The organism is Microbacterium xerophyticum (genome assembly GCF_053543555.1).
Map to the genome: position 1 here is coordinate 581,380 of NZ_JBLVOB010000006.1, position 51,656 is coordinate 633,035.

The 51,656-nt window shown below is 68.0% G+C and carries 49 protein-coding genes and 1 tRNA gene; 13 read left to right on the forward strand and 37 right to left on the reverse strand.

The window, feature by feature from the left end; all coding sequences use genetic code 11:
* Positions 1-38: 38 nt before the first annotated feature.
* The 8 genes from ACNPNP_RS09490 to dusB form a co-directional block, all read right to left on the reverse strand.
* Complete coding sequence (locus tag ACNPNP_RS09490) at positions 39-503, reverse strand: VOC family protein (protein WP_448965777.1); 465 nt, start codon at positions 501-503, stop codon at positions 39-41.
* Positions 504-638: 135 nt separating this feature from the next.
* Complete coding sequence (locus ACNPNP_RS09495; protein ID WP_448965778.1) at positions 639-1,841, reverse strand: RNA polymerase sigma factor; 1,203 nt, start codon at positions 1,839-1,841, stop codon at positions 639-641.
* A complete protein-coding gene (locus tag ACNPNP_RS09500) occupies positions 1,838-2,239 on the reverse strand; it encodes a YciI family protein (protein ID WP_448965779.1) in 402 nt (133 codons plus the stop codon). Before ACNPNP_RS09500 ends, ACNPNP_RS09495 begins: the two co-directional genes overlap by 4 nt.
* Positions 2,240-2,337: 98 nt before the next feature.
* Positions 2,338-2,413: transfer RNA gene (locus tag ACNPNP_RS09505), tRNA-Asn, on the reverse strand.
* Positions 2,414-2,507: 94 nt separating this feature from the next.
* Positions 2,508-3,284, reverse strand: coding sequence for an ATP-binding cassette domain-containing protein (locus ACNPNP_RS09510; RefSeq protein WP_448965780.1), 777 nt, complete (start codon positions 3,282-3,284; stop codon positions 2,508-2,510).
* Between the two features lie 36 nt (positions 3,285-3,320).
* Complete coding sequence (dnaG, locus tag ACNPNP_RS09515; RefSeq protein ID WP_448965781.1) at positions 3,321-5,180, reverse strand: DNA primase; 1,860 nt, start codon at positions 5,178-5,180, stop codon at positions 3,321-3,323.
* Positions 5,180-6,586 (reverse strand): deoxyguanosinetriphosphate triphosphohydrolase, encoded by a 1,407-nt coding sequence (locus ACNPNP_RS09520; RefSeq protein WP_448965782.1) that lies wholly within the window; start codon positions 6,584-6,586, stop codon positions 5,180-5,182. Before ACNPNP_RS09520 ends, dnaG begins: the two co-directional genes overlap by 1 nt.
* On the reverse strand, positions 6,579-7,733 hold the full coding sequence (gene dusB / locus ACNPNP_RS09525) for a tRNA dihydrouridine synthase DusB (protein WP_448965783.1): 1,155 nt from the start codon (positions 7,731-7,733) through the stop codon (positions 6,579-6,581). The genes ACNPNP_RS09520 and dusB overlap by 8 nt, the downstream gene beginning before the upstream one ends.
* 61 nt (positions 7,734-7,794) lie before the next feature.
* Between dusB and ACNPNP_RS09530 the strand changes: the two genes are divergently transcribed.
* Positions 7,795-8,289 (forward strand): glutathione peroxidase, encoded by a 495-nt coding sequence (locus tag ACNPNP_RS09530; protein ID WP_448965784.1) that lies wholly within the window; start codon positions 7,795-7,797, stop codon positions 8,287-8,289.
* Here the strand turns inward: ACNPNP_RS09530 and ACNPNP_RS09535 are convergent.
* Positions 8,286-8,987: a DsbA family oxidoreductase gene (locus ACNPNP_RS09535; protein WP_448965785.1), complete on the reverse strand. Its 702-nt coding sequence runs from the start codon at positions 8,985-8,987 to the stop codon at positions 8,286-8,288. The genes ACNPNP_RS09530 and ACNPNP_RS09535 overlap by 4 nt on opposite strands.
* A gap of 52 nt (positions 8,988-9,039) precedes the next feature.
* Between ACNPNP_RS09535 and ACNPNP_RS09540 the strand changes: the two genes are divergently transcribed.
* Positions 9,040-9,657 carry a P-loop NTPase family protein gene (locus tag ACNPNP_RS09540; RefSeq protein ID WP_448965786.1) on the forward strand — a complete coding sequence of 206 codons (618 nt, stop codon included), beginning with the start codon at positions 9,040-9,042 and terminating at the stop codon, positions 9,655-9,657.
* Here ACNPNP_RS09540 and ACNPNP_RS09545 read toward each other — a convergent pair.
* Positions 9,603-10,400 carry an isoprenyl transferase gene (locus tag ACNPNP_RS09545; RefSeq protein WP_448965787.1) on the reverse strand — a complete coding sequence of 266 codons (798 nt, stop codon included), beginning with the start codon at positions 10,398-10,400 and terminating at the stop codon, positions 9,603-9,605. The genes ACNPNP_RS09540 and ACNPNP_RS09545 overlap by 55 nt on opposite strands.
* Complete coding sequence (recO, locus tag ACNPNP_RS09550) at positions 10,397-11,140, reverse strand: DNA repair protein RecO (RefSeq protein ID WP_448965788.1); 744 nt, start codon at positions 11,138-11,140, stop codon at positions 10,397-10,399. The genes ACNPNP_RS09545 and recO overlap by 4 nt, the downstream gene beginning before the upstream one ends.
* A 36-nt stretch (positions 11,141-11,176) precedes the next feature.
* Between recO and ACNPNP_RS09555 the strand changes: the two genes are divergently transcribed.
* A complete protein-coding gene (locus tag ACNPNP_RS09555) occupies positions 11,177-11,863 on the forward strand; it encodes a trimeric intracellular cation channel family protein (RefSeq protein ID WP_448965789.1) in 687 nt (228 codons plus the stop codon).
* Positions 11,864-11,875: 12 nt separating this feature from the next.
* Here ACNPNP_RS09555 and leuA read toward each other — a convergent pair whose 3' ends face one another.
* The 14 genes from leuA to lepA all read right to left on the reverse strand — a co-directional run bounded on the left by leuA (position 11,876) and on the right by lepA (position 26,224).
* On the reverse strand, positions 11,876-13,630 hold the full coding sequence (gene leuA, locus ACNPNP_RS09560; protein ID WP_448965790.1) for a 2-isopropylmalate synthase: 1,755 nt from the start codon (positions 13,628-13,630) through the stop codon (positions 11,876-11,878).
* Positions 13,631-13,787: 157 nt separating this feature from the next.
* The gene (locus ACNPNP_RS09565; RefSeq protein ID WP_448965791.1) at positions 13,788-14,720 is read right to left on the reverse strand and encodes an NADP-dependent oxidoreductase; all 933 of its coding nucleotides are present in this window, start codon (positions 14,718-14,720) and stop codon (positions 13,788-13,790) included.
* A gap of 1 nt (position 14,721) precedes the next feature.
* Positions 14,722-15,618: a GTPase Era gene (era, locus tag ACNPNP_RS09570; RefSeq protein WP_448965792.1), complete on the reverse strand. Its 897-nt coding sequence runs from the start codon at positions 15,616-15,618 to the stop codon at positions 14,722-14,724.
* Positions 15,615-16,901, reverse strand: coding sequence for a hemolysin family protein (locus tag ACNPNP_RS09575; RefSeq protein ID WP_448965793.1), 1,287 nt, complete (start codon positions 16,899-16,901; stop codon positions 15,615-15,617). The genes era and ACNPNP_RS09575 overlap by 4 nt, the downstream gene beginning before the upstream one ends.
* Positions 16,898-17,359 carry an rRNA maturation RNase YbeY gene (gene ybeY, locus ACNPNP_RS09580; protein WP_448966160.1) on the reverse strand — a complete coding sequence of 154 codons (462 nt, stop codon included), beginning with the start codon at positions 17,357-17,359 and terminating at the stop codon, positions 16,898-16,900. The genes ACNPNP_RS09575 and ybeY overlap by 4 nt, the downstream gene beginning before the upstream one ends.
* The gene (locus ACNPNP_RS09585) at positions 17,353-18,381 is read right to left on the reverse strand and encodes a PhoH family protein (protein WP_448966161.1); all 1,029 of its coding nucleotides are present in this window, start codon (positions 18,379-18,381) and stop codon (positions 17,353-17,355) included. Before ACNPNP_RS09585 ends, ybeY begins: the two co-directional genes overlap by 7 nt.
* 49 nt (positions 18,382-18,430) lie before the next feature.
* Positions 18,431-18,778: an HIT domain-containing protein gene (locus ACNPNP_RS09590; protein WP_448965794.1), complete on the reverse strand. Its 348-nt coding sequence runs from the start codon at positions 18,776-18,778 to the stop codon at positions 18,431-18,433.
* Positions 18,779-18,916: 138 nt separating this feature from the next.
* Complete coding sequence (locus ACNPNP_RS09595) at positions 18,917-19,225, reverse strand: GIY-YIG nuclease family protein (RefSeq protein ID WP_448965795.1); 309 nt, start codon at positions 19,223-19,225, stop codon at positions 18,917-18,919.
* A 181-nt stretch (positions 19,226-19,406) separates the two neighbouring features.
* Positions 19,407-20,135, reverse strand: coding sequence for a 16S rRNA (uracil(1498)-N(3))-methyltransferase (locus ACNPNP_RS09600; protein ID WP_448965796.1), 729 nt, complete (start codon positions 20,133-20,135; stop codon positions 19,407-19,409).
* A gap of 12 nt (positions 20,136-20,147) precedes the next feature.
* Complete coding sequence (dnaJ, locus tag ACNPNP_RS09605; RefSeq protein WP_448965797.1) at positions 20,148-21,263, reverse strand: molecular chaperone DnaJ; 1,116 nt, start codon at positions 21,261-21,263, stop codon at positions 20,148-20,150.
* 40 nt (positions 21,264-21,303) lie between these two features.
* Positions 21,304-22,338 carry a heat-inducible transcriptional repressor HrcA gene (gene hrcA / locus ACNPNP_RS09610; protein ID WP_448965798.1) on the reverse strand — a complete coding sequence of 345 codons (1,035 nt, stop codon included), beginning with the start codon at positions 22,336-22,338 and terminating at the stop codon, positions 21,304-21,306.
* 89 nt (positions 22,339-22,427) lie between these two features.
* A complete protein-coding gene (hemW, locus tag ACNPNP_RS09615) occupies positions 22,428-23,645 on the reverse strand; it encodes a radical SAM family heme chaperone HemW (RefSeq protein WP_448965799.1) in 1,218 nt (405 codons plus the stop codon).
* Positions 23,646-23,658: 13 nt separating this feature from the next.
* Positions 23,659-24,312 carry a DUF1990 family protein gene (locus ACNPNP_RS09620; RefSeq protein WP_448965800.1) on the reverse strand — a complete coding sequence of 218 codons (654 nt, stop codon included), beginning with the start codon at positions 24,310-24,312 and terminating at the stop codon, positions 23,659-23,661.
* Between the two features lie 61 nt (positions 24,313-24,373).
* The gene (lepA, locus tag ACNPNP_RS09625) at positions 24,374-26,224 is read right to left on the reverse strand and encodes a translation elongation factor 4 (RefSeq protein ID WP_448965801.1); all 1,851 of its coding nucleotides are present in this window, start codon (positions 26,222-26,224) and stop codon (positions 24,374-24,376) included.
* 173 nt (positions 26,225-26,397) lie between these two features.
* On the opposite strand from lepA, the gene ACNPNP_RS09630 reads away from it, so the two are divergent.
* The 5 genes from ACNPNP_RS09630 to ACNPNP_RS09650 all read left to right on the forward strand — a co-directional run bounded on the left by ACNPNP_RS09630 (position 26,398) and on the right by ACNPNP_RS09650 (position 32,888).
* Complete coding sequence (locus ACNPNP_RS09630; RefSeq protein ID WP_448965802.1) at positions 26,398-27,381, forward strand: ABC transporter permease; 984 nt, start codon at positions 26,398-26,400, stop codon at positions 27,379-27,381.
* Between the two features lie 2 nt (positions 27,382-27,383).
* Complete coding sequence (locus ACNPNP_RS09635; RefSeq protein WP_448965803.1) at positions 27,384-28,313, forward strand: ABC transporter permease; 930 nt, start codon at positions 27,384-27,386, stop codon at positions 28,311-28,313.
* Positions 28,310-30,238, forward strand: a complete 1,929-nt coding sequence (locus ACNPNP_RS09640; RefSeq protein WP_448965804.1) for an ABC transporter ATP-binding protein — start codon at positions 28,310-28,312, stop codon at positions 30,236-30,238. Before ACNPNP_RS09635 ends, ACNPNP_RS09640 begins: the two co-directional genes overlap by 4 nt.
* 132 nt (positions 30,239-30,370) lie before the next feature.
* Positions 30,371-32,083 (forward strand): ABC transporter family substrate-binding protein, encoded by a 1,713-nt coding sequence (locus tag ACNPNP_RS09645; RefSeq protein ID WP_448965805.1) that lies wholly within the window; start codon positions 30,371-30,373, stop codon positions 32,081-32,083.
* Positions 32,084-32,150: 67 nt separating this feature from the next.
* Complete coding sequence (locus ACNPNP_RS09650; RefSeq protein WP_448965806.1) at positions 32,151-32,888, forward strand: alpha/beta fold hydrolase; 738 nt, start codon at positions 32,151-32,153, stop codon at positions 32,886-32,888.
* On the opposite strand, the gene ACNPNP_RS09655 is transcribed toward ACNPNP_RS09650, so the two are convergent.
* Both ACNPNP_RS09655 and ACNPNP_RS09660 read right to left on the reverse strand, forming a co-directional pair.
* Positions 32,827-34,089, reverse strand: a complete 1,263-nt coding sequence (locus ACNPNP_RS09655; protein WP_448965807.1) for an MFS transporter — start codon at positions 34,087-34,089, stop codon at positions 32,827-32,829. The two genes, ACNPNP_RS09650 and ACNPNP_RS09655, sit on opposite strands and share 62 nt — an antisense overlap.
* On the reverse strand, positions 34,086-35,453 hold the full coding sequence (locus ACNPNP_RS09660; RefSeq protein WP_448965808.1) for a GH1 family beta-glucosidase: 1,368 nt from the start codon (positions 35,451-35,453) through the stop codon (positions 34,086-34,088). The genes ACNPNP_RS09655 and ACNPNP_RS09660 overlap by 4 nt, the downstream gene beginning before the upstream one ends.
* 199 nt (positions 35,454-35,652) lie before the next feature.
* On the opposite strand from ACNPNP_RS09660, the gene rpsT reads away from it, so the two are divergent.
* Positions 35,653-35,913, forward strand: coding sequence for a 30S ribosomal protein S20 (gene rpsT, locus ACNPNP_RS09665; RefSeq protein ID WP_448965809.1), 261 nt, complete (start codon positions 35,653-35,655; stop codon positions 35,911-35,913).
* A gap of 78 nt (positions 35,914-35,991) precedes the next feature.
* Here the strand turns inward: rpsT and holA are convergent, their stop codons facing one another.
* The 5 genes from holA to ACNPNP_RS09690 all read right to left on the reverse strand — a co-directional run bounded on the left by holA (position 35,992) and on the right by ACNPNP_RS09690 (position 44,087).
* Positions 35,992-37,029, reverse strand: a complete 1,038-nt coding sequence (holA, locus tag ACNPNP_RS09670; protein ID WP_448965810.1) for a DNA polymerase III subunit delta — start codon at positions 37,027-37,029, stop codon at positions 35,992-35,994.
* A 9-nt stretch (positions 37,030-37,038) separates the two neighbouring features.
* Positions 37,039-39,402 carry a ComEC/Rec2 family competence protein gene (locus tag ACNPNP_RS09675; protein ID WP_448965811.1) on the reverse strand — a complete coding sequence of 788 codons (2,364 nt, stop codon included), beginning with the start codon at positions 39,400-39,402 and terminating at the stop codon, positions 37,039-37,041.
* A complete protein-coding gene (locus ACNPNP_RS09680; RefSeq protein ID WP_448965812.1) occupies positions 39,399-40,001 on the reverse strand; it encodes a helix-hairpin-helix domain-containing protein in 603 nt (200 codons plus the stop codon). Before ACNPNP_RS09680 ends, ACNPNP_RS09675 begins: the two co-directional genes overlap by 4 nt.
* A 112-nt stretch (positions 40,002-40,113) precedes the next feature.
* Entirely contained in the window at positions 40,114-42,732 is a 2,619-nt protein-coding gene (gene leuS, locus ACNPNP_RS09685; RefSeq protein ID WP_448965813.1) for a leucine--tRNA ligase, read from the reverse strand.
* A 41-nt stretch (positions 42,733-42,773) separates the two neighbouring features.
* On the reverse strand, positions 42,774-44,087 hold the full coding sequence (locus ACNPNP_RS09690) for an anthranilate synthase component I family protein (protein ID WP_448965814.1): 1,314 nt from the start codon (positions 44,085-44,087) through the stop codon (positions 42,774-42,776).
* 42 nt (positions 44,088-44,129) lie between these two features.
* On the opposite strand from ACNPNP_RS09690, the gene ACNPNP_RS09695 reads away from it, so the two are divergent.
* The 3 genes from ACNPNP_RS09695 to ACNPNP_RS09705 are packed head-to-tail and all read left to right on the forward strand — an operon-like array spanning position 44,130 to position 46,801.
* Complete coding sequence (locus ACNPNP_RS09695; protein ID WP_448965815.1) at positions 44,130-44,813, forward strand: DedA family protein; 684 nt, start codon at positions 44,130-44,132, stop codon at positions 44,811-44,813.
* Positions 44,814-44,817: 4 nt separating this feature from the next.
* Positions 44,818-45,846: an App1 family protein gene (locus ACNPNP_RS09700; protein WP_448965816.1), complete on the forward strand. Its 1,029-nt coding sequence runs from the start codon at positions 44,818-44,820 to the stop codon at positions 45,844-45,846.
* A gap of 4 nt (positions 45,847-45,850) precedes the next feature.
* On the forward strand, positions 45,851-46,801 hold the full coding sequence (locus tag ACNPNP_RS09705; RefSeq protein WP_448965817.1) for a 3-methyladenine DNA glycosylase: 951 nt from the start codon (positions 45,851-45,853) through the stop codon (positions 46,799-46,801).
* Here the strand turns inward: ACNPNP_RS09705 and ACNPNP_RS09710 are convergent.
* The gene (locus tag ACNPNP_RS09710) at positions 46,705-47,925 is read right to left on the reverse strand and encodes a glycoside hydrolase family 3 N-terminal domain-containing protein (RefSeq protein ID WP_448965818.1); all 1,221 of its coding nucleotides are present in this window, start codon (positions 47,923-47,925) and stop codon (positions 46,705-46,707) included. The genes ACNPNP_RS09705 and ACNPNP_RS09710 overlap by 97 nt on opposite strands.
* 63 nt (positions 47,926-47,988) lie before the next feature.
* Here ACNPNP_RS09710 and ACNPNP_RS09715 point away from each other — a divergent pair, with 63 nt between their 5' ends.
* Positions 47,989-48,537: a DUF805 domain-containing protein gene (locus ACNPNP_RS09715; RefSeq protein ID WP_448965819.1), complete on the forward strand. Its 549-nt coding sequence runs from the start codon at positions 47,989-47,991 to the stop codon at positions 48,535-48,537.
* An 18-nt stretch (positions 48,538-48,555) separates the two neighbouring features.
* Here the strand turns inward: ACNPNP_RS09715 and ACNPNP_RS09720 are convergent, their stop codons facing one another.
* From ACNPNP_RS09720 to ACNPNP_RS09735, 4 genes are all read right to left on the reverse strand, one after another.
* Complete coding sequence (locus tag ACNPNP_RS09720) at positions 48,556-49,212, reverse strand: SDR family oxidoreductase (protein WP_448965820.1); 657 nt, start codon at positions 49,210-49,212, stop codon at positions 48,556-48,558.
* Between the two features lie 101 nt (positions 49,213-49,313).
* Positions 49,314-49,847, reverse strand: a complete 534-nt coding sequence (locus ACNPNP_RS09725) for a hypothetical protein (RefSeq protein ID WP_448965821.1) — start codon at positions 49,845-49,847, stop codon at positions 49,314-49,316.
* Entirely contained in the window at positions 49,844-50,635 is a 792-nt protein-coding gene (locus ACNPNP_RS09730) for a hypothetical protein (protein ID WP_448965822.1), read from the reverse strand. Before ACNPNP_RS09730 ends, ACNPNP_RS09725 begins: the two co-directional genes overlap by 4 nt.
* A gap of 32 nt (positions 50,636-50,667) precedes the next feature.
* On the reverse strand, positions 50,668-51,656 hold a 989-nt coding region (locus ACNPNP_RS09735; RefSeq protein WP_448965823.1), incomplete at its 5' end, for a flavin-containing monooxygenase.

Sequence of the window (51,656 nt, forward strand, 5' to 3'; positions counted from 1 at the left end):
GACGAGGCCTCTCCTGGTTTCCGCCGTCACGACATCGGTCACGCCGCGGCGTCGGCGGCCGCGTGCAGGGCGGCGACGTCGATACGGCGCATGCTTCGCAGCGCAATCCCCGCAGCCGTCGCGCGACGAGGGTCGGGGTCGGTGAGCAGTTCGACGAGTGCTCTCGGCACGACCTGCCACGAGAGGCCGAAGCGGTCCTTCAGCCAGCCGCAGCGGCCCTCCTCGCCACCCTGGGAGACGAGTTCGTCCCAGTAGCGGTCGACCTCGGCCTGGTCGGCGCAGTCGATGACGAACGACACCGCCTCGGTGAAGCTGAACTCGGGGCCGCCGTTGAGCCCGAGGAACGCCTGCCCGTCGAGCTCGAACGAGACGGTGATGACGGGTCCGTCGTCACCCATGCGGCTGACGTCGGTGATGCGCGAGTCCGGGAAGACCGACGCGTAGTGCTCCGCCGCGTCGAGGGCCTGTCCGTCGAACCAGAGGTTGGGGGTGATGCGAGGCATTTCGGTTTCCTTCCGTAGTGCCGCCCGCTCGGCGGCTTCATCAGGGAGTCGGAGCCGGTCCACCGTTCTCGACATCCGCGCCGAAGATTTATCGAGTTTCTTCTCCGGACCGGTCCGAGAGCCGAGTTTCTGCATTCAGGAGGTAACGCCGTTCCGCCTCGTTGGCTGTGCGGGCAGCCGCGGCACGGAACGCGGCGGCTCCCCCACGCTGTCCCCGGCGAGCTCGTACAGGTGGGCGCGTACCGCGTGGATGCGGTGGTGATCGCCGAGTGCGGCTGAGGCGACATCCAGTTCCTGCAGAGCGGCGGGAATGCCCTGGGTCATCGCGACGGCGACGGCGGCGTTGAGGCCGACAATCGGATTGTCGGCGAGACGGCCGAGCGCACGGTAGAGGCCCGCGATGCGGGGCCAGTCGGTGTCGGCGTAGGTCGGTGCCTGATCGTGGACCGCGGCGATCGCCGCCTGCAGCTGGTATTCGCCCACTTCGCCGCGGCGCATCGCGTCGGTGAGCAGCACGACGCCCTCGGCGATGTGAGCGGAGTTCCAGCGGGAGCGGTCCTGTTCGGCAAGCGACACGAGACGCCCTCCACCGTCGACGCGCGACGGGCGGCGCGCCTCGGTGAGCAGCATCAAGGCGATCAGGCCCGCGACTTCCGGGTCGTCGGGCAATGAGGAATGCAGCATCCGTGCGAGCCGGATCGCCTCTGCAGCGAGGTCGGGGCGAGCGAGGTCTTCGCCCTCGCTCGCGACGTAGCCCTCGTTGAACATCAGGTACAGCACGTGCAGCGCAGATCGCGTGCGCACGTGACGGTCGTCGTCCGGCGGCGGCTCGAAGCGCCCGCCGGCTGCCCGCAGCGTCGCCTTCGCCCGGCTGATCCGCTGCGCCATCGTCGCCTCCGGCACGAGGAATGCCGCCGCGATCTCGCGCGTCGTGAGTCCGCCCACCGCTCGAAGCGTCAGCGGGATGGCAGCGCCAGGGGTCAGGGCAGGGTGGCAGCACAGCAGCACGAGGGCGAGTGAATCGTCGACGTCGCCGGTGGCGGGCTCATCGGCCGCCGGCGCATTCCCGACGTCCCACGCCTTTCGTTCGCGCCTCCTTCGCGCATCGGCGGAACGGTACGCGTCGACGAGCCGTCGGGATGCCACCGTCACGAGCCACGCGCGCGGATCGTCCGGGAGCCCGGATCGCCACTGCTCGGCGGCGACGATGAGCGCCTCCTGCACGGCATCCTCTGCCCCGTCGAAGTCGCGGTACCGGCTGGCGACGATCGCGAGGGCCCGCGGGGCGTGCTCGCGCAGCAGGCGCTCGAGCGTGCGACGATCCGGCTCCGACGTCACTGGTCGTCGGTCGTCGGCGCGCCGGCCACCGGCCGCCCCTCGATGGGCGCCTGCAGGGGCGCTCCGTCCGGACCGGGTGCCGCCGAGACCTGCGCGGCGATCTCGAGCGCACGATCCCACGACTCGACATCGACCAGCCGGTATCCGGCCAGCAGCTCCTTCGTCTCGGGGAACGGTCCATCGGTGACGACCGGCGTGCCGCCGTCGCTCGTCACGATCCGCGCGGCCTCTGGGCCGGCGAGCCCGACAGCGTCGATCAGCTCGCCGAGTTCGGTCAGCCGCGCGTTCAGCTCTTGCTGGAACGCGATGTGCGCCTGCGCCCGGGGTGCCGTCCACTCGGTCATCGGCGGGCTGTCCGAGACGGTCGGACCGTACGTCTGCATCAGCATGAAGCGCATGCCGTCATTCTTGCAGCGCCGCTCGACTTCCGGAACCCGCGGGCCGTTCAGAAGAGAAGGCCCTCATCCCGCGGCTGCAGGATGAGGGCCTTCTGATCTGGCTCCCCAAATTGGACTCGAACCAATAACCTGCCGATTAACAGTCGGCTGCTCTGCCAATTGAGCTATTGGGGATCAGGCGATGTCGCCGAAGCAACTCCACAATCTTAGCAAACACCCGAGGGTGGTCGTGACACCGGGAACCCTTCTCGGGCGTGTCGGCCGCAGGTCAGCGGCCGAGCGAGTCCGCCTCGGCGTTGGGGACCCAGAGCAGGTCCTTTCCCACTCCGCGGGCGACCACATGACCGGCGCGGAGCATCAGGGTCTCCGCGTTGAGCTCACGGATGAAGGCGGCGTCGTTCGTGACGAGCAGCGCGCCCATCCCCTGCTCCTTACGACGACGGGTGATCGCGTCGAACACCACCGGGCGCACTTCGAGATCGAGATTCGCGAGCGGCTCGTCGGCGATCAGCACCCGCGGCTCCAGCACGAACGCCCTGGCTATCGCGACGCGCTGACGCATCCCGGCGCTGAGTTCGTACGGGAACTTCGCCGCAGTGCCCAGCGGCAGATGCAGCTCGTCCAGCAGCGTCGCGATGCGGATCGAGAGAGCCTTGCTGTTGACGCGCTTCTCACGGATCAGGATCGGCTCCGCGATCACTTCGCTCACCGTGAGTGTGGGCGGCAGATCCGCGCCGGCGCCCTGCGGGATGAAGCCGGTGAGATAAGTCAGCTCACGGTGCCGGCGGCCAGGCTTGCGCACGTTCACGCCGCAGACCTCGGCGGTTCCGCCGACGATGCGCACCGACGGGTCCGTCGAACCTGCGAGCGCCGCGACCAGCGTCGACTTGCCGGATCCGGTGGGACCGGCGACGCAGATGAGCTCTCCAGGGGACAGCGCGAACGTCACCCCGTCGACGGCACGCGTGGGGGCGCCGTGTCCGATGCGATCTATGACCAGGTCGGAGCATTCGATCGCGTGGGAGGAGTGGTGCGTGCGGGACATGGGTTCCATCCTCCCCTGAATCGGTGATCCGAGCCGTTACGACTCGGTGAAGCGCTGGCGCTCGATGTCGAGATCTCTCAGTCGCATCCGCAGCGCTCGGCCCCCGTCGGAATCGGCTGGCACTCTCTGCACGGCTCCGAGCAGCTCGTTCTTCTCGCGATCGAGGCCTCGCAGGATCATACGGCGACAGAGATCCGCCGTCGAGGCGACGGCACCCTGTTCGTCGCGTGCGGGGAACGGCGACATCAGCAACTCCCCCGCGAGCGAGCGGTACGGTTCGCGCACGGCGTTGACGGCATCCATCGCCCAGCCGACCCGAGTCCGGTCCTGCGCGGCCATGATGACCTCGCGGATCGCCTCCAGTGCCGGGTGGCGGAACGGCACCTCGAATGCGCGGGTCAGCGTTTCCTGATCGACCTGATGACCGTACTGGAGCGCCCCCATCAGCGCGCCGCGCTCGAGCGCGACGTCGGCCGTGCGGGGCAGGCCGGCCAGGGTGACGGGCGCGACCGCCGCCGGCTCCGCGCTCTCCTTTGCAGGCTCGGCGGTCTCACGTCGCGCGGGCGCGTGATTCGCACCGCGTGCCGCGCGTTCGACTTCGGCGCGCACCTCGGTGGGGTCCATGCCCAGGCGCCGTGCGAGCACGCGTTCGTACCCCGGTCGCAGCAGACGATCGCGGATCTCGGCGACGATCGGCGCTGCGGCGCGCAGCGCGCCGACCTGCCCCTCGACCGTCGCGAGATCGAAACCAGCGAGCCGCCGGTCGATCGCGAACTCGAACATCGGCACCTTCGCGTCCATGAGCCCGCGCACCGCCGCGTCGCCGCGCTGCAGCCGCAGATCGCACGGATCGAGGCCGTTGGGTGCAACGGCGACGAAGGTCTGCGCGTTGAAGCGGTCGTCCTCCGTGAAGGCGCGCAGCGCCGCCTTCTGCCCCGCCTCGTCACCGTCGAACGTGAAGACGACCTCACCCGAGGCGTTGTCGTCGCCCATCACGCGGCGCAGCACCTTGATGTGCTCGGCGCCGAACGCCGTTCCACAGGTCGCGACGGCGGTCGTGAGACCTGCGAGGTGACATGCCATGACGTCGGTGTACCCCTCGACCACCACGACCCTGCGCGGGTCGCCGCGCGAGATGTCGCGCTTGGCCAGGTCGAGCCCGTAGAGCACCTGCGCCTTCTTGTAGATGATCGTCTCGGGGGTGTTCAGGTACTTCGGCCCCTGGTCGTCGTCGTAGAGCTTGCGTGCGCCGAAACCGATCGTCTGGCCGGTCACATCGCGGATCGGCCACACCAGACGACCGCGGAACCGGTCGTACACGCCGCGCTGCCCCTGCGAGACGAGTCCGGCCGCGAGCAGCTCATCACGGGTGAAGCCCTGCGCGGTGAGGGCCTTCATCATCCCGTCCCAGCCGCGCGGCGCGTATCCCACGCCGAAATGGGCTGCGGCACCGGCGTCGAACCCGCGTTCGCCGAGGAACTTCCGACCGGTCTCCGCTTCGGCCGACAGCAGCTGCCCGCGGAAGAACTCCGCCGCGGCGGTGTTGGCCGCGTAGAGCCTGCTGCGACCGCTGTTCTCAGGTGCGGCGCCGCCGTCCTCATAGTGCAGCGTGTACCCGATGCGGCCGGCGAGGCGTTCGACGGCCTCCGTGAAGCTGACATGGTCCATCTCGCGCAGGAACGAGTACACGTCACCCGACTCGCCGCAGCCGAAGCAGTGGTAGTAGCCGACCTGCGGCCTGACGTGGAAACTCGGGCTCTTCTCGTCGTGGAAAGGGCACAGACCCTTGAGCGAGCCGACACCGGCGGACTTCAGTGCGACGCGCTCACCCACGATGTCACCGATGTTCGTGCGGGCCTTGACCTCATCGACGTCGGCCTGCCGGATCCTCGGCATCAGCGCGCCCTTTCGGCGACGGCATGCTCGGGCTCGTGACCGCGCGGCCGGGGCCGGACGTGGCGCGGAGACCAGATGCCGACCTCGGCGGGATCGACATCCCCCACGAGACGGCTGTGCCAGTCCAGCGCCGTCTGGTCGGTGAGGCTGGCGATCTGGTCCACGACCACTCGAGCGCGCTCCGCATCCGTGGACGCGTCATGGAAGTCGGCGGCGTACGCGGGTTCGAGCACGTCGGCGCCCGCGGTCCACAGGGCATCCGTCGACCAGAGCGCATCCGCCAGCCGCTTGAGGACGCGGCGCTGCTCCTTGTAGACGCCTTTGCGCGCATCGATCGTGACGATGGCCTGGCCCATGATGCCCTTGAGCACGGCGATCTCGGCCTCGACGACGCGTGGCACGACCACGTGCGCGCTGTAGCGGGCGAGCACAGGGCCGCGGTACGTCTCACGCGTGGCTGCGACCGCGGCGCGCGCGAACCGGCCGATCAGGTCGCTGGTGAGGTTCTTCAGGCCGGCGAGGTCGCGCCGGGAACGATCGAACGATCCCAGCCACATCGGCTGAGTCGTCAGGCGGTACAGCGCATCGGCGAGTTCTTCCCTGGTGAAGTCGTAGCCGACCCACTGCTGGATGCGCCCGACCAGCGCATCGTGCTCCTTCGGGTCCGACAGCACCGCGACATCGAGATAACCGTTGACGATCGCGTCCTCGAAGTCGTGCACGGAGTACGCGATGTCGTCGGAGAGATCCATGATCTCCGCCTCGATGCACCGCAGGCGCCCGGGGGCCCCTTCGCGCATCCAGCGGAACACCTCCTCGTCCTCGGGATACACGCCGAACTTCAGGCGTCCGCCAGGATCGGGGATCGGGCTGTCGACCGTCCACGGATACTTGCAGGTCGCGTCGAGGCTCGCCCTGGTGAGGTTGAGGCCGACGGAGTGCCCGTCGGCGTCGAGGACCTTCGCCTCCAGACGGGTGAGGATGCGCAGGGACTGCGCATTCCCCTCGAACCCGCCGATGGGCTCGGCCCACTCGTTCAGTGCGCGCTCGCCGTTGTGCCCGAAGGGCGGATGCCCCAGGTCGTGACTGAGGCAGGCGGTGTCCACGACATCCGCCGAGACGCCGAGCGCGACGGCGAGCTCTCGACCGACCTGGGCGACCTCGAGCGAGTGGGTCAGCCGGTTGCGGGCGAAGTCGGCTGTGCTCGCGGGGCTGAGCACCTGCGTCTTGGCGGCCAGACGGCGAAGCCCGGCCGAATGCAGCACACGTGCACGGTCTCGCGCGAAATCGTCGCGTTCGGAACGATGCTGCTCGCTGAAGAATCGTGCGGTGTCGCGCGCTTCGTAGCCGTCGGTGCGCGCGGTGCCCGACGCTTCGACGGGCTCAGCGGTCGAGCGATCAACCACCACTGTTCTCGATCTCCGCTCCGCGCAGCATCTCGCCGGTGTCGGCGGCGACCTCGCGCGACTCCAGCCACTTGTCGGGCAGCGCGGGGCGCTTGGGCCGACCGGCACGACCGCGCTGGCCCTCGGCATCTGCTCCGGGGTACGGCGCATCCCGATCGAGCTGGCCGAGGAGGTCGTCGATGTGCGCGAGGCTCTGCGCGGTGGCGAGCCCCGTGCGGATGTCGCTTCCCACCGGGTAGCCCTTGAAGTACCAGGCGACGTGCTTGCGGATGTCGCGGCATCCGTGGTCTTCATCGTCGAGGAACTCGACGAGCAGTTGCGCGTGCCGACGGAACGCGTCGGCGACGAACCCGAGGGTCGCGTCGACGGGACGGGACTCCGCTCCGAACGCCGCGGCGAGGTCGCCGAACAGCCACGGCCTGCCGAGGCATCCGCGCCCGACCACGACGCCGTCGCAGTCGGTCTCGGCCATCATGCGCACGGCGTCATCCGCCGACCAGATGTCTCCGTTGCCGAGCACGGGAATGCTCGTCACGGCCTGTTTCAGTTCGCCGATCGCGTTCCAGTCGGCGTGCCCCGAGTAGAACTCGCTCGCGGTGCGGGCGTGCAGCGCAACGGCAGCCGCACCGGCGTCCTCTGCCGCGCGGCCCGCGTCGAGGAAGGTGAGGTGATCGGCGTCGATCCCCTTGCGCATCTTGACGGTCAGCGGGATGTCTCCGGCTGCCTTGACCGCCTGGTCGACGATCTCGGCGAACAGGCCCGTCTTCCAGGGCAGCGCGGCGCCCCCGCCCTTGCGGGTGACCTTCGGCACCGGGCATCCGAAGTTCAGGTCGACGTGGTCGGCGTGGTCCTCCGCGACGATGATGCGCACGGCTTCGGCGATGGTCTTGGGGTCGACGCCGTACAGCTGGATCGACCGCGGCGTCTCGCTCTCGTGGTGGCGGATGAGCCGCATCGTCGTGTCGTTGCGCTCGACGAGCGCGCGCGACGTGATCATCTCGCTGACGTAGAGGCCGGCGCCGTACTCACGGCACAGGAGGCGGAACGCGGTGTTCGTGATGCCCGCCATGGGAGCGAGGACGACCGGCACGTCGAGGTCGATCGGGCCGATGCGCAGGGCGCGAGCGGGGGCAGAAGCGAGAGTCATATCCCTCCCATTCTCCCACCCCTGCGGCCCTCGGCGCCGCACCTCGTCATAGGCTGTGGATATGACCGATTCCAACGTACGCAAGATCCCGTTCACGGACGCGAAGGGCACCGAGAAGACTCTCGACGACTTCGATGCCGACGTGCTTCTCGTCGTCAACGTGGCGTCGAAATGCGGTCTCACGCCGCAGTACGAGCAGCTCGAGCAGCTGCAGCGCACGTACGGCGACCGCGGCTTCAGCGTCGTCGGCTTCCCGAGCAACCAGTTCATGGGTCAGGAACCGGGCTCCATGGAGCAGATCCTGGAGTTCTGCTCCACCACGTACGGCGTGACCTTCCCCGTGAACGACAAGGTCAAGGTCAACGGCAGGAACGCCACCGAGCTCTACAAGGCTCTCAAGCAGACGCAGGATGCCGGTGGCAAGGCCGGCCGCGTGGAATGGAACTTCGAGAAGTTCCTCGTGCTGCCGGACGGTTCCGTCAAGCGCTTCCGTCCGAAGCAGAAGCCGGACGCCCCCGAGATCGTCGAGGCGATCGAGGGCGCCCTGGTCCGCTAGACCGCGGCTTCTTCCTGATCGGCCGGCACGGCGTCGCTGTCGCCGCGCTTCGCCCAGAGATCGCGCAGCACGTTCTCGAACGTCTCCGGAGGCTGCGCACCGCTGATTCCGTACTGGCCGTCGATCACGAAGAACGGCACGCCCTGGATGCCGTAGGCACGAGCCTGCGCCTGGTCCTGTCGGACGGCGGGGAGGTGCCGGTCGCTCGCGAGCGCCGCACGGGCCTCATCGACATCCAGCCCGACCTCGACGGCGAGTTCGACGAGATCGTCGATGCGGCCGACGTGCTTGCCCTCGGTGAAGTACGCCGACATCAGGCGCTCCTCCATCTCGTGCTGCAGACCGTTGGCCTTGGCATGGTGCAGCAGCTCGTGGGCCTTGACCGTGTTCGTGTGCTTCAGCAGATCGAAGCGGTACTCCAGACCGGCGTTCTTCGCAATGCCGGTGACGTTGTCGAGCATGCCCTGCACCTGCTCGCGAGGCATGCCCTTGTGCCCGGCGAGGAAGTCGATCTCGTCGCCGTCGAAGTCGACAGGGGTGTCGGGCGAGAGCTCGAACGAGTGGAAGGTCACCGAGACCTCAGGAGCATCCTCGTCTCCTGCGACGGCTGCGAGGCCCGTTTCGAGATTGCGCTTGCCGATGTAGCACCAGGGGCAGGCGATGTCGGACCAGATGTCGATCGAGATAGGTTGGCTCACCTCTGTTGGAACCTTCTCGATGGCGCGAGTATTCCGTTGGTAGCATCTTCGGATGCTCTCGGCCGACGATCCGCTCCCCTTCCGCCCCGAGCGCGTGCTGATCGCCGGCGTCACCGGCTCGGGGAAGACGACACTCGCACGCCGTCTGGCAAAGACGTGGTCGCTCGAGCACATCGAGATCGATGCGCTCTTCCACGGCCCGGACTGGATCCCCCGCCCTGAGTTCCTCGACGATGTCCGCTCGTTCGCCGCGACGGACCGCTGGATCACCGAGTGGCAGTACACCTCGAAGGGCACCGACGAGATCATGACACCGCGCGCACAGCTCGCGCTCTGGCTCGATTACCCGTATCGGGTGGTGCGCTCCCGTTTGATCCGTCGCACTTGGAAACGTCGCATCCTCCGCACGACGCTCTGGAACGGCAACGTCGAGCCGAATCTGTGGCATGCGCTCACCGTGCGCGGCGACGAAAACATCCTCGACTGGCAGCACCGCACCCGCTATAAGTGGATCGACCGGATGCCGCAGATCGAAACAGAGCATCCGCATCTCACGATCGTGCGTCTCACGCATCCGCGCGAGACGGAACGCTGGTTGAGGGGCCGAAGCGAGGCTCAGGCGGAGGGTGCGTCCACCGCACCGCCGAAGCGGCGATCGCGCGACACGTAGATCTCGATCGCCCGCCACAGTTCCTGGCGGGAGAAGTCGGGCCAGAGCGTGTCGAGGAACACCATCTCCGCGTACGCCGACTGCCACAGCAGGAAGTTCGAGGTGCGCTGCTCCCCGGAGCTGCGGAGGAACAGATCCACATCAGGGATCTCCGGCACGTACAGCTGCCGGCCGATCATCTTCTCGGTGATCGCCTTCGGCTTGAGCCGGCCCGCCGCCACCTCGGTCGCCAGTGAGCGCATGGCATCGACCAGTTCGACGCGCCCGCCGTAGTTCACGCACATCGTGAGGGTCAGCACGTCGTTGCCCTTCGTGAGATCCTCGGCGCGCTGGAGCTCTTTGATCACCGATCCCCACAGTCGCGGTTTCCGCCCTGCCCAGCGGATGCGCACGCCCCACTCGTTGAGCTGGTCGCGCCGACGATGCAGCACGTCGCGGTTGTATCCCATCAGGAAGCGCACCTCTTCGGGCGAGCGCGCCCAGTTCTCGGTCGAGAACGCATAGACCGACAGGTGCTTCACCCCTGCCTGGATGGCGCCGGCGACGACGTCGAGCAGCACCTCCTCACCGGCCTTGTGCCCCTCGATCCGGGTGAGGCCACGCTTGTTGGCCCAGCGACCGTTGCCGTCCATCACTATGGCCACGTGCTCCGGCACCTTGGCGAACGCGGGCGGGTGCACGCCGGTCCAATCCAGCGGACGGTACGCGACAGCGTCCATGTGCGTGTACGGCTTCGGGGTCAACGCGCGTCCTCTCGAGACGAGTCTGAGACATGGGCGAGCGAGCGGATGCCGCGTTCCAGGTGGAACTGGGCATATGCCGACACGAGCCCGGATGCGGCGGCGGTCTCCGCGTGCGGCGCCGCATCGACAGCCTCCCACTCCCCCTGCATGAGGGCCCGCAGCAGCTGCAGCGTGGACTGCGACACACGGGGGCTGCCTGCGGGAGCGCAGTTCGGGCACACGAGGCCGCCGAGCTGGCCGACGAAGTGCGTGTGAGGACCTGGCGCGGCGCACCGCGCGCAATCGCTGAGCGAAGGCGCCCAGCCCGAGAGCGCCATCACCCGCAGCAGGTAGGAGTCCAGGATGCTGCGCGGGGCGTGCTCGCCGCGAGAGAGCGCACGGAGGCCGCCGACGAGCAGCAGGTACTGCTCCGGCGTCGCCTCGGCGTCGCTCAGACGGTCGGCCGTCTCCACCATCGCGTTCGCCGATGTGAACCGGTCGTAGTGCGCGGCGATGTCGGCGCCGTACGCGCCCAGCGACTCCGCCTGCTGCACGATGTCGAGCGACCGGCCCTGATACAGCTGCAGATCGGCGACCATGAAGGGCTCGAGCCGGGAGCCGAACTTCGACGACGTGCGCCGCACCCCCTTGGCGACGGCGCGGATCTTGCCGTTGCGCCGAGAGAGCATGGTGACGATCCGGTCCGCCTCACCCAGCTTGTGAGTGCGCAGGATCACCGCTTCATCTCGATAGGTGGGCACTGTCCGATTATCCTCCGTCCACGACAGAATGGATGCGTGACCGAACCGCTCTTCACCATTCCGCTCTGGGCGGACCTTCTCGGCGTCGGCCTGGGCGGCATCCAGGGGGCGATGTTCGCCTCCGGGTTCCAGGGCCAGCGACGACTCGACCTGCTCGGTGTGGCGATCATCGGCATCCTCATCGGAATGGGCGGCGGCCTCATCCGCGATCTCCTGCTCGGACAGCCACCGGCGACGCTGCAGAACAACTGGTATCTCATCGCCGCCGGTGGCGCCGCCATCATCGGCATGCTGCTGGCCGGTCTCCTGAACCGGGCGAACGCCGTCATCGTGGGTCTCGATGCCGTCGTCATCGGAATGTTCGGTGCTTTTGGCACCAGCAAGGCACTCGGTCTGGGTGTTCCGCCCGTGCCTGCGGTCTTCATCGGCGCATGCGCCGCTGTGGGCGGCAGCATCCTGCGCGACGTCATCATGGGGCTGCCCGTCGCGATCATGCACGTCGGCTCGCTCTACGCGGTCGCCGCCCTTCTCGGGTGCAGCGTGATCGTCACGGTGCACGCCTTCGGCGTCAGCATCACGATCGCGGGCATCATCGGCCTCGTGGTGACCGCGGTGATCCGTGTGCTCGCCGTGATCTTCGACGTCTCACTGCCGGAGCAGCGCCGTCTCTACCGCCGCAAGGTGGCGGCAGAGACCGGCGCCATCCCGATCGTGAAGCCGTAGCGCACGATCGGTTCAGACTGCGGCGAGCTCCGACTGACGGGTGCGGATCGAACGGTTCACACCGGAGACGATCGCCTTCAGGCTCGCCGTGGAGATGTCGCCGTCGATACCGACACCCCACAGGCGCTCGTCGCCCACCTGGAGCTCGACGTAGGCCGCGGCCTGCGCGTCACCGCCCGAGCTGAGAGCGTGCTCGACGTAGTCGTAGACCGTGATCTCGAAGCCCTGAGCGCGCAGCACCTCCACGAACGCGGCGACGGGACCGTTGCCGTGGCCGGACACCGTGTGCTGCTGCTCCTCGTCACGAAGGGTGACATCGAGCACGACGTCGCCCGACATGTCGCTGCGCGTCTGCGTCGCGAGCAGCTCGAAGCGACCCCACTTCGCATCGGCGTCATCCGACGGGAGGTACTCGTCGTTGAAGATCGACCAGATCTGGTCGCTGGTGACCTCACCGCCCTCGGCGTCCGTCTTGGACTGCACGACGCCGGAGAACTCGATCTGGAGCTTGCGCGGCAGGTCGATCGCGTGGTCGGTCTTCAGCAGGTAGGCGACGCCGCCCTTGCCGGACTGCGAGTTGACGCGGATGACGGCCTCGTACGAGCGGCCGAGGTCCTTCGGGTCGATCGGCAGGTACGGCACCGCCCACTCGATCTCATCGACCGTCTTGCCCGCGGCATTCGCCTCGGCGGCCATCGCCTCGAAGCCCTTCTTGATGGCGTCCTGGTGCGAGCCGCTGAAGGCGGTGAAGACGAGATCTCCCGCCCAGGGGCTGCGCTCCGGCACCGGCAGCTGGTTGCAGTACTCGACTGTGCGCTTGACCTGATCGATGTCGCTGAAGTCGATCTGCGGGTCGATGCCCTGCGTGAACATGTTGATGCCGAGGGCGACGAGGTCGACGTTGCCGGTGCGCTCGCCGTTGCCGAACAGGCAGCCCTCGATGCGATCGGCACCGGCCATGTACCCGAGCTCCGCCGCGGCGATCGCCGTGCCCCTGTCGTTGTGGGGGTGCAGCGAGAGGATGATGTTCTCGCGGTGGGCGAGGCGACGGCTCATCCACTCGATCGAGTCGGCGTAGACGTTCGGCGAGGCCATCTCGACCGTGGCGGGCAGATTGATGATGACCTTGCGATCCGGCGTCGGCTCGAAGACCTCGATGACCTGGTTGCAGATGTCGAGGGCGAACTCGAGCTCGGTCCCCGTGTAGCTCTCCGGCGAGTACTCGTAGTACACCTGAGTCTCGGGGATGCGCTTCTCGTACTCGCGGCACAGACGTGCGCCCTCGAGTGCGATGTCGATGATGCCCTGCTTGTCGGTGCGGAACACGACGTCGCGCTGCAGGATGCTGGTGGAGTTGTACAGGTGCACGATCGCCTGCTTCGCGCCGGCGATCGACTCGTAGGTGCGCTCGATCAGATGATCGCGCGCCTGGGTCAGCACCTGGATGGTTACGTCGTCGGGGATGAGGTCCTCTTCGATCAGCTGACGCACGAAGTCGAAGTCGGTCTGGCTGGCCGACGGGAAACCGACCTCGATCTCCTTGTAGCCCATGTCGACCAGCAGCTGGAACATGACGCGCTTGCGCTCTGGCGACATCGGATCGATGAGCGCCTGATTGCCGTCGCGCAGATCGACCGCGCACCAGCGGGGTGCTTCGGTGATGCGCTGGGACGGCCAGGTGCGGTCGGGAAGATCGACGGTGATGAGCTCGTGGAACGGCCGGTACTTGTGGATCGGCATCGCGGACGGGCGCTGGGACTTGTGCATGATGGGCTTCTTCTCTTCGTCAGAATGATCGGGCCAACACAAGCGCCGCGACGAGGAAGGCCCTAGTTTGAGGACTCGTCGCGGCAGCTAAGAAGAAGCAGTCCGCCGAATGGCATGTGGTCATGCTAGCAGGGTGTGATCATGCTCACGCACCGCGTCACACGATGAGTGCGAGTTTTCCACCGGGATGGCCCTCAGCCAGAAGACGTACGCCTTCGCGCGCATCGGCCAACGGATAGGTGCGAGCGACCGGCACCTCGAGGAGTCCCTGCTGCGCGAGAGCCACGAGTTCGCCGCGGATGCTGTCGCGAAAACGCTGACTGTCCGGCAATACCCCTGCGATCCAGCGGAAGCCGTCACGTTCCGCACGCCGAGCGGCTGCGATCGTGACGATGCGTTCACGATCGCGCACGAGTTCCAGTGATGCGTCGACGGCTTCGTCCGTGCCGACGGCGTCCAGCGCGGCGACGATCGGAGCGTCCGTGACCGCACGCGCGCGCTCGACGAGGCCCTCCCCGTAGACGATCGGCGTACCGCCGAAACGACGCACCTCGTCGAAACGGGCCTCGCTGGCGGTGCCGATCACGTGAATCCCGCGGTGCGCGGCCTGCTGCAGCACGCTCACACCCACCGCACCGGATGCCCCGTGCAGCAGGATGGTCTCCCCCGCCTGCGCGGCCGTCAGGACGAGCATCTCCCTGGCGGTCGTGCCGGCGAGCAGGAGGTTCGCTGCGGCCGCGTGGGTGAGGGTCGTGGGCTTTGCGAACGCCTTCTCCGCCGGGATCGTGAGCTCGGTGGCGTATCCGCCCTTGACCCGGTAGGCGATGACCTCGTCGCCCACCTGCGCGGTGCCGGAGCCGATCACGGTGTCCGGGCCGATCGCCGTGATCTCGCCCGAGATCTCACCGCCGATGGGGAACGGGAACTCGACGGTCGCGTTCGCTGCGACGCGTTTGTAGTCCGACGGGTTCATCCCGGCCGCATGCACGCGGACGGTGACCTCGCCCTGGCCGGGCGCGCTCACGTCGTACTCGACGAGCTCCCACGTGTCGGGTGTTCCCGGCCGCGTCGCGACCCAGTGCTTCGCCATGTCAGAACCCGAGCTTGCCCAACTGCTTCGGGTCGCGCTGCCATTCCTTGGCGACCTTCACATGCAGCGCGAGGAAGACCCTGGTGCCGAGCAGCTCTTCGATCCCGACGCGGGCACGCTTGCCGACATCCGCCAGGCGCTTGCCCTTGTGGCCGATGATGATCGCCTTCTGGCTGTCGCGTTCGACGACGATCTGGGCGTGGACGTCGGTGAGATCGCTGTTCTCGCGTGGAGCCACATCGTCGATGACCACTGCGATCGAGTGCGGCAGCTCATCGCGCACGCCCTCCAGCGCGGCTTCGCGGATCATCTCCGCGATCCGATCCTCCTGGGACTCGTCGGTCGTGATCCCCTCGGGGTACAGCGCAGGCCCCTCCGGCATCATCGCGAGCATCTCATCGGTGAGCACATCGAGCTGCTCACGCGTGAGCGCGGACAACGGTATGACGGCGGCCCAGTCCTCGCGCAGCGCATCGACCTCGATCAGACGCTCGGTGATCTGGTCGCGATCGGCGATGTCGGTCTTCGTGACGATCGCGACCTTCTTCGCGCGTCCGTACCCGTCCAGCGAGGCGGCGATCCGGCGATCGCCCGGCCCGACCTTCTCCGTCGCCGGCACGCAGAAGCCGATCACGTCGACATCGCCCAGCACCTGCTCCACGAGGTCGTTGAGTCGCTCTCCGAGCAGCGTGCGGGGCTTGTGGATCCCCGGGGTGTCGACGATCACGAGCTGACCGGCAGGACGGTTCAGGATGCCGCGGATGGCGCGCCTGGTCGTCTGCGGCTTCTCGCTGGTGATGGCGATCTTCTCGCCCACCAGAGCGTTCGTCAGGGTGGACTTTCCGACGTTGGGACGCCCGACGAAGGTCGCGAATCCGCTGCGGGTGATCTCAGTCATCGTGTCTCTCCATCGTGCGTGTCCTCATTGGTGCCGGCCGCCCGTTCCACGAACACCGTGGCGATGCCCCTGCCCCGGCCGCGCGACGCGCCACCGGTCAGGACGAGCCCGTCGATCGTCGCCGTCACTCCCGGTTGCGGGATCTGATCGACGGCTTTACCGAGCAGCCCGCCGATCGAGTCGACGTCCTCGTCCTCGAGCTCGATGCCGAAGAGATCGCCCACGTCGTCCAACGACAACCGCGCGCTGACACGGTAGCGACCATCGCCCAGTTCCACGACCTCCGCGGCGGCGTGGTCGTACTCGTCCGAGATCTCCCCGACGAGCTCCTCGATCAGATCCTCGAGCGTGACGAGGCCGGAGATGCCGCCGTGCTCGTCGATGACGAGGCAGACGTGCACGGCATCGCGCTTCATCTGCTGCAGCAGCGTCTCCGCCCGCATCGACTCCGGCACGAAGGTGGCAGGCCTCGCGATCGGTCGGATCGACGCCGTGCGCCAGGCGCTGTCGTCGCGATACGCGAACTGGACCAGGTCTTTGAGGTAGAGCACGCCGACGACGTCGTCCGCGTCATCATCGACCACCGGCATCCGCGATACGCCGCGTTGCAGGAACAGGGCCATCGCCTCGCTGTTCGTCGCCTCGGCATCGACCGTCACCATCTCGGTGCGCGGCACCATGACGGCGCGCACGAACTGGTCGGTGAAATCGAACACGGAGTGGATGAGGTCGCGGTCGTCCTCTTCGATGAGATCGTTCGAGGCCGCCTCGTCGACCATGCTGAGGAGCTGGTCCTCGTTCGCGAACGAGCTGCGTCCTGTTCCAGGGGTGACCTTGTTGCCCAGCACGACCAGGCCCTGGGCGATCGGACCGAGGATGAGGCGCAGTCCGCGGACGATCGACGCCGTGCCGCGGATCATGCCCTCCGAGCGCTGTCGTCCGAACGTGCGCGGACTCGCGCCGACCAGTACGAAGGTGATGCCCGTCATGAGGATCGCCGCGGCGAGCATGGCCCACCAGAGGTTCTCGAACATGATCGTGAACGCGACGGTGACGAGCACCGCGGCGGTCACCTCCACGAGGACGCGGATGAACGCGATGGCGTTGACGTGGGCGTCCAGATCGTCGGCGATGCGGGAGAGGGCTTGCGCCCTGCGTCCCTCGGACGCCATCTCGGCGAGATCACCGCGCGAGGTGACGCTGTACGCGGCGTCGATGGACGCCATGAGTCCGCCGAACGCGACCAGCAGGACGGCGCCCAGAAGCAGGAGGATCTCGGTCATCGGCCGTGTTCGACGCGCGCGAACCCTTGGATCAGCTCCTTCTGCAGCCCGAACATCTCACGCTCCTCTTCGGGTTCGGCGTGATCGTATCCGAGCAGGTGCAGCAGCCCGTGGGTCGTGAGGAGGATGAGCTCGTCCATCAGGGTGTGGCCGGCGGCCTGCGCCTGGGTCTCGGCGACCTGCGGGCACAGCACGATGTCGCCGAGCAGCCCGGGAGGCGTCGGGCGGTCCTCGGTGCCGGGGCGCAGCTCGTCCATCGGGAAGCTGAGCACGTCGGTCGGGCCCGGTTCGTCCATCCACTGCACGTGGAGGGCCTCCATGGCGCCCTCGTCGACCAGGACGATCGCGACTTCCGCGTCAGCGCTGACGTGCAGCTGGGCGAGGTTGTAGTCCGTGAGGCGCTGCAGCACCGTCTCGTCGACCTCGATGGCCGATTCGTTGTTGATCTCGATCATGATGAGTGTCCTCGTTTCGGCGCGCGGTCCCTCGGACCGGGGCGCAACCCTGCACGGCGCTCCGCGCGATTCGCGAACTCGTGGGCCTGCTCGCGCTCCGCGCGCTGCGCCGTGCGCTGCTCGTCGTACTCGCTGTACGCGTCCACGATCCGGCCGACCAGCGAGTGACGCACGACGTCCGCGCTGGTGAGGCGGGCGAAGTGGATGTCCTCGATGTCGTCCAGCACGCGCGTGACGAGACGGAGGCCGGATGCTCCCTGCGGCAGGTCCACCTGCGTGATGTCTCCGGTGACGACCATCTTCGTGCCGAAGCCGAGACGGGTGAGGAACATCTTCATCTGCTCGGGGGTGGTGTTCTGCGCCTCGTCGAGCACGACGAACGAGTCGTTGAGCGTGCGGCCTCGCATATAGGCGAGCGGCGCGACCTCGATCGTCCCCGTCGCCATGAGCCGGGGGACGACATCGGGATCCATCATCTCGTTGAGGGCGTCGTAGAGCGGGCGAAGATACGGGTCGATCTTGTCGTTGAGCGTGCCCGGCAGGAACCCGAGCCGCTCCCCCGCCTCCACGGCCGGACGCGTGAGGATGATGCGGGTGACCTCCTTGCGCTGCAGCGCCTGCACGGCCTTCGCCATCGCGAGGTAGGTCTTCCCCGTTCCCGCGGGGCCGATGCCGAAGACGATCGTGTTCTCCTCGATCGCGTCGACGTAGTCCTTCTGCCCCTCGGTCTTCGGGCGGATCACACGGCCGCGCGTCGACAGGATCGCCTCGCCGAGCACCTCGCTCGGTCGCGGGCCGCCCTCCTGCCGCAGCATGCGGGCGGAGCTCTGCACATCGCTCGGCGCGAGATCGTAGCCGTCTCTGGTCATCGTGAGCAGTTCCTCCACCAGGGTCTTCGCAGCGGCGACGGGTGCGGCCGCACCGGTCAGGGTGATCTCGTTGCCGCGCACGAGCACCTGCACCTCGGTGTGCTCCTTCTCGAGCATCCGAAGCAGCCGGTCCTGCGGTCCGAGCAGCTGCACCATGGCGATCCCGTCGACATAGATCCGCTCGACGGTCTGGGCAGAGTTGGGGTCAGGCAACGAGGCTCTTCTCGGTCAGTCCGCCCGCGAGGATGTGCGCGTGGACGTGGAACACGGTCTGCCCGGCGTTGGCGCCGGTGTTGAAGACCAGACGGAAATCGCCGTCGGCGTGGTCAGCGGCGAGCTGACCGGCGAACGAGATCAGCTCGGCGAGCAGCTCCGGGTCGCCCGCGGCGAGCTCGGTGACATCGCGGTACTGCTCGGTCTTCGGGATCACGAGCAGGTGAACGGGTGCCTGCGGTGCGATGTCGCGAATGGCGAACAGCTTCCCCGTGGACGCGATGATCTCACCGGGAACGTCACCGTTGAGGATGCGGGTGAAGATCGAGGGTTCCGTCATGTTCCCAGTCTACGGGGCGCGGCCAACGCACGGATGGAATCCTCCACGAGCGCAGCCCCCTTCGCGGGTCGCCCGCGAACGCACCCTGTCCGCGGGTCGTTGAGCGAGCGCAGCGAGACGAAACGGGCTGAGCGAGCGTCAGCGAGTCGAAGCCGGACGCTTCTTCTCACGTCGTTGTCGCGCCTGCCATCCGATCACTGCGTCGAGTCCGCCCTGTGCGAAAGCGACGCGTTTGGCGTGGCTCCATCCCTGGAGATGCTTCTCCCACGCGAATGCCTCGTCGATGCCGTCGAACTCACCGCACCAGAAGAGACTCACCGGCAGCCGTCGCTTGGTGTACTCGGCACCCATGCCCGCCTGGTGCTGTGCGAGTCGCTGGTCGAGGTCTATCGTGCTGCCGACGTACAGAGTGCCGTCGCAGCAACGAAGCATGTACGTGTGTGCCATCCCGGCACCGTGGTTCACGGTGCCGACGCTGCGCTGGGCGCTGTGGATAAGTGCAGCTTTCGACTCGTCGCTGCCGCTCCTCGCTCAAGCCGTTTCGTCTCGCTGCGCTCGCTCAACGACCCGCAGGGACGTCGTGGGTGGAGCGAAGCACCGCGGGCCGAGCAGCGCGGGACGTCGCGCGCTACCAGCGACCGAGCGTCGCGGACAGCACGGCGATCGCCGCGGGGCCTGCCGTCGATGTGCGCAGCACGGTGTCGCCGAGGCGGACCCGTTCGGCACCGGCGGCCTCGAACGTCGCGAGCTCCTCCGGGGCGATCCCGCCCTCAGGCCCGACGATGAGCACGATGTCGCGGTGGTCCGGCCTGACCGACGACAGCCGCGAGTCGGCGGTCGGATCGAGTACCAGCATCCGCTGCCCCTCGGTCTGCGCAACGAGCTGCGCCGTCGTGAGAGGGGCTGACACCTCCGGCACCCATGCGCGATGCGCCTGCTTGGCCGCCTCCCGGACGATCGCGCCCCACCGGTCGCGCCCCTTGACGGCTTTCGGGCCCTCCCAGCGCGAGATGCTCCGCGCTGCCTGCCACGGCACGACCTCATCGACGCCCAACTCGCACGCCGCCTGCACCGCGAGTTCGTCGCGATCGCCCTTCGCGAGGGCCTGCACGAGCACGAGTCGCGTCGAGGGGGCCTCTGCCTGGACACGGCCGGTGATCCTCACGTCGACACGTGACGCTGACACGTCCGTGACCGCACCGTCCAGCCACGTACCTGCGCCGTCGCCGATCGTCACGGTCTCACCGACGCGCAGTCGCCGCACGACCGCCGCATGCTTGGCCTCGGTACCCGTCAAGGACACGATGTCGCCGATCGATGCCGAGCCCGAGCTCTCCACCAGGAAGTGCAACGCCATGGGGGCCTCCGATCAGTGGCGGAATCTGTCGCGCAGCTTCGAGAACAGCCCCTGTTGGAACTGTGCGAGCTGCGGACCGGGCGCCTTCTGCTTCTTCGCGAAGTCCTCGATCAGCGCGCGCTGCGACGAGTCGAGCTTGGTCGGTGTCACGACCTGCACGCCTACTCGAAGGTCGCCGCGCTGGGTGCCGCGCAGCGGCGTGATGCCGCGGCCCTTGATCGTGAGCACGTCGCCGGACTGGACGCCCGGACGGATCTCGAGATCCACCTTGCCGTCGAGGCCGTCGATCGCCGTCTCCGTGCCGAGGATCGCGTCGGTCATCGACACCTCGAGCGTCGCGAGCAGATCGTCGCCGTCACGGCTGAAGGCGGCGTGGGGCGAGACGGTGACCTCCACGTAGAGATCGCCGTTCGGGCCGCCCGCCCTGCCGACCTCGCCAGAGCCCGGCAGCTGCAGGCGCAGACCGGTCTCGACACCCGAGGGGATGTCGAGCGAGACGGTGCGACGAGAGCGCACGCGGCCCTGGCCGGCGCACGTGCCGCACGGGTGAGGGATCGTGGTGCCGTAGCCCTCGCAGCTGCCGCACGGCTGCGACGTCACGACGTTGCCGAGCAGACTGCGCACCTGGCGCTGCACGTGCCCTGTGCCGCCGCAGATGTCGCAGGTCACGGGCGAGGTGCCCGGCTGCGTGCATGAGCCCTGACAGGTCTCGCACAGCACCGCCGTGTCGACCTCGATGTCACGGTGCGCCCCGAACACGACGTCGCCGAGGTCGAGCGTGACGCGAACCAGGGCGTCCTGGCCGCGTTCGCGACGGGACCGCGGCCGGCCTCCCCTGCCGCCGCCCTGGGCTGCTCCGAAGAACGTCTCGAAGATGTCGCCGAAACCTCCGAAACCGCCGAAGTCGCCGCCACCGGCGCCGTCGCCACCGCCCATGTCGTAGCGACGACGCGATTCGTCATCGCTGAGCACGTCGTAGGCGTGGGTCACGCTCTTGAAGCGCTCGGCCGCGTCCTCGCCTGGATTCACATCCGGGTGCAGCTGTCGAGCGAGCTTCCGGTACGCCTTCTTGATCTCGTCCGTCGTCGCGTCACGCGACACCCCGAGAACCTCATAGTGGTCCGCCACAATCACCTTCCTGCATGTGCAAACTGTCGAGCGGTCCGCGTCAGCGGCTCGCTTCGTCCTCATCGAGCATTCGCGACAGATAACGGGCCACAGCCCGCGCCGCCGCGAGATTGCTCGGATAGTCCATGCGCGTCGGGCCCATCACGCCGACCCGCGCCGTGCCGCCTGGCGTCAGGTAGTTGCTCGCCACGATCGAGGCCTCGGGGAGCCCGAACGGCTCGTTCTCCGTGCCGATGCTCGCCGCGAGCCCGTGCTCGTCGGTGACCATCTCACTCATCAGACGCAGCAGCGTCACCTGCTCTTCGATGGCTGCCAGCAGCGGATGGATGCTGCCGCGGAAATCCTGCTCGCGACGCGCGAGTGTCGCCGCTCCCGCCATGACCAGGCGCTCCTGCCGGAACTCGGCGAGCTCCTCGCCGATGATGCCCCCGAGCACCCGCACCGCCGCGTCCGTGCGGTTGTCGCTCTGCCCGTCGACGAGCAGCTGCACCCGATCGGACGCCTCGCGCACCGACTGACCGGTGAGCAGCGCCGACAGACGGGCGCGCAGCACAGCGACATCCTCGTCATCGAGATCGATGGGCAGACCCGCGATGCGCTGCGAGACGCCGCCGGCATCCGTGACGAGCACCACGAGCAGTCGGTTGGGTGCGAGCGCGACGAGCTCGATGTGTGTCAGGTGCGCCCGCGCGAACGAGGGGTACTGTGCGAGCGCGACCTGACCGGTGAGCTGCGTCAGCACCCTGACGGTGCGCGCCATCAGATCGTCGAGGTCGGTCGGATCGGTGAGGAACGACTCGATGGCGCTGCGCTGCGCTGACGAGAGCGGGCGCAGCTGCGCCAGATGGTTGACGAAGACGCGGTATCCCTTGTCGGTCGGCACACGCCCCGAGGACGTGTGCGGCGCGGTTATCAGCTCTTCGTCCTCGAGTTGCGCCATGTCGTTGCGGATCGTCGCGGCCGAGACGCCGAACGAATGCCGGTCGACGATCGACTTGCTGCCGACGGGCTCGTGCGACTCGACGTAGTCCTGCACGATGGCTCTGAGAACCTGAAGACCGCGTTCAGTGACCATGTCGCACCCTCCCATCTGGCACTCGAATACTCGGAGTGCCAATTCTACCCCGCGCGCGCTGAGAGCCGGCGGGAGACCCGCAGCACGCGTCAGTCGGTCAGCGCGCGCACCACGGCATCCGCGAGCATCCGTCCTCGCAGTGTGAGACGCACACGTCCGCGCAGCGCGGCGACGCCGTCGATCAGTCCGTCGGCGATGAGACCTGCGACGCGATCACGATTGTGCTCGGGAACATCGGCGATCGCGAGACCCTCCGCGAGCCTGCTCTCCAGCAGCACGCGCTCCAGCAGGTGCGCCTGCGCATCGGGACGCTCGGTTCCCGCCGCCGGCGATTCGGATGCCGCGATCCGCTGCGCGTACGCGGCAGGATGCTTCACGTTCCACCAGCGGAGTCCCGCGACGTGGCTGTGCGCGCCGGGACCGAAACCCCACCAGTCGCTCCCCCGCCAGTACGCAAGGTTGTGCCGCGAGCGCTGCTCGTCGCTGCGTGCCCAGTTGCTCAGCTCGTACCAGTCGAATCCCGCGGCCGCGAGACGCGCGTCGGCGAGCTCGTACATGTCGGCCTGCAGGTCGTCGTCCGGCATCGGCACCTCGCCGCGACGGATCTGACGCGCGAGCTTCGTGCCGTCCTCGATGATCAGTGCGTAGGCGGAGATGTGGTCGGAATCCAGAGCGAGCGCGTCATCCAGCGATGCCTCCCAGTCGGCGAGGGACTCCCCCGGCGCGCCGTAGATCAGATCCACGCTGACGGCGAGCCCCGCGTCCTTCGCGGCGTCGACCGCCGTGCGCACGTTCTCGGGCTGGTGGGTCCGGTCGAGCGCGGCCAGCACGTGCGGAACGGCGGACTGCATGCCGACCGACAGCCTGGTCACCCCTGCATCCGCGAGCGTTCGCGCGACCTCGGGCGTGACCGTGTCGGGATTGGCCTCCACCGTGACCTCGGCTCCGTCGGCCACCCCGAACGCGTCGACCGCGCGCTCCAGCATCCGCGCCAGGTCTCCGGCCGGCAGCAGCGTCGGCGTTCCGCCGCCGAAGAACACCGTGTCCATCGGGCGCAGTGCGCCCGCATCGGAGAGCACCCGTCGGGCGAGCGCGATCTCTGCGGAGAGCGTGTCGGCGTAGTCCTCCTGCCGCGCACCGCGCAGCTCACCGGACGTGTACGTGTTGAAATCGCAGTATCCGCAGCGCACGCGGCAGAACGGGATGTGCAGGTATGCCGAGAAGGGCACCTCCGCATCGATCGGCAGGTCGGCGGGAAGCCGGCCGTCGGACGGCGCGGGGTCGCCGAGCGGCAGGGGCCCGGCCATCAGAGTCGCGCCATCACAGCGGCGTCGCGTACAGCGGAGAGATCGCGCGGAGGTAGCGCGCGAAGAGCTCTTTGCGGCGACGCTTCACGAGCGTACGCAGCATCCGATAGATCAAGGCGTTGGGTGCGTCGAACGCGCGGACCGTGAACCAGACCTCGTCGGTGCCCTCGCGCCACTCGATCTCGAAGAGCTCCTCACCGCTGACGACAGACCCGCCGACCGTGCCGAGCACGAATCCGATCCGCCGCGGTTCCTCGGTCACCGAGATGACGCGGAGTTCAGCATCGGCACGCATTCCGGCGACCCGCCCATGCAGGCGCAGAGTCATGCCCGGTCCTACGAACGGCACGCCCTCCGCGTCGAAGCGCTGCTCGATCTCGCGCGTGCTCGGCGCGATCGGATTGCCCTCCGCATCGAAGCTGACCCCGGAGTATGCCGGACCGGCAGCGGGGCGCACGTCTTCGATGCCGAGCCCGGCCGCCCGCTGCGCCGTCCACGACAACAGCGCCTCACCGGCGGAGCGGAATCGTTCCTCGCCGCTGCCGATGCGCCAGGAGTCCTCGGCCGGCACGCTGCGCTCCGGCGGGTACTGCATCAGGTCAGGGGCATGAGTGGCCCCGACGGCGGCATAATCCACCGTGTCGTCTCGGAAAGTCCCGCGCCGCATGAGTTCCAGCCTACTTCGGGTTACCTGAACGGACACCTCCCGCGCCGCGGGAGGTGCAATGCTACTTCTTGTCCTTGCCGTCGACGTCACCGCTCAGCGCGGCGATGAACGCCTCCTGGGGGACCTCGACGCGGCCGACCATCTTCATGCGCTTCTTGCCCTCCTTCTGCTTCTCGAGCAGTTTGCGCTTACGGCTGATGTCACCGCCGTAGCACTTGGCGAGCACGTCCTTGCGCAGGGCCCTGATCGTCTCGCGGGCGATGATCCGCGCACCGATCGCCGCCTGGATCGGAACCTCGAAGTTCTGGCGAGGGATCAGCTTGCGCAGCCGCTCCGCCATGAGCGTGCCGTAGGCGTACGCCTTGTCGCGGTGCACGATCGCGCTGAACGCGTCGACCTTGTCGCCCTGCAGCAGCACGTCGACCTTCACGAGGTCGGCGGCCTGCTGGCCGGAGGGCTCGTAGTCGAGGCTCGCGTAGCCCTGGGTCTTCGACTTCAGCTGATCGAAGAAGTCGAACACGATCTCGCCGAGGGGGATGTTGTATCTCAGCTCCACCCGCTCCTCGGAGAAGTACTCCATGCCCAGCAGAGAGCCGCGGCGCGTCTGGCACAGTTCCATCACGGTGCCGACGTAGTCCTTCGGAAGGAGGATCGCCGCCTTCACCATGGGCTCGGCGACCGACGCGACCCTGCCGTCGGGGTACTCGCTCGGGTTGGTCACCGTCACCTTCTCGCCCGTGTCGGTGGTCACCTCGTAGATCACGCTCGGAGCGGTGGTGATGAGGTCGAGGTCGAACTCGCGCGCGAGCCGCTCGGTGATGATCTCGAGGTGCAGCAGGCCCAGGAACCCGCAACGGAAGCCGAAGCCGAGGGCCACCGACGTCTCGGGCTCGTACACGAGGGAGGCATCGGACAGCTTCAGCTTGTCGAGCGCCTCGCGGAGCTCCGAGTAGTCGCTGCCGTCGATCGGGTACAGACCGGAGTACACCATCGGCTTGGGGTCGGTGTAGCCCGGAAGCGCTTGGGTCGCTCCGCCGCGACTGGTCGTGACGGTGTCGCCGACCTTCGACTGCCGCACATCCTTCACACCGGTGATGAGGTAGCCCACCTCACCGACACCCAGTCCGTCGGAGGGGATCGGCTCAGGGCTGGAGACGCCGATCTCGAGGAGCTCGGGGTTCGCGTGCGTCGACATCATCTGGATGCGCTCGCGCGGGGACAGACTGCCGTCGATCATCCGCACGTAGGTGACGACGCCGCGGTAGGCGTCGTAGACGGAGTCGAAGATCATGGCGCGCGCCGGAGCATCCGCGTCGCCCTTGGGCGCAGGGATGTCGCGCACGATGCGGTCGAGCAGCTCTTCCACGCCCACGCCGGTCTTGCCCGACACACGCAGCACGTCCTCAGGGCGTCCGCCGATGAGATCCGCGAGCTCCTTGGCGAACTTGTCCGGGTCCGCAGCAGGCAGATCGATCTTGTTCAGGACCGGGATGATGTGCAGATCGTTCTCGAGCGCGAGATAGAGGTTCGCGAGCGTCTGCGCCTCGATCCCCTGCGCCGCGTCCACGAGCAGGATCGCGCCCTCGCAGGCGGCCAGCGAGCGCGACACCTCGTACGTGAAGTCGACGTGGCCAGGTGTGTCGATCATGTTGAGCGCGAACGTCTGGGAGTCGTCCTGCCACGGCATCCGCACCGCCTGGCTCTTGATGGTGATCCCGCGCTCGCGCTCGATGTCCATGCGGTCGAGGTACTGCGCCCGCATGTCGCGGTCGGAGACGACGCCGGTGATCTGGAGCATGCGGTCGGCGAGGGTCGACTTGCCGTGATCGATGTGGGCGATGATGCAGAAATTGCGGATCTGCGAAGGCGGCGTCGCGGCAGGCGAGAGCGGAGTGAGAGCGCGTGGGGACATGTTCCGACGATTCTACGTTCAGGGGGCCCTAATCCCCGATTCGACTTGACGGGTGATAGTCTCCCGAGGTTGCCTTGGTTCAGATCTGTGGGACTGAGTGCCACGGGCGATCCTCCCGATTCGACGTCGCATCGGACGATCCCGAGCGCGTTGTAAAAGAGAAAGACAAAACCTTGATCAAGTATCTCCTCCGCCGTACCCTCGGCTGGTTGTTGATGATCGTGGTCGCGACCAATCTGACGTTCTTCCTGGCTTGGGGCTTCCTCAACCCCCGGAACAACTTCGTCGGTCGTAGGCCCCCGCTCAGCGAAGAGCAGATCTCCAACCTTCTCCTCCCCCGCAATCTGGACTCCAACGTCCCGATCTGGGAGCGGTGGTGGAACTGGTTCAGCGGGGTGATCTTCCGCTGGGACTGGGGCGTGAGCCCGACGGGCGGCTCGGTGAACGAGCAGCTCGCCTACCGCATGTGGGTGAGCGCCGAGCTCGTGCTCGGTGCGACGATCATCATGACCGTGCTCGGCATCGCGCTCGGCGTGTACACCGCGTCTAGGCAGTACAAGCTCGCCGACCGCATCGGTCAGGCGACCTCGATCATCACGATGAACATCAACGTCATCGTCGCGGCGCTCGGCATCGTGCTTCTCGCGATCGCATTGAACGACTGGCTCGGCGTGCGGGTCTTCTACGTGACGGGCGCCTCCAGCCAGGGGGTGGAAGGCTTCTTCCCCGTCCTGATAGACAAGCTCCAGCACGTGACGCTGCCGACCATCGCGCTCATCATCGTCGGTTACGCGGGAACGCACTTCCTGCAGCGCTCGTTGCTGCTCGACAACATCAACGCCGACTATGTGCGCACCGCGAGGGCCAAGGGGCTCACCAAGCAGCAGGCGATCCGCAAGCACGCACTGCGCACCTCGCTCATCCCGGTGGCGACGCAGGTGGCGTTCAGCATCCCGGCCGTGTTCACCGGCGCGATCCTCACCGAGTCGATCTTCGCGTGGAACGGCATGGGCAAGTACTTCATCGAGACCATCACGAAGAGCGACATCAACGGCGTCGTCGCCACCGCGGCATTCGCCGGCCTTCTGACCGCGCTCGGAGCGATCCTCTCCGACATCGTGGTCGTCGTTCTCGACCCGCGAGTGAGGGTGAGCTGACCATGAGCGAAATGATCGACCCCACCGTCGAGGCACCCGCAGACCCCGTGATCGCCGAGAAGTCCGACGGCAAGCCGATGTCGAAGTGGACGCTGTACACCCGGCGCTTCATGCGCAACAAGCCCGCCGTCGGCGGCATCGTGATCTTCGTGCTGCTCGTCCTGTTCGCGATCATCGGTCCGCTCATCGCGAAGTACGATCACATCGAACTCGACTTCCTCAACCTCGGTACTCCTCCGTCGCTCGAACACTGGTTCGGCACCACGGCATCCGGGAACGACATCTTCGCGCAAGTCGCCGTCGGCACGCAGCGCTCATTGATGATCGCCGTGACCGTGTCGGTGGGAACGACCGTCATCAGTGCCCTGGTCGGCACGGCCGCGGCGTACTTCGGCGGCTGGACCGAGAAGATCAGCCTCACGATCATCCACTTCATGATGGTGATCCCGAGCTTCCTCATCCTCTCGCTGCTGTCGAACCGCTCGGGTGGCGACTGGCGAGTGATCGCGCTGATCATGATCTTCGTCGTGGGCTGGTACTTCCCGGCGCGCGTCATCTGGACGACCGCGCTCTCCCTGCGCGAGCGCGAATACATCCACGCGGCCCGTTACATGGGCGTGCGCGGCATGACGATCGTCATCCGCCACCTGCTCCCGAACATCGGCTCGCTGCTCGTGATCAACTTCACGCTCGGCATCGTCGGCGCGGTCATGGCCGAGACCGGCCTGTCGTTCATCGGCTTCGGCGTCAAGATCCCCGATGTGTCGCTCGGTTCACTGATCGGCTCCGGCGCGAACACCATCACGAGCGCCCCGTGGTTGTTCTACTTCCCGGCCGCCGCCCTGACGCTGCTGACCGTCTCGATGGCGCTCGTCGCCGACGGCCTGCGCGACGCGCTCGATCCCACTTCGGCAGCAGGAGGCCGCGCATGAGCACTGTTCTCTCCGTCCGTGATCTCACGGTCAGCTTCCCCTCCGAGGCCGGCCGCGTCGACGCCGTCCGCGGCGTCTCCTTCGACCTCGAGGCGGGCAAGACGCTCGGCATCGTGGGTGAGTCCGGTTCAGGCAAGTCGGTCACCTCGCTCGCGATCATGGGACTCCTCGACGAGAACGCCCGCGTCACGGGTTCGATCGTGTACGACGGCCAGGAACTGCTGGGCAAGTCGGACAAGCAGATGTCTGTCATCCGCGGCAACGGCATCGCCATGATCTTCCAGGATCCGCTGACGTCGCTCACTCCGGTGTTCACCGTCGGCGACCAGCTGATCGAGGCGCTCACCGTGCACCGCAGCATGTCGAAGCAGGAAGCGTGGGATCGCGCGATCGAACTGCTGCGCGTGGTCGGCATCACGCAGCCGGAGAAGCGCATGAAGGGCTTCCCGCACGAGTTCTCCGGCGGCATGCGCCAGCGCGTGGTGATCGCCATCGCGATGGCCAACAACCCGAAGCTGATCATCGCTGACGAGCCCACCACGGCGCTCGACGTCACGATCCAGGCGCAGATCCTCGACCTCATCGAGAAGGCACAGGCCGAGACCGGTGCTGCGACGATCATGATCACCCACGACATGGGTGTCGTCGCCCGGCTGGCAGACGACGTCATGGTGATGTACGCGGGCAAGCCCATCGAGCACGCGCCGGTCCGCGAACTGTTCCACAACACGCGGATGCCGTACTCGATCGGACTGCTCGGCGCGATCCCCCGCGTGGACAAGGCCGAGAAGGAGCCGCTGACCCCGATCAAGGGCAACCCGCCGCTGCTGATCAACCTGCCTGACGCGTGCCCGTTCGCCGACCGTTGCCCGATCGTGGTCGACGCATGCCGCCAGCGCGAGCCCGAGCTGCTCGATGTGCCGTCGCTGACCGATGCTGCCCACCAGGCGGCGTGCATCCGCGCGCACGAGATCGACGAGAACGGGCTCATCGGCGGTCTCCCCGTCTACCCCGTGCCGGAGATCCCGGAGAGCGACCTGACCCGCACGCCGCGCGAGCAGCGTCCGATCACGCTCGACGTCCGCAACATGAACAAGGTCTTCCCCCTCATGAAGGGTGCGTTCTTCAAGCGCAAGGTCGGCGAGGTGCACGCGGTCAAGAGCGTGAGCTTCGACGTCCGCGAAGCCGAGACCATGGCGATCGTCGGCGAGTCCGGCAGCGGGAAGACCACGACGCTGCTGCAGATCATGGACCTCGTAAAGCAGAACGACGGCGACATCATCATCAACGGCACCAGCGTCAACGACATCACCAGTCACTCGATCGAACGCAAGGTCCGCCGCGACATCCAGATCGTGTTCCAGGACCCGATGGGCGCCCTCGACCCGCGCATGACGGTGGCCGATGTCATCGCCGAGCCATTGCGCGCCATCGGCACCTCGAAGGATGAGGTGCACCGTCGCGTCAAGGAACTCATGGATCTGGTGGGACTCAACCCCGCCCACATCGACAGGTTCCCCGGCGCGTTCTCCGGCGGCCAGCGTCAGCGCATCGGCATCGCCCGTGCGCTGTCGACGAACCCGAAGATCATCGTCCTCGACGAGCCCGTGTCGGCACTCGACGTCTCGATCCAGGCCGGCGTCATCAACTTGCTCGACGAGCTCAAGGCCAAGCTCGGCGTCTCGTACTTGTTCGTGGCGCACGACCTCTCGGTGGTGCGCCACATCGCCGACCGCGTCGCCGTCATGTACCTCGGCGATTTCGTCGAGCACGGCGATGTCGACGACATCTTCGAGAACCCGCAGCATCCGTACACGAAGGCCCTCCTGTCTGCCATCCCGGTGCCGGATCCCGACATCGAGCGCACACGCGAGCGGCTCACGTTCAACCCGGAGACCATGCAGGTCGAGACCTCATCGGTCTGAGCATGTTTCCGGCCGATGACAGCTGGTCACCGTCCGATAACAGTTAGGCGCGATTCACTGCGGCCACACGCATTCGGTGAGCGTCCGAACTATTCTTCCCTGTATGACACGCCGAAAGGCGGAAGGAGAACCATGAAGCAGCACAAGCTGATGGGGGCGATCGCGTTCAGCGGCGTCCTCGCACTTGCCCTCGCGGGCTGCGCGAGCGGCACCGGCGACAACAGTGGCGACGGTGGCGACGAGCCCGTGGAGACGCAGGCGGCGGACTTCAACCCGCAACCTCGCGAGAACCTGCAGCAGGGTGGAGAAGTCCGCTTCCCCATCAACGAGATCCCCGAGCAGCTGAACCAGTTCCACAGCGACGGAACCGCCGACACCATGCGTGTGGCGTACTGGTACATGCCGCAGATCCTGCTGGTGAGCCCGGAGGGCGAGCTCTCCAAGAACGACGCGTACCTCGACGAATGGAAGATCGAGGACGTCGACGGCAACACGACCGTCACGTTCACGTTCACGGACGAGGCCCACTGGAACGACGGCACCGACATGGACTGGAAGTCGGTCGAGAACACCTGGATCGCCAACCGTTCTTCGGAAGAGGGCTACGCGCCCAACGCCACGGACGGCTACAAGCAGATCAAGACGGTCGAGCAGGGCGAGACGGCGAAGACCGCTGTCGTCACCTTCGACGGAGAATACGCCTGGCCGTCGATGGCGTTCCTCACCGGCGGACTCGTGCACCCGGCCATCAACACGCCCGAGCTCTTCAACGAGGCGTTCATCGGCGAGCTGCACCCCGAGTGGGGTGCCGGCCCGTACACGGTCGACAAGCTCGACACGAATGCAGGCTTCGTCTCGTTCAAGCCGAACCCGGAGTGGTGGGGCAATGAGCCGCTGCTCGACGAGGTGACCTTCCAGGCCATGGAGGCGTCGGCATCGCTCAACGCCTACAAGAACGGCGAGATCGACACGGTCGTCGCAGGTTCCAAGGACCGCCTGTCTCAGGTCGAGGACGTCGAGGACTCGGTCATCTACCGCGCCCAGCAGACCGCGAAGACCATCATCATGGTCGACGCCGACAAGCCGCAGTTCGCCGACCTCGACGTGCGCAAGGCCTTCTTCCTCGGCATCAACATCGATCAGCAGAAGGAGATCGCCTGGAACGGCCTCGGATATGAGGAGGAGCCTGCAGGCTCGCTCAACATGTACGGGTTCCAGGAAGGCTACAGCGACTCGTTCGCCGAGGCCGGCCTCAAGTACGACGTCGACGAGGCCAAGAAGCTGCTCGACGAGGCCGGTTGGGTCGAAGGCGAAGACGGCATCCGCGAGAAGGACGGCGAGAAGTTCACGGTCACCTACCCGGTCTTCAGCGACGACCCCACTCAGGAGGCCATCGCCAAGTCGCTCCAGGCACAGCAGAAGGAGCTCGGAATCGACCTCCAGATCGACATCCGTCCGTCGACTGACTTCGGTGCGGATCTGACCTCGAAGAACTGGGACGTCGTCGGCCTGCGCTTCACCGACTCCGACCCGTTCGGACCGGCGTGGTTCTGCCAGCTCTACTGCTCCGACAGCGGCCTGAACCTGTCCGCCACCGGAACGCCGGAGATCGACCAGAAGATCAAGGACGAGGTCGAGTCCAAGACGACGGCCGAGGAATGGACCGCTGCGTCGATGAAGCTCGAGGCCGAGATCATCGCTGAGACCTGGGGCGTCATCCCGCTCTACAACGGCCCGAACATCACCGTTGCCAAGAAGGGTCTCGCCAACCTCACCCCCGAGCCCTACGTGGGTCAGGACCTCTTCGGCATCACGCCGGTGGAGAACGTGGGCTGGGAGAAGTAAGCACTTCGCAGCACTCTGAGCGGGGTCGGTGGTCCATCCACCGGCCCCGCTTTTCTATGCTGTATCCATGGGCATCCAGGTCGTCTTCGTGCACGGCATCCGCACATCCGCCACGATGTGGCGCGCGCAGCTCTCGCACCTCGCGGATCGTGGCGTCACAGCGACCGCGGTCGACCTGCCGGGGCACGGCACACGCATCGCCGAGGGCTTCGTGCTCGACGCGGCGATGACCGCGATCGACACGGCGGTGCGGGATGCCGCGACGCGAGGCCCTGTGCTGCTCGTGGGGCATTCCATGGGCGGGCTGCTCTCGATCGCCTACGCCGGCGCCGAGGGCTCTCCGCCGCCTGTCGCCGGCTTCATCGGCGCGTCGTGCACGGCGCTCCCCCGTGGCGCGGGCCTCGCCGCGTACCGTTTCCTCGCACGTCGGTTCAATGCTCTGCCGGACAAGGGCCTGTGGCTGACGACGCAGGTGCTCGCGGCCACGCTGCCCGATGAGACCAGGGCCGACTTCGCCGCCGGTGGCTACGCATTCGATGCGCAGGATGTCGCACTCGCGAGCCTCGCTGCGCTCGATCTCGCGGCGGATGTGCACCGGCTCCGGATGCCGCTGTGGTGGATCAACGGCCAGTTCGACCAGCTGCGCTCTCAGGAGCGGCTGTTCTCGCGGCTCACGCCGCACTCCGAGCTCATCGTGGTCCCTCGCACCTCTCATCTCGTGACGGCCATGCGGCCCCGAGTGTTCAACGCGCTGCTGGATGTGGCAGTCGCGACGCTCGAGCAGGGTGCACGGCGACCGTCATGATCGCGCCGACGACGGACAGGACGCCCGCGACGAGGAAGAGCAGCCAGAAGCCGCCGACCAGCGCCACGAGCCCGGCTCCGAGCAGCGGGCCCAGCAGCTGACCGAGGCTCGCGGAGACGTTGACGATGCCGAGGTCGCGTGCGTGGTCTTCCACTCGCGGGAGCAGATCCGTGGCGAGGGCCAGGCTCACCGCCATGTACGCGCCGTATCCGACGCCCATGACACCTGCCGCGATCGCGGTTCCGATGAACGTCGGCGAGACGAGGATCATGACGGCCGACAGCGCCTGCACGAGAGCGGCGATGATCACGATCGGCTTGCGGCGGCCGGTCCGGTCGGAGAGTGAGCCGGCGACGAGCGAAGCCACGACCACGAAGACCGTGTAGATCACGATCAGCACGAGCAGATCGTCCTCGGCCGTCGCCGCCGGCGATCCGACACCGTAGAGCAGGAAGAACAGCAGCAGCGCCGTGCCCAGCGCGTTGCCGATGTTGACGGTGAGCCGGCTCGCCAGCACCCACATGAAGTTCCGGTCCCGCAGCACCCCGAATCTCTCCCGCCAGCTCCGCTGCACTGCTGCGCGTCCTCCGGTGGCAGGCGGGTCGGGCAGCAGCAGAGCCGTGCCGACTCCGACCACGAGGATGAACACGGCCAGCACGGCATAGCTCGCGCCGATGCCGAGTCCGAGCAGCACCACCGCACCGACTCCGACGACGATCCCGACCGCCTGCGCCGAGCTCACGAAGGCGGATGCCGTGCCCCGCTGCGCGAACACCTGATCCGCGATCATCGCCGTGAGTGCCGCAGAGATCACGGCGATGCCGACGGAGACGCCGATCCACGCCGCTCCCACGGTCAGGGGCTCGGTGGCCGTGCCGGTGAGCAGCAGGGACGCGGCGGTCAGAGCTGACCCGCCCACCGCCCACGGTCTCCGCCTGCCCCACCGCGAACCCGTGCGGTCCGAGAGCATCCCGGCGACGGGCCCGGCGACCACACCGGCGATCCCGCCGACGGAGAGGATGAGCCCCGACCACACGACGCCCGTGATCCAGTCCCCCTCACCGCCCGGAGTGTCCAGCTGCAACGGCAGCAGCAGCTGCACGGGCGTGAGCTGCACGGTCCACACGGCCAGCCAGGCGAGCGCGAACAGCGCGAGCCATGCGCCGCCCACACGACCGTCTCGCGGTATCAGCGCCTTCATGATCGCGCCCGCACGGACTCGGCCTCGGCGATGAGCCGTCGATACCATTCGTACGACGCCTTGGGTGTGCGCGTCGAGGTGCGCTGGTCCACGTGCACCAGTCCGAAGCGCTGCGTGTAGCCGTCCGCCCATTCGAAGTTGTCGAGCAGACTCCACACCGTGTACTCGTCGATCCGGACGCCTTGGGCCACGGCATCCGCCACCGCGGCGATGTGAGAGGCGAGATAGTCGATCCGCCGAGTGTCGTCCAGCGCTGCGCCGACCTCGTCCGGTTCGGGGAAGGATGCCCCGTTCTCGCCGATGATGACGGGAGGCAGACGCTCGCCGTAGCGACGCGCGGCATCCGTCAGGAACGCGGTGAGCGCGCTGGGCTGAATCCCCCACAGCTCACCGAAGCCGGTGTGCTCTGCGCCGGGCGTCGGAACCTGCACGAACGGCACCGGTACACCTTCCGGGGATGCCGCGATCGTCGTGGGGTTGTAGAAGTTCACTCCGTAGAACTCCGATGCCGCCGAGATCAGTTCCATGTCGCCGTCGCGCACCGGCATCTCGATACCGAGCCCGGTGAGATCCGGGTAGGCGCCCGTGAGCACCGGATCGGCGAAGAGGCGATTGTGGATCAGGTCGTACAGGTGCGCAGCACCATGATCCGCCTCCGACTCTGTCGCAGGCTGCACCCAGGTGTGATTGTTCACGATGCCGACGGCTGCCGCACCATGCGCACGCAGCACCGCTGCAGCGCGTCCGTGCGCGAGCAGCTGATGGTGCACGGTGGGCAGCGAGTCGAAGAGCAGCTGACGACCCGGCGCGAGCTCGCCGATCGCGTAGCCCTGCAACGACGTCGAGACCGGTTCGTTGATCGTGTACCAGTTCTTCACGCGGTCCCCCAGTGCGGCGGCCACGATCCCGGTGTACGCGGCGAAACGTTCGGCGGTGTCTCTCTCGAGCCATCCGCCATCGGCTTCCAGCGCGGAGGGGAGATCCCAGTGGTACAGCGTGGGGAACGGCTCGATCCCCGCGTCCAGAAGCCCGTCGACCAGTCGGTCGTAGTAGGCGAGGCCCCTGGTCTCCGCCGCACCGCGGCCGTCGGGCTGCACACGCACCCACGAGATCGAGAAGCGGTATCGATCCACACCCAGACCCCGCAACAGCGCGATGTCCTCGCCGCAGCGGTGGTAGCTGTCGGGCCCCGGCTCCGCGTTCGAGCCGTCCCGCACGAGTCCCTCGGTGTCGACGAAGTCGTCCCAGATGGAGCGGCCACGTCCGTCAGAGCGGCGCGCGCCCTCGACCTGGAACGCGGCCGTTGCGGCGGACCACCGCAGCCCGGCCGGTACGGTGAAGGTTCGGGCAGTCGCATCCGTCATGGATGACTCCTTCGGGTCGATAGCGCTCAGCATGCCGCATGCACGGGGCTCAGCGACAGTGGCGCGCGATGGAATCCCGTCAGACCTGGTAGAGTTGGTTCTTGGCTTGCGTGTGGGTTCTTCCCTCACGACCGCCGAACAGCAGCCCTCTTCCTGCTTACGGCACATCCCATCCATCCCTGAACGAAAGTTTCCACGCGTGGCAAACATCAAGTCGCAGATCAAGCGCAACAAGACCAACGAGAAGGCTACGGCGCGCAACAAGGCCGTCAAGAGCGAACTCAAGACCCTCGTCCGTGGTACCCGCGAGGCCATCGCCAAGGGCGACAAGGCTGCTGCCGAGGCATCGCTGAAGGTCGCGTCGAAGAAGCTCGACAAGGCCGTCAGCAAGGGCGTGCTGCACGCGAACCAGGCTGCGAACCGCAAGTCCTCGATCGCCAAGCAGGTCGCCGCTCTCTGAACTGAGAACGTCTGAAAGAACCCGTCCCGCTGGGGCGGGTTCTTTCGTTTCTCGGGCGCTCGCTCAGGCGCGCCTGAGTTACTCCCCGAACGGCGCGCGGGTGGCGATGACCGTCACCATGCGCTCCAGCGCGAAGATCGGATCGCGCGCCGCGCCCTTGACCTCTGCGTCCGCCCGCGCGGTGGCCTGGATCGCGAGGCCCAAGGAGCGCTCGTTCCATCCGCTCAGGTCGCGCCTGGCCCGATCGACCTGCCAGTCCTTCATGCCCAGCCGCTGGGCGAGGCTGCGGCTCGGTTCGCGCTGGCCGGCCACGCGTGCCATGGTCCGCAGCTTCATGGCGAACGCCGCCACCATCGGCACCGGATCCGCTCCGGAGTCGAGCGCGTGCCGCAGCGCGATGAGAGCCTCACCGTATCGCCCCGAGATCGCCGTGTCGGCGACGACGAACGCCGAGACCTCGACCCGCCCGCCGTAGTACTTGGTCACGGTCTCTTCCGCGATGTCGCCGTCGACGTCGCGGATCAGCTGCTGACAGGCCGCAGCGAGCTCGGTGAGGTCATCGGCGAAAGCCGAGACGAGTGCGCGCAGCGCTGCCGGTGCGATGCGCTTCTTCGCGGCCGCGAACTCACCCGCCGCGAAGTCGACGCGATCGCCGTCGCGCTTGACCGCGAGGCACGGGATCTCGATGCCGCCGCCGGTTCCGGCCCGTAGCGCGTCGAGCAGCTTCTTGCCGCGCACGCTGGCGCCGGTGTGACGCAGCAGCACGGTGGCGCCCTCCTGCGGGTTCGCCAGGTACGAGACGGCTTCCTGCAGGAAGGCGTCCGAGCACTTCTCCACTCCGGACACGCGCACGAGCCGCGGCTCGCCGAACAGCGAGGGCGAGGTGAGCGACAGGAGCGTGCCCGGCGCGTAATCGTCGGCGCGCACGTCGCTGATCTCGAGCGCAGGGTCTTCAGCGCGCAGATAGTCGCGGATACCCGCGATCGCGCGTTCGGCGCAGACCTCTTCGGGTCCGAACACCAGCACGATCGGCGCCGGCCGCGGGTCTCGCCACGACACCTGCGGGATCTTGGTCGCCTTCGCACCGCCACGGGCTGAAGAACGGGGAGCGGCCATGATCCGAGCTTACCGGTGGTCATCGACATCGACCGGCTCGTCGGCGGGCTCACCGGCATCGACGGGATCAGCGGTGCGCTCGGTCCACAGCACGAGTTCGTCGGCGTCCAGGCCGATCAGGATCCGTCCCTGCAGATCGGTGCGCAGCGGCACGGCGCCTGCCGCATCCAGCAGCGCCAGCGTCTCCGCTCTCGGATGACCGTAGTCGTTGTCCGCGCCGGCGCTGAAGATCGCCGCAGTCGGCCGGAGAAGCTCGTACAGGCCGGTGTCCTGATCGGCGCTGCCGTGGTGAGCCACCTTCACCACCGCGTACGCGCCGCGCAGCTGCTCGCGCAGCATCCGTTGAGGTGTGGCCGAGAGATCGCCGAGGAAGAGCGAGCGCGGCACCTCTCCCCCGTCGAACTCGAGCACGACGCTGGCGTCGTTGCCCGCAGGGAACGCCGCCGAATCCTTCCGCGGCCACAGCACCCGCCACGATGACGCGCCCAGAGTGCCGCGCATCCCGGTCGATGCCTCCACGAGCGCCGCGCCACCGCTCTCGAGTTCGCTCAGCAGAAGCGCGTCCTCCGGAGATCCCACCGGGCCGTGCAGCACTGTGCCGACGCGGCCCACGACCGAAGACGCGGCGCCGACATGATCGGCGTCGAAGTGGGTGAGCACGAGCAGATCGATCCTGCCGATCCCGAGTGCGTTCAGACACGACGACAGCGGCTCCACCTCCATCCCGGTGTCGATCAGCGCCACCTGCCGCTCCGATCGGACCACGAGCGCATCGCCCTGCCCGACATCGCAGGCCGCGATCGCCCATGCCTCCGGCACCGTGGCGCCCACGAGCGGACCGGTGAGCAGCATCCGAGCGCCGGCCAGTGCCAGGGCGACGACGAGCACCAGGCCCGAGACGCCGCGCACGCCACGGCGCGCAGCGATCCCGTCCGTGCAGAGGACCATGCCGGTCGCGGCGCTCAGCACCGCGACCAGCAGCGCGGCCGGGATGCCGGGGATCACCGCCACCTGCGCTCCTGGCAGCCCTGCCGTCACCGTTGCGGTCGTGGAGATCCACGCAGCCGGCAGCCATGCGCACGCCGCGAGCAGATCGGCCAGCAGCGGAATGGGCGCAGCCAGGCACGCGAGCAGACCGATCACCGTGGCCAGCGGCGCAGCGGGATCGGCGATCATGTTCGCGATGATCGCGACGATCGACTGCTGCTCGGAGAACAGCGCGATGATCGGTCCGCAGACCAGCTGCGCTGCGAGCGGGATCGCGATCGCCAGGGCGAGCGGCTGCGGCATCCATCTGGTGAGACCGCGCGCCAGCGGCGGCGCGAGCACGATCAACGCCCCGGTCGCCGCCGCCGACAGGGCGAACCCCGGGGTCGCGGCGAGCCACGGATCGACGATGAGGATGCCGGTCGCAGCGAGGCAGAGCACTCCGACGCCTGCGCTCGGCCGACCGCAGAGAACGGCGAGCATCGCCGTGGCCGCCATCACCGCGGCCCTGATCACGCTGGGCTCGGGCGTCACGAGCACGACGAACGCGGCGAGAGCGCTCAACGCGATGGCGACCCGCAGCGTGCGCCCGCCGCCGCACAGCGCGACGAGCCAGAACACCGCGCCGACCACGATCGCGCAGTTCGCCCCGGAGACCGCGGTGAGATGGCTCAGCCCTGACGCGAGCATGGCGTCGTCGAGCTCCTGCGTCACCGCTCTGGTGTCCCCGACGGCGAGTCCCGGCAGCAGCCCGGCGCCCGGCTCCGGCAGCCGGACCGCACGCGCGACGAAGTCCTCGCGCACCTGAGCCGCGACGGCGAAGACGCCCTGCGCCGGGGTGATGATCTCGACCTCGGTGCCGAACATCACCAGCGCCGCGCGCTCACCCGGATCCGTGATCATGACCTGCCCCGTGACACGGATGACGGCGCCGAGGTCCAGCCCCGGCACGCGTTCCACTCCGATGCGGATCGGCACGGTCAGGGGTTCGGGACGGTTCGGAGTGCCCGCATGCGTCGTCTGCGCGTCGAACCACGCCAGGCCGTCGCTCCCGCTCGTGGACGACGACGAGATCTCGGCGTAGACGTCGACCACCCGCCCATCGAGCTCCCCGGCGATCTCACGCTGCGGCATCGCGAGCGCCGCCGTGATGGCCGCTGCCGCAGCGGCCACCGCGAGCACGGCGAGCAGTCCGCCCCGCGCTCGCACCTCACCGCGCATGTGCGCGCGCACCAGCATCCCGAACGCCGCCGCACCCGCCAGTGCGCACCCGATCACGCACCACCATGGTGCGCCGGGCAGGAACACGCAGATCAGGGACACGGCCCAGACGACGGCCGCGATCGGCACGAGCCGCAGGTCGCGCGATCGGATACCGGCCGTCACACCCGCACCAGTTCCGCGAGACCGGCGAGCATCTTCTCGCCGATGCCGGGCACCGCGAGAAGGTCGTCGACCGACTGGAACCGACCGTTGGTGTCGCGCCATTCGATGATCCGCTGCGCCAAGGCCGGTCCGATGCGCGGAAGAGTCTCCAGAGCCGCCTGATCGGCGTTGTTCAGGTCGATCAGACCGTCACCGACGGGTGCCGTCGCCTCTCCCGGCTCCGCCGCGCCCGCCACGGGCACGATCAGCTGCTCGCCGTCGCTGAGCGGCCTGGCGAGATTGACGGACTGGAGGTCGGCGTCGTCGAGAGTCCCTCCGGCCGCAGCGAGGGCGTCGACGACGCGGGCGTCGAGCTCGAGCATGTACAGGCCGGGCTGCGCGACCTGCCCGAGCACGTGCACGTACAGCTCGCCGTCGACGGCGACGTCCTCGGAGGTCTCCGTGAGCGGCACGTTCTGCACCGGCTGCGCCTGACCTCGCATGATGCCGAGTCCGACCGCGGCCGACAGCACGACGAGCCCGAGCACGACGGCGGCACCTATGCTCAGTCGCAGCCTCGATCGCGCCGCGGGGACGGGCACGTGTTCAGTCGCTGGCACCCCGCAACGCTAGGCGCACGGCCGCTCGCGCGGTCGCCGGATTCCCCTGGTCCGTGGACAGTTCAGCCGATCGGATTCCGGTGCAGAGCGACTGGGCAGCGGTCGCCGAGCCTCAGCCCTTGACGGCGAAGCTCACGATCTTCGGAGCGCGAACGATGACCCGCACGATCTCCTTGTCACCGAGCGCACGGATGACGCGCTCGTCCGCGCGTGCGAGCGCCTCGAGCTCCGCCTCGCTGATGCGGGCGGGCACCTCGAGCTGCGCGCGCACCTTGCCGGCTATCTGCACGACCGCGGTGACCGAGTCCTCCACGAGCAGCGTCGGATCGGCCTGACGCCAGGGTACGAGTCCGACGGAGGGCTCGTGCCCGAGGATCTCCCACATCTCCTCCGCGGTGTGCGGAGCGATGAGGTCGAGCATCACGGCGACCGTCTCAGCGGCCTCGCGCACTGCGGGGTCCGCCGCGCCGCTGCCTGCGTCGATCGTCTTGCGGGTCAGGTTCACGAGTTCCATCAGTCGTGCGACGAGCACGTTGAACTTCGTGTGCTCGACCAGCGCGGGCGCGTCGGCGAGCAGGCGGTGCGTACCGCGGCGCAGCGCGGCATCCCCGCCCTTGAACAGCACGTCGACAGGGCTCGCGACGTCATGGCTGACGCGCAGCGCACGCGCGAGGAACTTCTGGGCGCCGGTCATCGAGACGTCGGCCCAGTCCTTGTCGTCCTCGACGGGCCCTGCGAAGGCCATGCCTACGCGCACGGCATCCGCACCGTATGCGCCGAGCTCGTCCTGGAAGAGCACGAGGTTTCCCTTGCTCTTGGACATCTTCGCGCCGTTCAGGATCACCATGCCCTGGTTGATGAGGCTCGAGAACGGCTCGGTGAAGTCGATCAGCCCCATGTCGAAGAGCACCTTGGTGATGAAGCGCGCGTAGAGCAGGTGCAGGATCGCGTGCTCGACACCGCCGATGTACGTGTCGACGGGAGCCCAGCGTGCGGCTTCCTTCGCGTCGAACGCGAACTGGTCGCTGTTCGGTGAGAGGAACCGCAGGAAGTACCACGAGCTGTCCACGAACGTGTCCATGGTGTCGGGATCGCGCAGCACCGGGTCTCCGGAGACGGGGTCGACCGTCCGCACCCACGACTCCGCCGCCCCCAGTGGCGACGTGCCCTTCGGCGACAGGTCGAGACCCTCCACGCTCGGCAGCGTGACCGGCAGCTGAGCCTCGGGAACGGGCGTCACCTCGCCGTCCTCGTGGTGCAGCATCGGGATCGGCGTGCCCCAGAACCGCTGACGAGAGATCAGCCAGTCGCGCAGGCGGTAGTTCTTCGCCGCACGGCCCGTGCCGTTCGCGGTGAGCTGCTCGATCGCGCGAGCGACCGCGTTGCGCTTGGACAGACCGTTCAGGTCTCCGGAGTTGATCATCCGGCCTTCACCGGTCAGGGCGATGCCGGTGACCGACGGATGCTGGTCGTCCAGGCTCGGCAGCGTGTCGATCGGCACGCCGTCGTCGTCGACCTCGATGACCGGCATGGCGCCCGTGATCGGCGCGGTGGTGTCGACGACGACCTTGACAGGCAGGTCGAAGGCGCGTGCGAAGTCGAGGTCGCGCTGGTCATGGGCGGGAACTGCCATCACGGCACCATGACCGTAGTCGGCGAGCACGTAGTCGGCGGCCCAGATCGGCAGCTTCTCGCCGTTCACGGGGTTGACCGCGTAGCGCTCCAGGAACACGCCGGTCTTCGGCCGGTCGGTGGCCTGCCGATCGATGTCGGTGGTCTTCTGCACCTTGGCCAGATACTCCGCGAAGCTCTCGCGCACCTCATCCGAGGCATCCGCCACCAGCTCGGACGCGAGGTCGGCGTCCGGGGCGACCACGAAGAACGTCGCACCGTGCAGGGTGTCGGGGCGCGTCGAGAAGACCGTCACCGGCTCATCGCGACCCTCGATCACGAAGTCGACGTCCGCACCGATCGAGCGACCGATCCAGTTGCGCTGCATCTGCAGCACCTTGTGCGGCCACGATCCCTCGAGCTGATTCAGGTCGTCCAGCAGACGGTCGGCGTAATCGGTGATCTTGAAGTACCACTGCGTCAGCTTCTTCTTGATGACCTCGGCGCCGCAGCGCTCGCAGCGCCCGTCAACGACCTGCTCGTTCGCGAGCACTGTCTGGTCGTTCGGGCACCAGTTGACGGGGCTCTTCTTGCGGTACGCCAGCCCGCGCTCGTGGAGCTTGAGGAACAGCCACTGATTCCAGTGGTAGTACTCCGGATCGGAGGTGTGCAGCTCGCGGCTCCAGTCGAACGACACACCGTACGACTGGAATGCGGACTTCTGCTGCGCGATGTTCTGGTACGTCCACTCGCGAGGATCTGCGCCGCGGCGGATAGCGGCGTTCTCGGCGGGCAGGCCGAACGAGTCCCAGCCGATCGGGTTCAGCACGTTGTGGCCGCGGTGACGCCAGAAGCGCGCCACGATGTCGGAGTAGAGATAGTTCTCGGCGTGCCCCATGTGGAGGTCGCCCGAGGGGTACGGGAACATCGCCAGCACGTACTTGCGCGGGCGGCTGTCGTCGGCGCCTCCTGCGAGGAACGTCTCATCGTCCGCCCAGTACTTCTGCCACTTGGCTTGGATGGCGTGCGCCGACGACGACTCGTCGACGGGCTCGGCGGAGGACGACAGATTTTCAGACAACGAACGGCCAATCTCAGGGAGCGGACTGCACAGATTCATTTCGAACTGCAGAAGTCAGGAACTTCCAGGATATCGGATCCCTACCGGCGCCAGGCTTCCGGCAGTTCCGCGCCCAGAGCCGCCAACGGGGCCCGCGCTTTGGTCGCCACCTCGTCGACCTCGGCATCGGGATCGGACCCCCACGTGATGCCCCCGCCGGCACCGACCACCGCGCGCTCACCGTCCACCAGGATGCTGCGGATCACCATCGCGAGATCCATCGCGCCGTCCACTCCGACGTAGCCGAAGCACCCGCTGTACACACCGCGGGGCGCTCCACCCTCCAGCCCGTGCAGCCGGGTCATCGCCGACAGCTTCGGAGCGCCGGTCATGCTGCCGGCGGGGAACGCCGCATCCCACAGCCGCCCGACCGTGAGCCCGTCCACCGCCTGCCCGCTCACGGTGCTGACGAGCTGGTGCACGGCGGGATACGACTCCACCTCCCACAGTCCTTCGACGCGGATGCTGCCGGGAACGCACACACGGGAGAGATCGTTGCGCATGAGGTCGACGATCATGACGTTCTCGGCGCGCTCCTTCTCGCTGGCCAGCAGCTCCGCGGCGAGCGCGCGGTCGGATGCCGGATCCGCGCCGCGCGGGCGGGTGCCCTTGATGGGACGGGTGCGGATCAGGCCGCCGGACGCATGCAGGAACGTCTCAGGGCTCGCGCTCAGGAGCGCTCTGCCACCGATGCGCACGAATCCGCCGTGATGGGCGGGAGTCGCGGTGCGCAACCGCAGGTACGCCTCGATCTCGTCGTGCACGCCATCGACGTGGAACCGGGTGGTGAGGCACAGCTGATACGCGGTACCGGCGCGGATGGCGTCTCGGCACCGCTGGATCAGCGCTGCGTACTCGCCGGGGGTGTGACGAGCGGATGCCGTGCGCGCCTCCGCTCCGCCAGGTCGATGCGCTTCCCGCTCCACCCGTCCTGTCTCGTTGCGGTCCCTCGTCACGGCCAGGAGCGGCGACGGTTCACCGATCTCCCACACCGCACCGGTCGCGTGGTCCACCGCCACCGCCGCGGTCACGCGCAGCCATGCCGGTCCTCCCTCCGAACGCGCTGCCGGAGCGCCTGCGGCGGCCGCACCGCTCTCGTAGTCCAGCCATCCGACCCAGCCTCCCCGCAGCGGAGGCCCGTCGGAGACGGCGGTGCCCGCGGCATCGAGCCGGACATCCCGCGGCCCGCGCGCGTCGCGCTCCCCCACCCCGAGCATGCTCCAGCCGTCCGTGGCCCCGGCACCGGCATCCAGCCAGAACACGTCCTCGTGGACCGCCGCGAGCGACCGGAACAGCGTCTCGACATCGACGGCCGCGTCCGTACGACGCGGCTCGAGCGGAGGATGGCGGGTCACGTTCTCAGCGTACGGTGCGCGGGAGCACGTATTCTCGACCGTGTGGACGACATCCTGCTGTGGATCCTCGACGCCGTGCAGGCCGTCGACCCTGTCGCTCGCACGCTCATCGCGGGTCTGGCCGTCATGCTGGAGACCAGCATCCTGATCGGCCTCATCGTTCCGGGCGACACGATCGTGATCATCGCGTCCATGGGCGTGGAGGGCGTCGTCGAGACCGTGGCGATGGTCGTCGCCGTCGTGATCGGGGCGCTGATCGGCGAGAGCATCGGATTCTGGCTGGGGCGGTGGCTCGGTCCTCGCATCCGGCGATCGTGGATCGGACGACGGATCGGCGAATCGCACTGGGAGCGCGCCGAACGATACCTGCGGCGACGTGGCGGACTCGCGATCTTCCTCTCGCGCTTCCTGCCGGTGCTGCACTCCCTCGTCCCGCTCACCGTCGGGATGAGCGCGTACTCCTACCGGCGCTTCCTGGCATGGACGGCACCCGCGTGTCTCATCTGGGCGACCGCCTACGTCAGCGTCACCTCTCTCGCGGCGGGCAGCTTCCGCGATCTCGTCGACCAGGTGCACTTCGCCGGCTACATCTTCGTCGGCATCATCGTGGCGTTCCTGCTCCTCATCTTCATCGGCAAGAAACTGCTCACGCGTTGGGAGAGCCGCCACATGCATGTCGTCGTGGAGGACGCAGATGAGGACGCCTCCTCCGGCATGAAAGACTGAGGCGATGTCCGAAGACAGCGCCCCCAACGCCAGGATCCACTGGTTCGCACGTTTGGAGCACCGCCTGCACGTCTGGCGGGAGAGCAGGGCGCGCCGGCGTGGGCGCACCGCGACCGTGCTGCCCTTCGCCGGATACGGCGGCAGCGGATGGGTGCGCGTCGTCGGCAGAGTGCTGATCGTGCCCCCGCAGCGCCGCACCGAGAACGGCGAGTACGCCAGCGTGCGGGGCTGGCGCAGCTTCGTCGGCATCCCCGTCAGCTTCGCGAACGTGCAGATCACCGTCGCCGGTCGCACGCACGAGGTCGTCGCCGACCGCGGCGGCGTCGTCGATACCGTGATCGACGCGGAGCTGCCCTCCGGCTGGCAGACGTTCACGATGTCGGTCGAGGGTCAGGCCCCGGTCGAGGCCACGGCCTTCATCGTGGGTGACGAGGTGGACTTCGGCGTGCTGTCCGACATCGACGACACCGTCATGGTGACCGCCCTGCCGAGGCCCTTCATCGCCGCGTGGAACTCCTTCGTCGTCGACGAGCACGCCCGCCTTCCTGTGCCTGGCATGGCCGTGCTGCTCGAGCAGCTGATGCGCCAGCACCCCGGCGCCCCGATGATCTACCTCTCCACCGGCGCGTGGAACGTGGCGCCGACGTTGAGCCGGTTCATGAGCCGCCACCTGTTCCCGACCGGTTCGATGCTCCTCACCGACTGGGGCCCCACGCATGACCGGTGGTTCCGCAGCGGACGCGAGCACAAGCTCACCAACCTTCGCCGCCTGGCGGCCGAGTTCCCGAACGTGAAGTGGCTGCTGATCGGTGACGACGGGCAGCACGACGAGGCGATCTACACCGAATTCATGCAGGAGAACCCCGATTCGGTCGCCGGTGTGGCGATCCGCCGCCTGTCGCCGACCGAGGCGATCCTCGCCGGTGGGCGCTCGGAGTCGGACGACCACTCCGACGACGCGGCGCCGTGGGTCGCGGCATCCGACGGGGCCGGGCTCCGGGAGCGCCTCACCGACGCGGGCATCCTGCACTGACGAGATGTCCGCTCTCATTCTCGATCGCGTGACGTGGACGGCGCGCGAGCGTGCGCACCACGAGCGCGTCGACGCGCTGACAGCCGCGCACCGCGAACGCGCACGACGGGGCGAGAAGCATCCGGTGTGGGACTTCCTCTTCACCTACTACTCGTACTCGCCCTCGCAGTTGCGCCGTTGGCATCCCGGAGCCGGAGTGCAGCTCGACGACGCCCAGGACAGGCTCGACTGGCGCTGGTACTCGCCCGGGACCGATCCGGGTTCCGCCATGCCGGACGCAGGTGCCTTCGCGATCGAGAAATCCGCGCTCGCGGATCTCATCGAGCGGATGCTGCGCCGCACGGCGGCCCGGCCGGGGCAGTTCGGGTGCTTCGGACTGCATGAGTGGGCGATGGTCTACCGCGACACGGAACACCGGCACACCGCCCCGCTGCGACTGGGACAGGGCGGTACCGATGCGGTCGTGGAGGCGCACGAGCTGCGATGCACGCACTTCGATGCGTTCCGCTTCTTCACACCGGAGGCCGTGCCGCGCAATCGACGTGCGCTCAGTCGCGCCGACCAGCCGGAGTTCGAACAGCCGGGGTGCCTGCATGCGGGCATGGATGTGTACAAGTGGGCCATGAAGCTCGGTCCGCTCGTGCCGGGCGAGCTGCTGCTCGACGCGTTCGAACTGGCCCGCGACATCCGCCTGCTCGACATGGAGGCCGCGCCGTACGATCTGTCCGCCTGGGGCGTCGTACCCGTGCCCATCGAGACCGCGGACGGCAAGGCCGAGTACGTGCGCCGCCAGCGCGGGTTCGCCGAGCGCGGCAATGCACTGCGCCGACTGCTGCTCGCCGCCTGGCTCGGAGACGGTCAGGGCACCGGAGTGCAGGTCGCGCAGAGCGCCCAGACGGCGCCGGACGCCGCGCGCTCCAGTCGCAGTGTCATGACGCGCTCCGCAGCATCCTGAAGACGATCGGCCGCGAGTGCGCCGTCGTCGACGGCAGCCGCGATGCCCGCCGCGCGCCGATCGGCCGTCTCAGGAGTGGAATGCGCGATCATCAGCACCAGGGCGTTGCCGGCGACGATCGCCGCGACGGCGTTCGCGACCGGATCCGCGTACTCGGCGATGCCGGTCGACTGCAGCATGCCGAGATCATCGGTGACCATGACGCCCTCGAAGCCGAGCTCATCACGGGCGATCTCATGCCAGCGCGCGGAGAGCGATGCGGGCTTCGCGTCCACGGCCGCGTAGTCCAGGTGACCGAACATCAGCACCGAGGCCCCGGCGTCGATGCCGGCGATGAAGGGCAGGGCGTCCGTGCGGCGCCACTCCTCCAGAGTCTTGTCGGTGCGGGGAATCAACGAGTGGGAGTCACCGGGAGCTGCTCCGTGGCCGGGGAAGTGCTTGATCGTGGACGCGACGAACGGCTCTTCTGCGGTCACGGCCGCCGCGACGCGTTCGGCCGCCGACGCCGGATCGGCTCCGAGCGAGCGGCCGTGGATGAACGACGAGCTGTCGGCCGTGGTGTCGGCGACGATGCCGAAGTTGACGTTGGCGCCCGTGCGCGCCACCAGCGATGCGCGCGCGGCGAACGCGGCAGCGGTCTCGGCGGCCGGCCTGTCCTTGAGCGTCTGCGAGGCGAAGAACTCATCCCATGGCAATCGTGAGACGATCCCGCCCTCCTGATCGATCGCGACCAGCGGTGCACGTGCGGGATCGGTCGTCAGAGCTGCCGTCACCGCCCGCAGCTCGGCCTCGCTCGCCGGGATGTTCGCGCCCATCAGGATGAAACCGCCCAGACCGGAGTCCATGTATGCGGTCAGGGACGCCGTGTCGGTGGACGGAATATGGCCCATCACGACGCTCGACGCCTGCTGCGCAGTGGTCATCTGCGACACGAGCCGCTCTGCCGTCTCGGATGCTCCGCCGGCATCCGCCGGCTCGACCACCGCCGGACGCGGTCCCGCCGTCCCCGGCGCCGTCGCGCCGACCATCGCCGTCGCGCCCGCCGTTGTCGGGGCGAGAGCGATCGAGACCGCGAGCACCGCCGCCGATGCCGCGGCGACGCGGTACGGGAGTCGACGGCGCATGCGTCCACCCTACGTCTGCGATCCGACGCCCGACATGCTTGAATGTGTGGCGGAGGGGACCCTATGTCGACACCGCACGTGCAGCCCGCGAACTGGTATCCGGATCCGTCGGGAGCACGGTTCCTGCGGTACTGGGACGGCGTCGCGTGGACGGCGCACACCCGACCGGTGCCAGAGACGATCGTTCCTGCTGCTGCGCCGATGGTGCTCTATCCGCAGCAGGTCCCCGTGGGCGTTCCCGTCGGTGTCTGGCGCGGCCCGGCGGATTCGCGTCCGGTCGTGCGCGACATCTTCGACGCGGTGCGCGTGTGCGTGCAGAAGTACGCCCGCTTCGACGGCCGTGCGAGCCGCCCCGAGTTCTGGTACGCCCAGCTCGCCTCACTGATCGTCGCGTTCTCGGCGCTCCTGGTCGTGTGGATCCCGTTCGTCGGGTGGCTGGCGCTGCTCGCGCTGTGGGCGTTCGCCATGGCCTCGCTCGTGCCGTTGGTGGCCGTGACGGTCAGGCGTCTGCGCGATGCCGGCTTCCACTGGGCATGGATCTTCATCTGCCTCGCCCCGTTCGGCAGCATCGCACTGCTGATCATGTGCGCGCAGCCGTCGAAGCACCCCTGAGACCTGGTGCCAGGACGGTCAGCGCGCGAGCGCCGTCTCGATGGGCTCGGACGTCTCGGCGTCGCCGTTGCCGAAGCGGATGGTCCGACCGATCGTCAGCGGCTCGTCGAGAGCCGCGACGATCACGGCTGCGACGTCCGCACGTGATACCGCTCCGCGGCCGTGCGGATCCAGTTCGATGCGTCCGGTCGGCTCGTCGAACGTGAGCGTGCCGGGGCCGAGGATGGTGCCGTCGAGCTGACTGCCGCGCAGATGCTCGTCCGCGGCCCACTTCGCATCGGCGTACGCGAAGAAGGAGTCCTCCTTCGGAACGCCGTGGTCCGCCTTCGACCCGAGCCACGAGACCATCACGTAGCGGCGCACACCCGCGAGCGGGGCGGCGTACATGGTGCGGATCGCCGCATCACGGTCCACCGCGTAGGTGCGCTCCGGATCTCCCCCGCCGGCACCGGCCGACCACACGATCGCGTCATGACCGCGGACGATCTCGGCGAGTGCCGCAGCATCCATCGCCTCGACGTCGGCCACGAGCGCGCTCGCGCCCGCTGCCTCGACATCTGCGGTGTGCGCGGGATTGCGGATGACGGCTGTCACCTCGTCGCCGTTCGCGACCAGCAGCGGCGCGAGCAGAAGGGCGATGCGGCCGTGGCCGCCGAAGACGATGATTCTGGACATGAGGATCTCCTGTCTGACGGCTCGATGTCCAGGCTAACGGCCAGAGCTCGCGGACGGGCCGATCCCGCACCGTGGAGTGCGGACCGGCCCGCGCATCGCGCTCATCGGGGAAGCTGGGTCGTGTCGATGACGAACGCCTGCGGGTGAGAGGGAAGGTATCTCACGACGACAGGAGCGTCCGACGACACCCATGCGCCGGTGTCCGGATACACCGCCGGCGAGAAGAAGTCGCTCTCGATCGTGAAGGTCTGCCCGCCCGCCGTCGAGAACGTCACCCAGTCACCGTCCATGGAACCTGTCGTCGGCACGCCGTTCTCGTGGATGTACGCGCGCGTCAGCGGTACTCCGGTCAGGGCGAGGATGCCCATGACCAGACCGGAGACCATGACGACGGCGAGGATGCGGAATCCGAACCGCTGCACGCGGGCGGCGAGGTGTCCGACGCCACCGGCACTGCGTGCTTCGGGCAGGCCCTCCCGTTCGCGCATCGCCGTCAGCTTCGGGTTCGCGCCTCCCACGCCGCGGAACGAGAGCACTCCGAGCCCCATGAGCGAGAACCCCGCGATGAAGACCATCGGATAGGCGTGGCCGACGGGGAAATTGAGCAGCCAGATCAGGGTGTCCATGGGGTTCACGCCGTGTCCTCCCGTTCGATCGTCATGGCGACCGTCTGAGGGTCGTCACGCAGGTAGCGCGCCCATACCGGTGAGCCGACCTGCACGCGGGACAGCGCTTCCGGATAGACGAAGACGGTCGTGTCCGCCTCCCAGCTCTGCTGCCCCTCCGGCGAAACGAGCAGTCGCAGCGCGAGCTCGCTCTGGCCCTCACGGCGCACACCGGTGGGTCGGATCGCGAGCACGGATGCCGGCGCCTGCAGTCCTGCCCGCCGAGCGCGCACGAGATGCGGCGCGATCAGACCGCGTCGGATCCGCCATTCGAGCATCGCCTCGCGCACGGTGGAGTTCTCCATGTCCGCGATCTCCACGTCATCGTGGTCGGCGAGGCTGTACCGGACCGGCAGCACGAGTCCTGGTTCGATCGAGCCCTGTCCGACCGGATCGATCAGGGTTCTCAGACGGCTCACGAACTCGGGGCCGTCGGCGGGCGCCCCCCGCACGAAGAGGTCGTACTGAGGCACGTCGTTCACGGTGAGACCCGTGCGGCTCACATCGATGACGCGTCCGACGCCGAGCTGGGTCTCCCCGCGCAGTCGACCGCGCGGGACGAGCGCGCCCATCGTCCCGCCGAACGTCAGGATGAGCCCCCACGCCACCCCGATGAATATCGGTGCCCCGAGCGTGTCCTCGCCCATGAACGGGAGGATCGACGAGCGCTGATCGACGCCCAGGAGACCTTCGCCCACCCAGACCAGCAACCAGGCCGACAGGAGCAGCCAGACACCCATGACGACGATTCGGATCATGGGCCAAGGCTATCGAGCGTCGTGTCTCCCGATCACAGATCGCGCACGTCGGCGACGGTCGCGGTCGTCTTCGACAGCGCCCGCTGCAAGCCCTTGGCCGCGGTGCGGCCGGCCCGATTCGCACCGATCGTGCTCGCCGACGGCCCGTAACCCACCATCTGCACGCGAGGATCCTTGACCGCCGTCGTCCCCCGCCCGCCGCGATCGAGCTGGATGCCACCCGCCTCACTGCGAAGGTGCAACGGCGCGAGGTGGCCGATCGCGGGGCGGAAGCCCGTCGCCCAGAGGATCGCATCCACCCGTTCGAACGAACCATCGGCCCAGCGGACTCCGTCGGGCTCTATCCGCTCGAACATGGGCCGCCGATCGGCGTAGGCGCCCAGCCGCTCCGCTTCGCGCTCCTGCGGGCGCAGCATGAGTCCGGTCACACTCACGACGCTCTGCGGGGGCAGTCCCTGCGCGACACGCTGCTCGACGAGGGCGACGGCGGCCGCGCCGGCATCCGGCGTGAAATCGTCGCCACGCCAGATCGGCTCACGACGGGTGGCCCACAGCGTGTCGGTGATCGGAGCCAGCGCACCGAGGAACTGGACGGCGGATGCTCCCCCGCCGACGACCAGCACGCGTTCACCGCGGAAGTGATCGGGCCCGGGATAGTCCACGGTGTGCATCTGCTCGCCGATGAACGTCTCCATCCCCGGGTAGTGCGGCAGGAACGGCTGCGTCCAGGTTCCGGTGGCGTTGACGACAGTGCGCGTGCGCCACTCGCTCCCGCCGGCGTGCACCACCAGCATCCCATCGTCGTCGGTCACCCTGTCGACATGGATCGGCCGGATGACCGGCAGGTCGTGCGCGCGCTCGTACTCCGCGAAGGATGCCGGGACCACGATGTTGGCGCGCTTCGCATCTCTCGCCGGTGGTGTGGATCCGGGAAGCTCCGCGACGCCGTGGACGTCGTTCATGCTGAGTGCATCCCAGCGGTGCTGCCACGCGCCACCGGGGGCCCGGTTCGCATCGAGCA

Bases quoted from the DNA above. Each gene is read 5' to 3' on its own strand.
- hrcA (WP_448965798.1), bottom strand. From the start codon at position 22,338: ATGGTCACTGAACGCGGTCTTCAGGTTCTCAGAGCCATCGTGCAGGAC.
- holA (WP_448965810.1), bottom strand. From the start codon at position 37,029: ATGGCCGCTCCCCGTTCTTCAGCCCGTGGCGGTGCGAAGGCGACCAAG.
- ACNPNP_RS09640 (WP_448965804.1), top strand. From the start codon at position 28,310: ATGAGCACTGTTCTCTCCGTCCGTGATCTCACGGTCAGCTTCCCCTCC.
- ACNPNP_RS09645 (WP_448965805.1), top strand. From the start codon at position 30,371: ATGAAGCAGCACAAGCTGATGGGGGCGATCGCGTTCAGCGGCGTCCTC.
- ACNPNP_RS09620 (WP_448965800.1), bottom strand. From the start codon at position 24,312: ATGCGGCGCGGGACTTTCCGAGACGACACGGTGGATTATGCCGCCGTC.
- leuS (WP_448965813.1), bottom strand. From the start codon at position 42,732: ATGAATCTGTGCAGTCCGCTCCCTGAGATTGGCCGTTCGTTGTCTGAA.
- ACNPNP_RS09585 (WP_448966161.1), bottom strand. From the start codon at position 18,381: ATGGTGCAGCTGCTCGGACCGCAGGACCGGCTGCTTCGGATGCTCGAG.
- ACNPNP_RS09715 (WP_448965819.1), top strand. From the start codon at position 47,989: ATGTCGACACCGCACGTGCAGCCCGCGAACTGGTATCCGGATCCGTCG.
- ACNPNP_RS09575 (WP_448965793.1), bottom strand. From the start codon at position 16,901: ATGACCGAGATCCTCCTGCTTCTGGGCGCCGTCCTGCTGGTCGCGTTC.
- ACNPNP_RS09530 (WP_448965784.1), top strand. From the start codon at position 7,795: ATGACCGATTCCAACGTACGCAAGATCCCGTTCACGGACGCGAAGGGC.
- ACNPNP_RS09590 (WP_448965794.1), bottom strand. From the start codon at position 18,778: ATGACGGAACCCTCGATCTTCACCCGCATCCTCAACGGTGACGTTCCC.
- ACNPNP_RS09600 (WP_448965796.1), bottom strand. From the start codon at position 20,135: ATGGCGTTGCACTTCCTGGTGGAGAGCTCGGGCTCGGCATCGATCGGC.
- ACNPNP_RS09705 (WP_448965817.1), top strand. From the start codon at position 45,851: ATGTCCGCTCTCATTCTCGATCGCGTGACGTGGACGGCGCGCGAGCGT.
- ACNPNP_RS09655 (WP_448965807.1), bottom strand. From the start codon at position 34,089: ATGAAGGCGCTGATACCGCGAGACGGTCGTGTGGGCGGCGCATGGCTC.
- dnaG (WP_448965781.1), bottom strand. From the start codon at position 5,180: ATGCCGAGGATCCGGCAGGCCGACGTCGATGAGGTCAAGGCCCGCACG.
- ACNPNP_RS09490 (WP_448965777.1), bottom strand. From the start codon at position 503: ATGCCTCGCATCACCCCCAACCTCTGGTTCGACGGACAGGCCCTCGAC.
- ACNPNP_RS09660 (WP_448965808.1), bottom strand. From the start codon at position 35,453: ATGACGGATGCGACTGCCCGAACCTTCACCGTACCGGCCGGGCTGCGG.
- lepA (WP_448965801.1), bottom strand. From the start codon at position 26,224: ATGTCCCCACGCGCTCTCACTCCGCTCTCGCCTGCCGCGACGCCGCCT.
- ACNPNP_RS09710 (WP_448965818.1), bottom strand. From the start codon at position 47,925: ATGCGCCGTCGACTCCCGTACCGCGTCGCCGCGGCATCGGCGGCGGTG.
- hemW (WP_448965799.1), bottom strand. From the start codon at position 23,645: ATGGCCGGGCCCCTGCCGCTCGGCGACCCCGCGCCGTCCGACGGCCGG.
- ACNPNP_RS09720 (WP_448965820.1), bottom strand. From the start codon at position 49,212: ATGTCCAGAATCATCGTCTTCGGCGGCCACGGCCGCATCGCCCTTCTG.
- ACNPNP_RS09500 (WP_448965779.1), bottom strand. From the start codon at position 2,239: ATGCGCTTCATGCTGATGCAGACGTACGGTCCGACCGTCTCGGACAGC.
- ACNPNP_RS09650 (WP_448965806.1), top strand. From the start codon at position 32,151: ATGGGCATCCAGGTCGTCTTCGTGCACGGCATCCGCACATCCGCCACG.
- ACNPNP_RS09635 (WP_448965803.1), top strand. From the start codon at position 27,384: ATGAGCGAAATGATCGACCCCACCGTCGAGGCACCCGCAGACCCCGTG.
- ACNPNP_RS09565 (WP_448965791.1), bottom strand. From the start codon at position 14,720: ATGGCGAAGCACTGGGTCGCGACGCGGCCGGGAACACCCGACACGTGG.
- ACNPNP_RS09540 (WP_448965786.1), top strand. From the start codon at position 9,040: ATGCTCTCGGCCGACGATCCGCTCCCCTTCCGCCCCGAGCGCGTGCTG.
- ACNPNP_RS09595 (WP_448965795.1), bottom strand. From the start codon at position 19,225: ATGGCACACACGTACATGCTTCGTTGCTGCGACGGCACTCTGTACGTC.
- ACNPNP_RS09510 (WP_448965780.1), bottom strand. From the start codon at position 3,284: ATGTCCCGCACGCACCACTCCTCCCACGCGATCGAATGCTCCGACCTG.
- dusB (WP_448965783.1), bottom strand. From the start codon at position 7,733: ATGACTCTCGCTTCTGCCCCCGCTCGCGCCCTGCGCATCGGCCCGATC.
- ACNPNP_RS09700 (WP_448965816.1), top strand. From the start codon at position 44,818: ATGTCCGAAGACAGCGCCCCCAACGCCAGGATCCACTGGTTCGCACGT.
- ACNPNP_RS09730 (WP_448965822.1), bottom strand. From the start codon at position 50,635: ATGATCCGAATCGTCGTCATGGGTGTCTGGCTGCTCCTGTCGGCCTGG.
- era (WP_448965792.1), bottom strand. From the start codon at position 15,618: ATGACTGAGATCACCCGCAGCGGATTCGCGACCTTCGTCGGGCGTCCC.
- leuA (WP_448965790.1), bottom strand. From the start codon at position 13,630: ATGCACAAGTCCCAGCGCCCGTCCGCGATGCCGATCCACAAGTACCGG.